Raw genomic sequence first — 57,671 nt, 5'->3', positions numbered from 1 at the left:
AGTCACGAACAGCATTTCGTCTTCTACAGAAATTTTATAAGAGAATTTTTCGTTCAAGGCGATACCATCATCAGGATCTGGTAATTTATGAGAACGAGAGCCGATCATGTTTATCCAAACATCATCACCATCATTTATTTCATGGGCAAAATAAATAGCCCCTTTCGAGTTGCCTGGTAATTTACGGTAATATAAACGAATAGGTTCGTCATCCGTGGCATGAATTTGTCCGATGATCACGCGTCCAACTTTTTTCTCATCACCCGTGGTAGATACTCGGTTCACTGCCAGAGTCCCTTCCAAACTTCCACCTACTCCGCCAGACTTAGCTTTCATCGAGCCATGTGCACCACCAAAAACCCAGTTATTCTTAGTCATACCTTTGACTTTAACTCGACTATTACCTCTGCGTAGCATCTCGCGTAGCTCGCTTCTAGCATATTTTGTGTTTTTTGAGGTTTTAGCACCTACGTTCGGTGAAGCGAATACCAAGCCACCATCATCAGCTGTGTAGAAAAAAGGCTTTAAGCTGAAACCTTTATCTAATGACTTTTCATAGACGGTATCTGCTTTTTTATCTTTGTTTATATCAGTTGGCAATGTTAACGACCAATCGAGTAAGTCAAAATTTTCACCTGGTTTTTTAAGCGGATCAAGTTTTGATAGATCCCCCAGTAAAGCACCTTCAGCAAGATTACTATGAGATTTCGATATAGGTGTATTTGTCTCAGTTGCTTGAGCGTTGAGTGATGCAAAAAAAACAGGTAACGCAAAAGCGAATAATGTAAAAACGTTGCTCATTTTTTGCTGAAAATAACGGTAAGGTTTATTTGTGTGAGGATTGAAATGCTTCATTATCTATTTTCTCTTTGTTTAATTTCTTATTATTATTTTGGGTTTTACTTTCTCAATCTTGTATAAAGTATCTGCACGCTCCACATGCAATGGTGTATTAACACCTGAGAATAGATAACCCTGAAAAAGACAGTAAAAACATCGATAGAAAAACACTTCTAATAAACATTAAAAACCACCTAATTTCATTGTAAAAAGAAGTAGAATTCTTTGTTGGAATCACCAAAGAGCTCTGATTAATTGTTATTTATAGAATTATGTATAACTTATATGTCATTAATACCGGTTCACCGATTTTTAACACCGGTATATTTTATAATTGAATACGATATATTGTTATCAGACCATATAACCAGAACAACAATAAATTGTCAACCAAAATCAAAACCTGTGCATTACCAAATAACAACCATTGGTTATACCAAGTAAGTATTTTAAAGCAAGGTGTTGGCCTGTCCAAATCATATAAAATTAAAGACGAAATAACAGTAGGTTAGAAATACCAAACTAATACGGTTAACCAATTTACTCTAATTATAACCAATTGGTTGTGTAATAAGATTACAACTCACCGCTAATATTTCAAATTATTGGTGTATCGTGCCCCCCTATTTTTTTGTTTTCTAATTTATTGCTATTGTTAGTTGCTTACAGTAGTTTTTCAACAAAGTCACCAAGCACGATAATTTCCCAGTAACACTTATATTGACGCAATAAGTGGCAATCCCCACGGTCTCTATTACCACCATTACCGATCCAATTTTTCAAGCTAAATCACTTTTACCAAAATATTCTCAGTCAACCGTGTATGATTATTAATCATCATTTCCTCTAAAAATATGTTTGAATAATTTTTTAATTAAAAAAAATCCCTGCTAATTTCTTAGCAGGGATTCTTGATAAGCGACAACTACAAGAGTGGCTTTTTATTATTCTAAATATGAAAGACTAACTAACGGGTAAAACCTAGTTCTTCTTAAATAAATGAACATCTTGTTGTGGGAACGGGATAGAACAACCAGCAGCTTCTAAAGCAAGCTTTCCTTGTTCATGAATATCAAAGAAATATCCCCAGTAATCATCAGTTTTAACAAAAGCACGGTAAAGAATATCTACAGAGCTATCGTTTAAATTAACAACCGCTACAACATTACCTTCTTCTTTTAAAATTCTTTCATCGCTGTTCATCAACTCAACTAAGGTATCACGAGCAACTTTCATGTTATCGGTATAGCTAATACAAAAAGTAACTTCTACCGCACGAACAGGGCTTTTTGTGAAGTTAGTTAAGTTACCGTTAGATAAAGGACCATTAGGAATAACGATAATACGTTTATCAAATGTCTCTAATAAAGTAACGAAAATACCCATTTCGATAACTACACCAGACTCACCTTGCGCTTCAATATAATCGCCAACACGAATTGGACGAAATATAAGTAGCATTACACCACCGGCAAAGTTAGATAAGCTCCCTTGTAAAGCAATACCTATAGCTAAACCGGCAGCACCTAGTACAGCAATAAATGATGTGGTTTCAATACCAACCATAGAAGCAACACTGATAATTAATAGAACTTTTAATAGAATATTAATACCACCAGTTAAAAATGAGATTAATGTCTCATCTTTCAAACTTTTAGAAAATCCTACGTTTACTGCTTTACTAATACGCTTAATGATCCATAAGCCGATAATTAATACAGCTAACGCCATTAATGCTTGTCCGCCGTACTCAACAGCATAACCAAATATTTGATCTGAGTATTTTTCGATTGTTTCCATAATCATTCCTAATTAAATTTATATTAAAATTCTGCCTATAAGGGTAGCGTATAAATAAGTAAAGTCCACATTTATTTACATCTTATTAACATATGTAAGAATTTATTTTACTCAGAAACTTTTTTTTTCAGTATAATATCGTCCTTAAAATTATCTCACTATAAAGAAGGTTTTCACCTTGTTAAGTTACCGACACGCCTTTCATGCAGGAAATTTTGCAGATGTATTAAAACATGCCGTTTTAACTAATGTACTTGAATATATGACAAGAAAAGATAAAGGTTACACCTATATCGACAGTCATTCAGGTGCGGGTATGTATCAGTTAACAGAAGAGTACGCACAAAAAACAGGTGAATATAAACAAGGTATTGCTAAGCTTATTAATAATGATGAGATTCCTGAAGCGTTAGAAGAATATATCGCACTTATTAAGTCTTTTAACAATGCTGAAAAGCTTGAGCTTTATCCTGGCTCTCCTGCCGTAGCAAAAGAATTTTCAAGAAGACAAGATAGCGCTCATTTATTTGAACTTCATTCAACCGACATTAATCACTTAACAGAGTTTTGTGAACGTTGGAGTAAATCTCACGTTAAGCAATCTGACGGCTACCAAGGTATTTTATCTTTATTACCACCACCAAGCAGACGTGGCGTAGTGTTAATTGATCCGCCATACGAGTTAAAAGAAGATTACACCAAAGCTGTTAAAACAATTGTTAGTGCTTACAAGAAGTTTGCTACGGGTACTTATATTTTGTGGTACCCCGTGGTTAAACGAGAGCTTATTGATAAAATGAGAGTTCAATTTATAGCAAGCGATGTGAAAAACGCATTACAAGTAGAGTTTTGCATGCAAAAAGATACAGATGCATACGGAATGACAGGTACAGGGCTTTTTGTTGTAAACCCACCTTGGCAACTTACTCAACAATTAGAAGCCATAATGCCCTACTTGAAAGATAAATTAGGTGATAGTCAGAGTAGTTATAGCTTAGAGCAGATTATTGAAGAATAAGCTAGAGCTGTAAACTTTACAGAAGCTTCGTACATTTTTTTCAGCTTTATAATAAGACATTTATTATTTGCCAGACAACCAATGAGGGTGATTGAATTGAACTTCAGAGATGGTTAAAAGTAATGGCTTTACACAAAAAACTGCCTGTAGTTATATCTAACATCCTTGTAAGACTAACGATTTATTTAGCGCTGTAAGCTTAGGTTTAAAACCTTACAGCGCTAAAAATAAACGTTTAAAGCGATTAATAATGAAAATTAATCTTGCTCGTTTTCATCTCTTTCTTGTAAAACACTTTTCTTACGCATAATAGGTGTATGCCCTGCTTCTTGGCTAATAAATTGCTTTTTAACCATTTTACGAGGTTTAGCTTTTGTTGCTGTTTTTGCTGTATCTGCTGTTTTAGCTTTAACGACAGCTTTTGGCTTTTTAGGTTTTATACCTTTAAATTTACCTTTTAATCCTTCTACTGAATCAAAAGTTACTTTTTGTTGAAGAAAGCCTTCAACGTTTTTCAAGCTTACCCAATCTTTAGGACCAACTAACGAAATTGAATCACCTGTACTGCCCGCTCGACCTGTACGACCAATACGATGTACAAATTCTTCTGTATGCTTTGGCATATCAAAATTTATTACGTGAGACACGTTAACTAAATCTAATCCACGTGAAGCTAAGTCCGTAGTAACCAACACTTTATGTTGCCCTTTACTGAACTTATCCATGATTTGATTACGTTGACCTTGGTTTAACTCGCCACTTAATGCGATAGAGTCATGACCTTGCTCATTAAGCACTTTAGATAAACGTTCAGTATCACTTCTTGTGGCTGTGAATATAATAAGTTGTTGAATTTTTTCTTTATTAAGAAAGTGTTCTAACAAAGATTGTTTATGATCTAGATTGTCACATAAATAGAAGCGCTTACTTATGTCTTCATGTTCTGTATGACCTGCATTAATCGCTATACGCTTTGGTTTTTTCAATAACGCTGAAGCAAAGTCGTTCACTTGTGCGTGATCTAAGGTTGCCGAGAACATGAGTGTTTGACGTTTACGGTGATCTGCAGCGTCGTTAATTAAAGTTAATTCTTTTGAAAAGCCTAGATCTAACATGCGATCAGCTTCATCTAAAATAAGTAACTCTAAACCGTTTAGGTAAAAGTGACCTTGTTTTAAATGATCCGCTAAACGACCAGGTGTAGCTACAATAAAATGAGGGTCTTTTTCTAAGGTTTTAACTTGGTCGTTAAAGTTTTCGCCACCTAAAATCAATACGGCTTTAAATTGAGAAGACGATGTAAACATGCGTAATTGACTAAACACCTGTTTTGCCAGCTCACGTGTTGGCGTTAAAATAACAACACGAGGATCTCTCTTACTCAACGCACGGTTTCTACTTAAACGCTGCATTGCAGGAATAATAAAGGCTAACGTTTTACCCGAACCTGTTTTAGATGAGGCAATTAAGTCATGACCTTTCATTGCAGCAGGTATTGCTTGCTGCTGTATTTCTGTTGGTGCAGTAAAACCTAAATGTTCAACTGTCGACATTAAACCACTATCTAATCCAAAATCACTAAACTGCAAACGAAACTCCAAGGTAAAAATAATAAAAAATAACTCCTTTATTATAACCTTTATATTGAGAAGTGATGACAAGTATTTATGTTTACCGCGTGAAAAATGTCACAAGTGCATTATAAACATGAAAATCAGGCTTTAAATTTCAATCAATATTTTTTAATCAAACACTTAATCAAGTTTATTTGTGATCTTTAGTGCAAATTACACCATAAAGAATCTATTATAATGACACTGTATTTTTAAATAACTAACGACTTAAGAGCTTTTTTATGTATTTACAAGGTTATCGTTCTACCCTAATAGGTTTTTTATTAGTTTGTTCAGCAAGTGTTTATGCAGACAATCAGACAAGTACAAAATCACAAGATGTAGATAAAAATAAAAAAGTATCTGTTGAACGCACTTTAACGGGGTTTGAAGGTGTTGATGAAGCTTTATCTCTTTGGGAGCTTGGTGTTGGTGGTGGTGCTATTGAAGTGGCTAACTACCCTGCATCTTCACAACGAAACTCTATTGTAGCGGCTGCTCCTTATGTTGTTTATCGTGGCGATATGTTTCGAGTAGGTGATGGTAACGGTGTGCGAGCGGTAGTTGTAGATAAAAACAATTTAGAAATAGGTATGTCTTTTGGTGGTGCTTTTGCTGCAGATAGCGAAAATGGCACTGCTAGAGAAGGTATGCCTGAGCTAGACTTTTTACTAGAGATTGGCCCGCAAGCTATTTACAAACTAAAAGATTATAAGTTTAAAAATGGTGGAAATGCGCGCTTGAATGCAAGATTACAACTAAGATCTGCTTTTTCTACCGACTTTTCAACGATAGACAATCGTGGTTATGTCCTTAATCCAGTAATTACTTATCAACAACGTGGTCGTTTATTTGAAGGCACAGCTTTAAGTACTTCAATAGGTATGATATTCGCATCTGAACGCTTTCATGATTATTTTTATGAAGTAGCGGATGCATTTGTTACCGATACAAGATCGGCATACGATGCTAAAGGTGGCTATTTAGGTACTCGTTTAGCACTTAGCGTATCATTTCCGATGACTGATAATATTCGAGGCTTTGTTGGTGCTGGAGCTCAAATACATTCAGGCTCTGCAAATGAAGACAGTCCACTTTATGAAAAAGACATTACTTACAGTGCTTCAATAGGTTTTGTATGGCGTTTATATAAAAGTGACCGTAAAGCGGCTTGGTAATACATATTTAACAAAGTCTAATTTATAATCGTCTTCTAATGAATAAACCAACACCTAAGAGATAAAGTGGTAACTTTACACTATTTTATCTCTTTATTTATACTGTAAACTTGCCGCTTTTTTTTTACTTATATACTGTTATCCCATAAAGTTTCAAATTATTGAAACTTTAAACCATTTATTTTTTAATAGGTATTAGGGAAAACAATGCATACAAGCTTACCTAAATTATTCACTCCATTATTATTAGCTGCCACTATTTCAACATTAGTAGGTTGTGGTTCAGACGAAGATGGAAAAGTCACCATAAACAAAAATCCATATCCAAGCACTTACTCACCACTTCCTTCACAAAGTATCTTATTTACTAATGCTACTGTACTTATTGGTAATGGCGAGCAACTTGAAGACGCTGACGTACTCATTGCTGACGGCAAGATTATTGAAGTGGGAAAAAACATCAATGAAGATGCAGACATTGAAATAGATGCTAAAGGTAAATGGATAACACCAGGAATTATAGATGTGCATTCACATTTAGGTGTTTATCCAAGCCCTTCTGTTGAGTCGCATTCAGATGGAAATGAAATGAGTTCACCTAACACGTCTGAAGTATGGGCTGAACACAGTGTTTGGCCTCAAGACCCTGGTTTTCAAGCAGCAAGAGCCGGTGGTATTACTACACTTCAAATATTACCTGGTTCAGCTAATTTATTTGGCGGACGTGGCGTAACACTAAGAAACATCCCTAGCCATACTATGCAAGGCATGAAGTTTCCTGAAGCTCCATACGGTTTAAAAATGGCTTGTGGTGAAAACCCTAAACGAGTTTATGGTAGTAGAAAAGTTTTACCATCAACGCGTATGGGAAATATGGCAGGCTATCGTATGGCTTGGGCTGAAGCGACAGAATACAAAAGAGCTTGGGACAAGTATGAAGCTGATTTTGAAGATGACGATAATGCTGAAGCACCTAAGAGAGATATTGAATTAGATACGCTTAAAGGCGTGTTAGATGGTGAAATCCTTATTCATAATCACTGTTATAAAGCTGAAGAAATGGCAATGATGATTGATTTAGGTAAAGAATTTAATTATCACGCAGGTACATTCCATCACGCAATTGAAGGTTATAAAATAGCTGATTTACTTGCAGAAAATGGTAACTGTGCGGCTATGTGGCCAGATTGGTGGGGTTTCAAAATGGAAGCCTACGATATGGTTCAAGAAAATGTTGCGATTGTAGATGCCGTAAAAAATTCATGTGCAATTGTTCATTCAGACTCTGACACCACTATTCAACGTTTAAACCAAGAAGCGGCAAAAGTATTGTATCGTGCTAACGACAATGGCTTTAAATTAGAAGAAAAAGATGCGATCCGTTGGATCACATTAAATGCAGCTAAATCTTTAGGGATTGACAGTAAAACAGGTAGCTTAGAAAAAGATAAACGTGCTGACGTTGTTCTTTGGAATCGCAACCCATTTAGTGTTTATGCTCAAGCTGAGCAAGTATTTTTAGATGGCAGTAAAGTGTACGATCGTTTTGATGAAGCATACCAAGCAAAAAGTGACTTCATGTTAGGTCAACCATCATTGTTGGAAAATGCGAATAAAAACAAGGTGGAGAAATAATATGAACTTCCCTAATAAACCGAGTAAAACCAAGTTATTTACATTGTGTGCATTAACGCTATCTATGTCTTTGGCTTCTTCAGTAACGTTCGCGGATAGCTTTGTTATTAAAAACGCAAAAGTTCATACTGCAACGCAAGATGGCGTTCTTAACAATGCTACTATAGTAGTAAAAGATGGTGTGATAACAGCGATTAACCCAAGATCACATAATGTAAGAAACGTGATTGACGCTGAAGGTAAAGATGTTACCCCTGGCTTAATTGGCGTAATGAACTCATTAGGTTTAATTGAGGTAAATGCTGTATCAGGAACAAGAGATGCCAGCGAGAAAAAAGCCGATATCACTTTTGATACCAGCAAAGCCTTTAACCCTAAGTCGACTATTTTACCGTACGCGAGAAAAGGTGGAGTAACTTCTAATATTGTAAGCCCTCTAGGTGGTGAAAGTATGTTTAGAGGCCAATCTTTCGCAGTTAATTTATCAGGCGATTTTGATAGTGTTTTAGCTAGTGACAGAGCTGTAGTAATAGACTTAGGCGCAACCCATGAAGGTTCTAGAGCAACTCATATTCAAACCTTAATCAATACACTGGAAGATGCTCAAGAAAAGCTAGCAGATAAAAAAGCCGCAGCTGAAAAAGCAAACGCTTCTGACAGTGAAGACAAGGCCAAAGATAAAAAAGAAGACAAGTTAAAGCGTGACGAAATCATTGTTAACGAGCTACTTGCTGGTACAAAAACTCTGGTAGCCTTTGCAGAAAGAGCCACAGATTTACTTGTATTAATTGATATCAAGCAACGCTTCAATCTTGATGTCGTTATCGTTGGCGCAAGTGATGCTGTACTGATTCAAAAAGAATTAGTAAAAGCTGATATTCCTGTGTTGATTAATACATACAGTAACTTACCAACAAGCTTCGATACACTGAACTCGTCTTTGGATACTGCTACGGTATTGATTAAAGCAGGTTTAAAAGTGGGTTTATACCTTGATGATGCCCACAAACTTGATCAACTTCGTTATTTAGCAGGTAGTGCTGTTGCTAATGGTGTAGCACCTGAAGATGCTTTGGAAGCAATTACAGCCAACCTAGCTGATATATTTAAGCTTAATACAGGTAAAATAGCCGTAGGTAAAAAAGCTGACATTGTTATGTGGAGTGCAGATCCTTTTGAAATAAGTACAAAAGTAGAAAGGTTATGGATTGAAGGTGAAGAAGCGAGTCTTAAATCACGACAAGATGCATTACGTGACCGTTATATGGCTGAAAGTGAAATGCCTAGAGCTTATATAAAGTAAGTCCAACTAAACACCTTTGAACTTCATCTGAGTTTAGCTACTTCCTCAAGGTAAGTAGCAGTTATATTTAATATAACTAATAAAACCGATTTCATATTTATCTATGAAATCGGTTTTTTTTTATGTCCGATGTATAATACGAAAAAAACACAGGCATAAAAAAAGCTAACTGAATCAGTTAGCTTTTGAAGATTTTACTTTTACTTATGTCGATTGTTTTTACAGAAAAATCAACATCAGTTCACTAGCAAATGTATTCAGATTAGCTTCCGCTATTCGCAATTCTTTCTTCTACAACTTGTAGTGCAAAGTCGATACGTGAAAGTACTTTGTCTTTATCAAGCAAAGCTAAAGTAATATCTAAAGAAGGAGAATTACCACCACCTGTTGCTGCTACACGTAAAGGCATACCCACTTTACCCATACCTACTTCTAATTCAGTTGCCGTATCGTTAATTGCTGCGTGAATTAATTCAGGAGTCCATTCAGTTAAAGCGCCTAATTTAGCTTTAACTAAAATAAGAGGTTCTTTAACTACTGGGCGTAAATGCTTTTTAACAGATGTCGCATCTAACTCAGAAAAATCTTCGTAGAAGTAACGGCTGATTTGCGCCATTTCTTTTAATGTTTTAACACGGTCTGCCTGAATTTTTACAATTTCAGCCAATGCTGGACCATTTTCAGTGTTGATCCCTTGTTCTTTCATGTGCCACTCTAAATGAGAAGCAACATATTCAGGATCCATTGTTTTCATGTAATGTTGATTTACCCAGATAAGTTTATCTGTGTTAAATCCAGATGGAGCGCGGTTACAATCTTTTAAGTCAAATAATTCAATCATCTCTTCACGAGAGAAAATTTCTTTATCGCCATGCGACCAACCTAAACGTACAAGGTAGTTTAATAACGCTTCAGGTAAATAACCATCATCGCGATATTGCATAACACCTACAGCACCATGACGTTTAGACAAACGCTTGCCGTCATCACCTAAAATCATAGGTATATGGGCATATTCAGGTAAAGTAGCACCTAAAGCTTTAAGAATGTTGATTTGCTTAGGTGTATTACTTACATGATCATCACCACGAACAACATGAGTAACTTTCATATCCCAATCATCAACCACAACAGTAAGGTTATACGTTGGAGTTCCATCAGAACGCGCTAGAATTAAGTCATCAAGCTGGTCATTACTAATAGTAATATCGCCTTTAACCATATCTTTAATAACAACATCACCGCCAATTGGGTTTTTAAAGCGAATAACAAAAGGCTTATCTTCTGGGTAATCTGTACGTTCACGCCATAAACCATTGTATTTTTCTATTTCGCCTTTAGCTTTCGCTTCTTCACGCATTACATCAACTTCTTCAGCAGTTGAATAACAACGGTAAGCGTTTCCTGAAGCTAATAACTCTTCAATAACCTCTTTGTATCTATCAAAGCGTTTAGTTTGATAATAAGGACCGTGAGTCCACTCAAGGTTTAACCAGTTCATACCATCCATAATAGCGTCAACAGATTCTTGAGTTGAACGTTCTATATCCGTATCTTCGATACGAAGGATAAAGTCACCGCCATTTTTTTGAGCGTATAACCAGCTATATAAAGCTGTTCTTGCACCACCTACATGTAAATAACCTGTAGGACTTGGAGCGAAGCGAGTTGTTAATGTCATATTTGTCTCACGATATTGGTTAACTAGCCTTTATGATTAAAATTCTAGTTAAAAAGTAGGTCTAAAAATTGCCGACATTTTATCAGGCATAGCAAGGCATTACACCCGCAAAAAGAATATAAATTAATAATTTTGATAAATAGATAAGACTTAATTGCTATTTAACGATCTTGTTTATTACTCTTAATGGCTTATTTAAATTAACCAGGTATTTTAATAGTGTTCAGACGTTATAAATATTCTTCGTTCATATTTATATGTGCAATAAATCACTAATCGATCTGTTTAATTTTATCTAAAACACTTCCTTTAAATTATATAATCAAACATCTATGAAGAAGCTGATTAAAATAAGATAATATTTGAACAATTATTAACATATTTCAATCAGGCTGCTGAAAAATAAATCAATCAAACACTTTTAATGAAAAAATTAAAGAAAATTTGCTTTATTTGATTGACAGTATTCAACTTCTCCCTATAATACGCCCCCACAGAGATGGACGATTAGCTCAGTTGGGAGAGCACCGCCCTTACAAGGCGGGGGTCACTGGTTCAAGCCCAGTATCGTCCACCACTTATCTTTTTAAGTAATTATTAGATAACATCTCTGACGATAATATATCGGACGATTAGCTCAGTTGGGAGAGCACCGCCCTTACAAGGCGGGGGTCACTGGTTCAAGCCCAGTATCGTCCACCACTATTTTTAGAATATTATCGTACGAATATATTTAGATATAAGACGGACGATTAGCTCAGTTGGGAGAGCACCGCCCTTACAAGGCGGGGGTCACTGGTTCAAGCCCAGTATCGTCCACCATCATATCAATACAAAGTAATTCCTAGATTCATATCTAATATGGACGATTAGCTCAGTTGGGAGAGCACCGCCCTTACAAGGCGGGGGTCACTGGTTCAAGCCCAGTATCGTCCACCATCATATTGATTTAATTACAAATTTCAAAGTTATTTTTTATTTTATTTTTACCCTTAAAAAGTAAAGGTCAAATTTTAAGCTGATTTCTTATTAAATAACACCTTCAATTTCAAATAAGTTCCTACAATTTTCTGACATCAAAAAAATATTTTTTTACTAACCTTATTTTTTTCTGTGACAAGAATGTGACAAATTCGTGACAGTTTTGAAAATCAATATTTTTACGATTTTCTGCTTATGACCCTTTCCCTAAATTTGTCACTTTAGATAACATTCAAAATACTTTAAAATTTTGCATGTACAAAAAATAACTGTAGTATTAAATATACTCATAACACTTGTCCTTTATTAATATAATTAATCAATTTCAAAATACTTTCCGTTATGTTCCGTTAGTTTGAACTGCGGTATTTTATTGTTAGGCTGAGGGTTTAATATTCGCTTACAGGTAAAGCTAATGATTCTTCCAGAGTTTGCCTCTGTGGTAGATGAATAAATTATTTGTTCAAGCACTTCATTTATCTGTTTTATTCTTCACTATCAGTGGTTCTTAAAATAAAGAGATAATTCTCGTTCAATGTTTTCTCGGCTGTAGCTGGATTGGGATAAATAAAATGAATTTTTTTCGTCAAAAACGTGAGAAAATCACAAAAAACTTCACAAGTCGCTAGAAAATAAAGACAACTAAGTTAAGGTTTTTAGATATCAGCCAGTACACAAAACCTATCAGCAGCCCATCATCTGACGGCTGATGTCTAAAAGGCTCACAATGAGGAAACCGCGGGAATCGAACTCGGTGCTATGGGGATTGCTTGTTTGTCTTTTGGTCTTGGTGGCTAAGGTTATTTCTTAGTACTAATTTACGTTGCGTTAATGTACTTTTCACTGTGATATTTCCCTCTCATACTCCTTTATTTTAGCCTATATTTAACGAGTTTGAGCAAACTGAACAAAACTAGCCCTTATCAACCATTGCCGATAATTTAACCTTTGCCTATCTGTCATCATTAATTCAGTAATAAAGGCGGTGCTCGCGGTAAATATAAATGAAGCAATACGTCTGTCACAATCATGGCAGCACCACAACACGGACAAACAAAAGTCGGTGTTGGCTCACACGATTCACCAGATAACGTTTTATCTAATGTCACTGTCGGTACTTTAACGTTCAATAATTGCCGTGCTTTATCCAAGTTCTTCTTACGACCTGTATTCGCAGTTAAGCCATAATGACGAATACGGTGAAAGCCACTCGGTAAGACATGCAGTAAAAAATGCCGGATAAACTCATCGTGTGTCAGCGTCATGGTGCGCTGCCTATTTTGTTCCTTTACGCGATAATTCTTCCACTTGAAACTCACAGTTTCCTTATCCATCGCAACCAATCGAGAATTCGCAATCGCAACTCGATGGGTATATCGGGATAGATAAGCCAATACCGCTTGTGGCCCTGCAAAGGGTCGCTTAGCATAAACCACCCATTCAACTTTACGTTGATTATTGAGCCACGCTAAAAAGGGTATTTCCTCCTTAATAGGTAAACAATCACCAAAGAACAGTAATTTATTCTGCTCATACGCTTCATGTAATCCCTCAGGGTATAACCGTCTAAATAAACGTGATAACACACGTACAGGTAAGAAGAATCCCGCTTTACACGACACCCATTTTTCACCATCAAGTGATAATCCACCACCGGGTACAATGCCATGCACATGGGGATGATGTGTCATGGCGCTACCCCACGTATGCAAGACAAACGTCACGCCTAAACGCGTACCTAAGTGCTTGGTATCTGCGCCAATCATTAACAGCGTTTTTGCTGCGGCTTTAAGTAACAAACCATACATCACTGACTTGTTGTAATAAGCCAACTCACTGATAGGTTGTGTCAAGGTGAAGACAACATGATAGTAATCGACAGGTAGTAATTCAGTTTGTCGTGCGGCTAACCAGCGTTTCGCTGCGCTGGCTTGGCACTTCGGGCAATGTCGATTGCGACACGAGTTATAAGCAATTTGAGTATGCTCACACGCTGGACAATGTAAAACATGACCACCAAGCACTTCACTACGACAATGCTCAATACCCGACATCACTTTAAGTTGCGCTAAACTGACATGACCTGCATGTGACTCACGCCAATGTTGACCGTGTGCGTGAAAGACATCAGCCACTTCCAGTGTTGGGCGAGGCATAAGTAGCTCACTTCACGCCCTTTCCCTTCTTTTTTTAGGTGTGGTGGCATCTAATGGACTAATCACTTCTTTGAGTAAATCTGTTGCCACCTGTGTATAACGCGCAGTGGTATTAAGCTGAGCATGACCAAGCAAGACTTGAATAAGTCGAATATCGACTTTAGCTTCGAGTAGATGTGTGGCAAAGCTGTGACGTAACGTGTGCATCGATACATTCTTGTCAATATCAGCGGCATTAGCGGTTTGCTTACATACTCGACTCAGGTGACGCGAGGTCATATGATCGATAGGGTTCAATCCTGGAAATAACCAACCGCCCACAAACATTTGCCCTTGTTGATTGGCAAAGCGCCACCAATCTCTCAGATGCTCAAGCAGTACGGGTGATAAACATCGCGTATCGGTCACGACTGCCTTTGCCTTGTTCAACACGCAGAGTCATGCGTTCACTATCGATATCGCTAACCTTTAATGAGACAACTTCGCTAACGCGAAGCCCTGAGCCATAGGCGACAGCTAATGCCGCTTTGAATTTAGGATGTGTTGTAGATGACATAAAGCGTTTAGCTTCTTCTAAACTCAATACCACCGGCAGCTTACGTGCAACTGTCACAGGACAAACCCGTGCAACCACCTCAGGTTTATCTAGGGTTATCTGGAAGAAGAACTTTACTGCGGTGAGCGTGGCATTGACGGTAAGTCCTGAGACACCGTGATTGACCATAAAAAGTTGAAACTCACGTAACTCTTCTTGGGTGGTTGTTCTCGGTGAGCGCTGTAAATAGTCACAGAGTTTATTAACACCACGGATATACGCTATTTGTGTTTTAGTGGCGAGTTTACGCATCGTCATGTCTTCGTTAAACCGTTTGCGTAGTTGTGCTGAGAAGTATGGGCTGATGTTCATAGGGTATTCTCCAATCTAAGATGAGGCGACATGCCTCAAAACTTAGTGTAGGAAAAAGTGAATGTGTTATAGGAATATGCGGTGCTTGCCAAGGGCACCATTACCGCGGAGCGGTTTAGTTCTAAGTGGCATTAGTGATCATACTAAAGGTTAATCTCAAAGCTCAGGTACAGTTATAAAACGTAACTAATATGTTAAATTTTCTCATCCAGTGACGCGTTTCTCATTATTTGTGATGATCCACATATCAACGATGGATACTCCAACGGTACCAATATTTTTAATATCAACAAACAGTTATTTAGCTCCTAATGCTATAGTTGATCTTAATAACGACTTGGAAATACCATCTGATATTTGTTCGGTATCAAGCTCCATTATTCACATTGCAGTGCAATAACACATCAACTATTGAGCTTGTCCATCACATGTTTTTTCTGACATTCTATTTGCCCATCTTATTTTTAAATTATATCATTCTCGATTTCTTTTACCCGCCCTACTTCACCACTCTGTAGCCTAACTTTAATACCATGAGGATGATTTGCAGATTTAGTCAAAATATCTTTTACTACACCATTCGTAAGTGCTCCAGAGCGTTGATCTCTTTTTAATACGATTGAAACACTTAATCCTATTTTTATATCTGCCCTATTTGTTCCGTTCATTTTAAATTCCGAGTTGTTTTTCTGTATTAACTTTAGACAAACTAGCTTTTATAATAACTATTACCTCATAGTTAACTGCATCTTTATTTACAGTCAGCTACGAAATAAACAGCAGAAGTTATAGATAAGAGAGGTTTATCTCCCTTTAACAAACTTTGTTAACATTTCAGGGGAGTCCTTATTTAAAATAATAAAACTCAATTACTTCTTAACTTCTTAACTTCTAACAATTCAGCAATATCACAATCAAAATAAATGCATAACTTTTCTAGTACCTCAAATTCAACCCTTACAGCAGTCTCTTGATACAAACGAGTAATTGTACCTCGGTTAACACCTATATCTTTAGCTACGTCTGAAATTTTAAGTTTTTTCTCCCCCATCATCCGAGACAAATGGCATTTAATCATCTTCTAAAACCTCTTTTAACCTACAGAAGAACAAAAAGACTTGCAAAAGACACTTTTACAGGTTAAGTTGTTCTGCAGAAGGTCATTAAAACCTTCTACTATTGATTTTTCATTATAGAGGATTATTAGCATGACTCAAACTTTTTTAACCACAGCAGAGCTATCAAAGCTCATTAAGTACGATAGCCGCACAATTCGTGAGCGATTAAAAGATTCGGTACTACTTGAAGGTGTTCACTACATCAGGCCTTTTGGAGGCCGAAAAATATTGTATATCTGGGAAGCTATTCAAAAGGATATAGGTAAAAAATCTACCAACACCTTTGCAATTCCAATGGTAAATGGAGGAGTAGCTCATGGGGCATATTAGAGTTAGAAAAGAAACTGGGAAGTTGTATTTAGATTTTAAGTATAAAAACCTTCGTTGTAGAGAACAAACAACACTAAACGACACTCAAACTAATCATAAAAAGTTAGGGAGTTTGTTAACTCAAATTGAAGCACTGATTTTAGTCAATCAGTTTGACTATGCTAAACAATTTCCCGGTAGCAAAATGTTACCAAAGCTTAAAAAGTCCCAAAAAACTATAGTTCAAGTCGCTAATGGCACTCCAGATTTTGAGATGTTTGCGAATACTTGGTTCGATGAAATGCAGTCAAGTTGGCGTATCAGCTATACAGAAAAAGTACGTAATATACTGGATAACCGTATATTACCTAGGTTTGAAAATGAAGATGTCGGCCAAATCACCAAAGCAGATTTAATGCAATTTCGCGCACAGCTCGCCAAAGTCACGCGCAAAAATGGCAATTCACTATCTGCAGGCCACATCAATAAGCATATGAAAATCTTAAGAATGATTTTGAATGAAGCAGCCGACCGTTATGATTTTACAACACCTTATCGAAACATTAAACCACTTAAGGTCCCAAAAACCGATATTGCCCCATTTACATTAGAAGAAGTCAGTTTGATTCTGTCTACTGTTCGCTCTGATTTTACAAACTACTATCTAATACGCTTTTTCACAGGCCTTAGAACAGGTGAAATAAATGGTCTAAAATGGCAGTATATTGATTTTGACAGACAGCTTATTTTGGTAAGAGAATGCTTGCTAGATGGGCGTACTGAGTATACTAAAAATGATGGAAGTTACCGTGAAATTCAAATGTCACAACCAGTTTTTGATGCACTCAAAAAACAGTTTATTGTGACAGGTGACAATGGCTATGTTTTTACCAATAAAAATAGCCAACCACTTGATAATAACAACGTTGCAAAACGCGTTTGGCATCCCCTACTTCGCCTCTTAGAGTTAAAAACTCGCTCTCCCTACCAAACACGTCATACAGCAGCCACTTTATGGTTAGCTTCCGGTGAGGCACCTGAGTGGATTGCGAAACAAATGGGACATTCATCCACAATGATGTTGTTTCGTGTTTACTCACGTTATGTACCTAATCTCACTCGACAAGATGGTAGCGCGTTCGAATCCCTTCTGAGTGAAAAGTTTTTAGGAGTAGATCATGATTAATTTAAACAAAACAAAGTTAATACAAACTTCAGTAACAGAATCTATACAGCCGTTATTAGCCGACATACCAGTCTTTAAAAGGTTCAAAGGATGTTATCAGCTTATAGAGTGTAATAAGAGAATAGATGCCTATGGAAAAATCTACTGGATAATCAAATTATTTGATTTCAGCTCAACGGTTCAAGTTTATTGTTTTAACATGAATAACTATGTGAAAACGTTACAACCAAACTCCATCGTACACATAGAAGCGACATTAAAACAAGTAAATGGCCATCGCTATGTCCGTTGTGCATTTTTAGAAGCGTATTAGGGATAAATATTACTTTAACAAATCAACGGCTCTTAAAAATTAGAGCCTTTTTATTTTACTTATTTCCTTTATAAAACACATTCTGACGCGGGATGGTGCAGTCTGGTAGTTCGTCTGGCTCATAACCCGAAGTTCAAATCCTGCTCCCGCAACCAATCTTAATTACCTCTATATTTGAAGTAAAAAACCCCGCAGCAAGCTGTCTCGCTTAGGCTCGTCTTTCACTACGTGAAAGCGGGGTATTAATTAACCCTCTATCACCATAGTTGGAATTGATCATCTGTTATTGATTCTCGCTTAAGTTTTTTATAAGAATCATCTCCTTGATTCTTCACATAATCTTTTATTATTGACTCATTTCCATGCTTACCTACGCTGGTAATAAAGTATCCATCTGACCAAAACTCCCCTCCCCATAATTCCTTTTTAACAAATGGGCATTTCTTAAAAATCTCTCTTGCCGTAATACTTTTAACTATTTGCGCTATTTTTTTAGGGCTATACATCGGGACTGATTGAATCAAAAAATGAACATGATTTTTATCTGTTCCTATTTCTATGAACGCAATTTCATACCTTTTAGATATTTCTTCACAAACACCTTTCAGTACCTGATCAACTTCATCAGTAAATATCGCTTTGCGATATTTAGCTGGACAAACAAGATGATACATTAGAACTGAAACATTATGACTTTTATGGAGAAATATACTCATCCTAATACTTTAGCGCTTATCCCAAATCGCAGCAAGCTGCGGGGAATTAAACCCCAAAGAGATTAAAATTCTCGGCCGCAAGCGACCGAGTTTCAAAACAAGTTCAGTTGATCGCTATTAATTTCTTTACCATCTAATTCGATTAACTGTTCTTGAACATACTTCCTGATAACTTCTTCTGTTGCGTTACCAATCGTTTCAACAAAAAAGCTTTGTGTCCATAATTTACCGCCCCAGAAATACTGTTTTTTAATTTCAGGATAAATTCTAAAAAACTCACGAGCAGTTATACTTTTAATTATTTGCATAACATCGCTTGGCGACTGTTTAGGGATCCCTCTAATAACCATATGAATATGGTCACTCGGAATTTCTAACTCTACGATATCAATATCGTAGTCATATCCTACTTTTTGAATAATTGCTTTCATTGTTGAACGATAAGGTTCAATGAAGACTTTGTGTCGATACTTTGGTATCCACACAAAGTGGTACATTAATCTAAAGACATGATGTGTATTTCTTTGAAGTTCCATATGAAGAATAGCATTTACTGGGGTCCCCCCAGTATACACTATCCAGCACGGGGGCAAGCCCCCGAGATTTACGCTTCGCTAGTTAAATCTGAAGAAACTCAAACTTACGAAATGGGTAGTAAAATGGTACTGCTTGATAACAGTATGAATTTAAACCTCGCCTTGTTCTACACCACAATTGATGATTTTCAAGAAACTTCATTTTTAGTAACCGATGCAAGCGCAGGCTTTATTACTCAAAATGTAGATGTTGAATCTAAGGGCTTCGAAATTGATAGTATGTATCAATTAACGAGTGATCTTCGCTTAAGTGGTGCCGTAACGTATGCAAATACAACCCATAAAGATGATGGTACTGATTTAGCCCAAGCACCAAAACTTACAGGTAATATCGGTTATTTTTATAACACTGAATTCTCTGATTATGGCGTTAACTTCAGTTCAACAGGCTTTGTTCGTTATCGCAGTGATATGGTAAGCCAAATTAATGAAACCTACCCTTCTGATAGCTTAACTACACTAGATTTTACTTTTGGAATATCATCACCAGAAGACACATGGAAAGCGATGATTATTGTTAACAACTTAACAGATGCACAATCAAGTGAGTTTAGTAGCCCACCTGCAGGACCCATTGGCGCAGTACTTGGAGCCCCAACTGGCGACCAAGGTATTACGGCAGAAACACTTAATTCAGGAAGAACTATTAAGTTACAAGTAAGTTATAACTTCTATTAATTGTACTTAACTTAAACTCAAATTAAGTACTCAAGGCCATGTTAATAACTTTGTTATTGCATGGCCTGTTTACTTTATTAACCTACGTATTCAATCGTATTTTTCGATAAAAATAATCATATATAAAGTTGGAGTACAAAGCATGACAACAGCAGGTGAAATGTTAAGAAGACAAGTAATGGGTGACAGTTTTGTTGACGAAGCACTAGCAAATGATGATTTACTCTCTCAACAAATGCAGCAGTATATTAATGAGCATGCGTGGGGTTCAACATGGCAAAGGTCAGGTATAGATCTAAAGACTCGTAGCTTGGTCACTATTGCTATGTTAGCTGCAATGAAAGCACCGCAAGAATTAAAAGGCCATGTTAGAGGCGCATTAAATAATGGTGCTACAACTAACGATATACTCGAAGTTATTTTACATAGTGCCGTATATTGTGGCACTCCTACAGCTCAAGAAGCACTTAGAGCAGCTAAAGAAGTATTAGACTTATAACCAGAAAGCTTATGAAGAATCGACGTACTTTACATATATTTGAACTAATACATTTGAATATCGACTTAGATTAATACTTACCCTCTTTATTTTATAAGGAAATTTTTAGATTTTACTCTATCAATATTTTTATAATAAACGATACATGACACCGATTGTGTCATTGGCTTAATCTATTGAAAATATCTAGCAAGTTAGGTTTAAGCAAACGATACAAACATGTTTGCAGTTAGTCGCCCTGCACTTGGATCGTCATTAATATCTGTATGTAGATCAACTAAAGTTGAATGTAGTAATTGTCCCGGAAATATCAACAAGCGATTCGGTTTATATGCCACCTTTTGATAACAAGTAAACTCACTATGCGCTTCACTACAATAGCTGAAACTGTTTGTATTTAAAGCCGAGAAATACTCGTGGGCATGCTCAAAGTAAATGTCTTTATTTTGAGCATCTATACGATCTATTCCACTTTTATTATGTTGGAAAAAGGCAGTGCCTCCGTGATTTCCTTTGTCTAAATAATGAAGAACTGCAATAAGGTTTGGATTCGGTGTATCAAAATGAGGCCACGATTGCATGGCTGATATTTCATTAGGTTGCTGAGTAATTAATGAAAAGCAATTATCTATAGGTGTTGGCTCTAAATCCTGTGAAAACTTATACACTTTATAGAGTGTTTTCATTAAAGGCTTTAAATAACTCACCACAATAGATTTAGGTATCGATGACTGAACACCTGGATATTTAGTAACCTCTTCGGGTTCAAATTGAGCATTGTTAACCACTTGATTGATTATTTCATCAAGATTGCTTACATAGTCATCAATAATAATAACCGGTGTTTTATCTTTTCCTACAAAAGCTATTTGTGGCGCAGCTTGTGGATTAACCTTAATATTAACCATAAAAGTTAAACCATAGTCGATTTACAATAGTTTTGAATAAACTCGTTATGATCAGGTAAAGATTTTACACGTCGTTCAATGGTCGTCTTTATATTATCTAAAAAGCCTTTAAGCTCAATATCAGACATCATATCTACAATTTGATGATAGTGTTCAGGCATTAAACCTTGGCCGATCATAACTTGGATCCAAGATGTTTCACCAAATAACTCACGCTCTGTTTTAAAAGCATTACCTGTTTCTACAAATAAATCTATGCGTTGCTGTAACGATTCAGGAATTTCCATATTTTTACAATAACGCCAGAATGCACTGTCTGTGCGTTGAGTCACATGGTAATGCAGCACAATAAAATCTCTAATATTGTCTATTTCAAAACGCATTTTATTATTAAAGTCGTCTAAGCTTGCTTGTTCCATATTTTTAGAGGGTAAATTCTGCATTAAACGAATAATACTTTGTTGAATCAAATGAATGCTCGTGGATTCAAGTGGTTCAATAAAGCCACTCGACAAACCAACAGCAACACAGTTTTTATTCCAGTGCTTACGACGAGTACCAGTTTTAAACTTGATCACTCGAGGCTCGTTAAGTAATTCACCTTCAATATTATCGAGTAGTAAGGCTTTAGCATCTTCGTCTGATAAGTGTTTACTGCAAAACACTACGCCATTACCCATTCTGTTTTGCAAAGGTATTTGCCATTGCCAACCGGCTTGATGCGCAATAGATCGTGTATAAGGTACCGTTTTCTTTTGTATTTTGGTTTGTACTGCAATAGCACTGTCGCAAGGTAGCCAGTGGCTCCAATCTTCGTAACCTGTATGTAAAGCTTCTTCAATCAACATACCTTTAAAGCCTGTACAATCTAAAAACAGATCACCTTCAATCACTTTACCGTTTTCTAAACCAATAGATTTAATAAAACCATTCTCTTCATTCACATTAACTTGATTAATTTTACCTTCTACACGTTTTACGCCATGAGCTTCAGCCAACTCTCTTAAAAATTTAGCATATAAACCGGCATCAAGATGAAAAGCATAATTACGGTCTTGCTTAGGTGCTACAGCAAATTTACCTTCTCTGCTGGCTACATGTTCTGGGCAATAGTCACCAATTTCACTCACCATATTGTGCTGTCTGCCCTTCAACCAAAAATGTTGAAATCCTGCCGCCCAACAACCTTGACCTAAATAACCAAAAGAATGAATGTAGTCTTGATTTACATCGCGCCAGTTTTCAAAAGCTATACCCAATTTAAATGTAGCGTTTGTAGCCTTCATGACATCTGCTTCTTTTATTTTAAGAAGATCATGAAAAATATGTAATGTCGGGATCGTAGCTTCGCCAACACCTACCGTAGGAATAAGATCTGATTCTACTAACGTAATATTTAGATTTTTACCCAGTAGTTTGCCGAATGCGGATGCGGCCATCCACCCGGCAGTTCCGCCACCTGCAATCACTACATTTTTAATCGCTGTTGAGTTCATGATTTACTACCTATTTTTATAATTATTTAAACGTTAACGTCTTAATTTGTTTTGGATATGTGCTCGTAAGGTTCGGGCATGCATTTCATCTAAAGGACTCGCAAGAATACTCTTAGCTTGTTCGCTAATATGCTTAAAATTTTCTTCATTATGATCAAAAACATAATGTTCAAATATATGCTTCCATGCTTGTCGCTGTGCCTTTGGTAAATCTCTAATACTTAATATAGCGTGATGTAATGCATCCGTTGGATTCCCCATATATGCGGGGCTATTTCTCCACCAGTGATTAAGTAGTACATTTAAATCTTCAAGCCCTTCAACATGATGCCACCACATACTGGGTAGCAAAATAGCATCACCCGGATCAAGCTCTGCAACTAAAGCAGCTTCTAGCGCTTGATTAAATTTAGGGAATTTTTTGAAATCAGGTGCATCAAAATCCACCATGCTAATGGCTTGTCCTCCTGGTGCTCGATCTAAAGGTCCACAATAAAGGTTTTTAACCTGCTCAGGAGGAAATAAAGTAAAGCGTCTTTTACCCACAACACAACATGCTAAATTGTGTAAAAAATCAAAGTGAGCAGCCACCTTACTTTGATTGCCCAACCAAATATTATAAATACTGTTAGATAACAAAGGCGATACCTGAGTTTGCTGTGCTAGCTCAGGGAGAACATTATTAATACTGGTTGAACCAATATAAATAGTTTTCGGTGATGAGTTTGACGCTTGCTGTAAAATCTCTGACAGAATTTCACTTAATATTTTAGGTTTTGTTTCAAAGTTAAAACCTGTCATATCTTCATTATAGAAAATTCGCCCTGCTTCTTTAGCTTCTAAATAACAGGCGTTTACCGTGACTCCTTTTTCCATTAGTTTTAGATAGTCAACCGCATGCTGATGGGATTGTTGTGCAGCTTTAACAATAGGCCATTTATCGCCATAACCTTTCAGAATTATAGGCACATCAGAGGTTAATATCTCTTGTGTGATATTTTTCGGGGTGACGTTAAAAAGAGTGTTAACTTTGTTTTTAATTACTAGCATGAAAAGGTTTTTATAGCGCTATTTGAGCATTTTTTCGTGCTACAAGATCATTAATATGAACTTGAGAAGCTATTACCATATAGATAGCTTGTAAAAAACCTTGGCTGTGCAGTTTTGATAATTTGTATTGTGATAAGTTATTTAAATTATCTTCATTGATGGTATAAAAGCCCATTAATTGCTTTTTATTACCGTCATTCAATTCAATGTCTAATGTTACTGCTTCTAATAATTCACAGTTTGTTAGCGCTTCAATGAATGCTGAATTTTCTTGTAGCCCATGATGAAGTGCTTCTAAAACATTAGCGATATGCTCTAAATAATCACTATTACCACCGTATTCTAAAAATAGATCTGCGCCATGGGTTTGATTAACCTTAGGTGAATCTAGGTCTAAAGTAAGTACACGATTTTTAGATGTGATGCCGTCAAGCGTACTTTCTTGAAAACCAATATAAAAAGGCAGGCGCTGTATTGCTAGTGGAATATAAGCAGTGTCCCATTTACCGTTTTTCAAAAATAAGTTATTGTCGTTTTCAAACCCAAACAAGGTTACTGGCATTATTTGTCCAGTGTTGCTGTCTTTCTGAAATAAGATCGGATAATGAGCTTGAGCACTTCTAAACTCCATAGGAAATGTTTGCGTATACCAAACGTTGTCACCCATTTGCGCTGAGCGCTCTAGGTTAATTTTTAAGTCTTTATGTTCAATATTGTTTAGTAATACATGATTTGTCATCTGCTTCCCCATTATATCATTATGTTTGTTATATTATTTTCTAGTTTTTATAATTATCTCAAATCTTCTTTGTCACCATTTATAAAATGTAGTTGATTAAATTACAGATAATCCGAACTGCTTAATTTTATTAATTAATTCTCGATTCGTGCCCATAGCTTTCGCTAAATGTTGACGTTTATTTTGTACATCTAAAAGTGATCGGTGAATAGCTTCAATATCTTTATTATTTGATCTTATGGGCTGAGTTTTAAAGTTCATTCCATACAAAACATACTGGTAACTAGCTGCTGGAAATAAAGGATTACTTTGGGTAATATCGTATGTAGATGGCGATTGAAATTGCCATAGCTCAAGCATTTCGCGTAATGACTGTGGAATACTTGACGATTCTTTGTTTTCTCGCCAATAACTTGAATCTTCTCGTTTAGATAACACGTAATGTAGCTTTAAAAACTCAATAATTTGTTGCCAGTGTTGACTAAATTTGTCATTAAAACGCTTAGCCGTTATTGCCATTGTTTGTTTATTAGCGGGAAGTTGTTCTGTAATCATTTTTGCCGCTTGTTCAATCATAGCTAGAGCCGATGCTTCTAAAGGCTCAATAAAACCAGCAGACATTCCAACGGCTACACAATTACGATGCCAGAACTTTTCGTAATAACCAGGATCAAACGACAACTTTCTAATGGAAAGTGACTCACGCTGTTGCTCACTGGTGGAAGACTTAATATATTCAAGGAGCTCTTGCTCAGCTTTCTCATCAGTAATGTGCTGGCTAGAATAAACATGCCCAACACCTCGGCGAGATTGCAATCCTATATCCCAAATCCAACCCGCGGTTTGTGCGGTAGAAAGTGTACTAGAAGCTATTACAGCATCGTCGTCATCGTAAGGTATTTGCACAGCAAGGGCTGAATCGTTAAACAACACTGATTTTTTTGAGCAAAAGGGAATTTGATAATGCTTGCCTAACAATAAAGATTGCGCACCAGAACAATCAATAAACAAATCACCTTCAACAATACCCGCTGAATCTGTGGAGACAGAAGCTATATCACCCTCTGCATCATTATTTATTTGTGTAATATGGGATGAAAGGTATTCAACACCAAGTTTATTTAAACAATGATCTTTTAATAACTGAGCAAATTTTGTGGCGTTTAAGTGATAACCATAATTAGCCACGTAATCGTAAGCTTTATGGGTAATTTGTTTCGGTGCTAAATTTTGTTCGCACAATACAGATTGAAAACAAACATGTTGAGCAAAAGTTTGTGCCTGTGAAAGTTCAGAATATTGCTCACCAATATATGAAGCTAAATTTAACTTTGTTGTACCTGATGGCAATGAGAAAGGATGATAATAAGCGCTAGCAGCAGAATTATTTATATTGCATGTGTCAGGAGTATTTTCCCAGTGTATAAATTTTGAAGCTTGTTTAAAGCTTGCATCACACTGAGTAAATAAATCAGCTTCGTTAATACCTATGGTTTTTAATGTTTCTCGCATTGAAGGCCAAGTGCCCTCACCTACACCAATAGTTGGTATATTTGGAGATTCAATAACAGTTATTGATACAGGTGTTGTGGAAGTATTAACCGCAGAATTAGTTTTTATATGTTTAGCTGCAATTAAGCCTGCTGTGATCCAACCCGCTGTACCACCACCAACAATTATTATTTTTTTTATTTCTGATTGCATATGTACCACTTAACCACTCAACAATTTTAAAAGTGTTCTTTTTGATATCAGCAATGATATTTATATAAACAATGCTTAACCTCTATCAGGCTAGTGCACAACTAACGAAAATTCCTTTATAAACTGACTTTATGTTGGAAACTAAATCAAAAAACACCTTAAGGTTTATTTGACTATAACAAGTAATATTTATAATTACTAGTCAGTTCATCGAATACTTTCAACTTTAAAAATGAAAAATAACCAATAAAAAAAGCCACTATTACAGTGGCTTTTAAAAGTGTTGTATTACTTACACGATATAAAGATTAGAAGTTATATCTAGCACCCAAAGCGTAGCGAGCACCCGTTTGTGTTAACTGATATGTCAACTGGCTTACACGGCCTACATTTTTAGTGTATTCATCAGTAATGTTAATACCTTCAAAAAATACAGTTAAGCCTTCTACAGCAGCAATTTCGTAACTGATATTGAAATCAATTTGAGAATAAGCTTCTGTATAGATAGGCGCTGTTAAATCAGCATTTATACGGCGTTCGGTTAAGTACTGATCTCGCCAGTTATAAGCGATACGTGCTTGTAAGCCGTTTCTGTCATAAAAAGCCACAACGTTAGCTGTATCACTTAAGCCTTGTAAAGCTTCAGTGTCATTTAAAGACGTATTGTCGTAGGCAAGATCTGTATCAACCATTGTATAGTTAAATATTCCACCAAACCCTGAATCACCAAACAAGTGTTGAACATTAAATTCTAAGCCGTCTACCGTATATTCGTTATCACCATTTACAGGTACATTAAGACCAAATGTTACCGTATTATCAGTAAGAGGATCACCCACTATGGTGCCGCCATCTAAATCACCAAACTCGTCAAATTTAGGTTGTACATTTGGATCATCAGCATAGTTTTCGAATATATAAGTACGGAGTTGTTGATTAGAAGCACCTTGACCTAAAGCGGCTACAGCTGCATCAAATTTCTCACCATCTAATGGATTTGGTAAATTATAAATTTGTGAATCTACGTTTACATTAGTTATCCAGTTAGTTACGTCTTTTCTGAAGTAACCTAAAGATACATAACTACCTTCTTCGTAATACCATTCACCTGAGAAATCAAAGTTAACAGACTCTAAAGGTTTAAGTTCAGGGTTACCTGTACTTCCTGAATAACCACTTGAGGTACCACCGGTGTTAACTGATGTGCCACCTTGTAAGCTATTATAGCTTGCGCGAGAGATTGTTTTACTTAATGCTGTTCTTAGCGTTATATCTTCAGTTACTTCTAAATTAATATTTAAAGTAGGTAAAACATAAGTGTAATCAGCTTTTTTAACTTGTGTTTCTATACCTGTAACACCCGTAACAGCTGTTGAAGTTGCTTCACTCCATATAACACTACTATAACCTGGTGCAGTTGCTTTAGAATCTACTTTGGTTTTTTCATGACGAAGACCTAAGTATGCACTAAACGGCATGTCGCCAATTTCACTTTCGTAATTAACTTGAAAGAAGAATGAGGTGGTTTTTTCTTCAGTAAAACGGTTAGTATCTGCATCAAAGTCTGATGATGGACAAAAATGACCTTCACCATTTGGTCCTGCTGAAGCTCCTGCAGGCGCTAAACAATCACCCCATAAGGTATCAACATTTGCTACTGGATCTGCAAATTCTGCTGCGCGTACTATTTCATCAAAATCAGCAAAGAAGATACGATCGAATAAATCATATTCAGACTGTGTTGCTGTACCATCAAAGTTACCTGGCTTCTCTTCGAACTTGTCTAAGATAGTATCTTCACGCCAATTAATATCAGCAAAGTCACCTTCAACACCTACACCACCCCAATCAGCACGCTGCACTTGAGTATGACGGTAATGGTTATTAACGGTATTAACACCCGCACCAAAATCGATGCTTAAGTTATCGTTAATATAGTACTCACCGCTTAATTGCGTTTGATTTACTTCAGATGAGTATTTATCGTTTGCAAACCAACTACCAGATAAACGCATAGTTTCTGGGTTAAATGACTCTATATCACCAGTAGCTATACCTGGTAATCCACCCGTTAAATCTAAACCTGTTCGAGTACGAGTGTATGAAGGTAATTGAATGTTGTTACCTGTACCGTGACGTGGATCAGTTGCACCCATAGAAGCTTCAGAATCATGATGATCTAATGTAAGTGTTAGCCCATCATTGACCTGCCACTCAATATTTAAACCAATTGAATCAGTTTTTTCTTCACGTCCCCAAGAACCAACTGTTAACGAGGTATCTTTAAGATCTGCATTACTGTTAATGTCATAAACTTCAGAATAAATAAGTGGGTAAGCATTAGGTTCACCGGCCCAAACAGATTCACTTCTATCACCAGCATAATTGAACCATACCGAAGCATCAGTATGCTGTGTTTCAACCGTATTACGTACTAACGTATAATCTAAAGTTGCAGTAATATTGTCTACAGGTCGGTATTGTAAAACCAGTTGACCATTAACACGTTCACGTTGACGTTCTTCAAATACATAACGTGGTTGTTGAGGGCTTGAATAAATACCGCTAGTTGGTCTATTTGTGCCACCGGCTTCACCAGCAGGTACACCACCCCAACCTGTATTTGTGTATTCACTTCCTCTATAACCTTGAGTGTCAGAAAATTGCTGCATTCCACTTTCACGTTCTTGGTAGCTACCAGAAACAGAAACACCAAAAGTTTCATCTGCAAAAGTCGTTGAGTAAATACCACTGATCTCTGGTGTAGTACTGCCTTGTTCTGTAGAAGTATCTTCTACAAATTTTACACCTAACGATGCTTTTGTTTCTCTATAATTTAGTGGTTTATGGGTTTGCAAATCAATTGTTGCACCAATACCACCTGAGGTAACGGCTGCATTTGATGTTTTATATACGGTTACTGCTGAAACACTTTCAGAGGCAATATTAGCAAAATCAAATGTTCTGTTACCCGTTGTGGTTGGTAGCTGACGACCGTTTAAGGTAATTAAGTTATTTCCTGCACCAAAGCCACGAACAGTTACTTGGCTACCTTCACCGTTGTCACGACTGATAGAAACACCCGTAATACGTTGAAGAGATTCAGCTAAGTTGGTATCTGGAAACTTACCCATATCTTCTGCTGAAATAGCATCAACAATACCTTCAGAGCCACGTTTTACATCCATAGCTCTTATTAAACCGCCACGAATACCCGATACGGTAATAACCTCAACATCCTGAACTTCTGCTTCTGCTGCGTAACTTATTGACGGCACGGTTAAAGTGCTAAGAGCGGCTAATATTGAGGTAGTTAATATCTTTTTGTTGAACATATGTATCCCCTATTTCTTATAATTTTATAATTTATTTAATTATTGTCAAAATGACAATTACTATTATTAGCACAATATGTTCAAAATGACAATAAGGTAATTATGCATTTATTTATTTTTATTATTTTAAAAAGTTTATGTTTCTTTATATTTTTATTATTACCTTTTTAAGGTAATTAAGTCTGTTAATTCGTAGGTATCTTTATGATAATTCTATAAATATAGTCTAATTATTAACTTATGTTAGTTAGCTTATTTTTAATCTTTACCACATAAAGTTACAAGGACTATATCTATTTTTATCAAAAAAATCATTCCTCTTCGTAAGCATCTATCGTTTCAATATTGCCGTTTTCATCATGGATCAGTTCAGTCATTTTTACACAACGTAAATGCGTTTGGCCGCCTGATAAGCTACTGTCGTGATAAAACAAATACCACTTACCTTCAAAACAGGTAATTGAATGATGATTAGTCCAGCCTAATACTGGGTTTAAAATAACGCCTTTATACGTGAACGGACCATAAGGTGAATGGCTAGTAGCATAAGCTATTTTATGAGTATCACCCGTAGAGTATGAGAAATAATAAACATCATTATATTTATGGATCCACGGACCTTCAAAGAATCGTCGATCATTGTCACCTACTGTAATTGCTTCACCATGTTCATCAATAATTACAATGTCTTTAGGCTCTTCTGCTAACTCAAGCATGTCTGGCGATAGCTTAGCCATTTTTGCATTGAGTGCTGGTTGGTCATCTGCTGGATATATATCTTCTTTAGAAAACTCACCATTGTGCCAATTTTGTAGCTGACCACCCCATAAACCACCAAAATAAAGGTAGTAGCTACCATCATCATCTTCGTAAACAGCAGGATCTATACTAAATGTACCTTGTATGTAGTTCTCTTCTGCAGTGAATGGTCCTGTTGGAGAGGTACCCGAAGCTACACCAATACGGAAAATACCGTCTTTATCTCGCGCAGGAAAATAAAAATAGTAAGTACCATCTTTATGAGCTGCATCAGGCGCCCACATTTGTTTATCAGCCCAAGGCACATCAGCAACTGACAATGATACGCCATGATCTGTTGCACTAAAGTCTTCAGGATCAAGTGAAAGTACATGATAATCATTCATTGCAAAATGGTCACCATCATCATTAATGCTAGTTTCTGATTCAACATCATGAGAAGGATAAATATAAATTTTGCCATCGAATACATGAGCTGATGGATCTGCGGTATAAATGTGGCTTACAAGCGGCTCACTTTTTTGCTTTAACGACTGAGCGCGTTCTAAGTCTTTTAATTGAATTTGCTCTGCATGACTCAGAGATGAGTCCGGCTGAACCTTTGCTTGATTACTAATTGTCATAAAATCTCCCTATGACTGTGCTGAAATTATTAATACTTAATAAATGTGTTTATTTTTAATGTTTTACTAGATTTTTTTAATCGTTTTCTAGACCTATAAAACAAATAAAAAGACAACTTAGTTCTTTGGTATCTACGCTAAGATCAGTACTAAGTTGCTCTATTATTTCTTAAATAAATGCCTCGCGTACATGGATGTAGGTGCTTAGGTTCAGTCTGGAACTATGAACCTGTGCCTATAAGCCTTTTAATTCTCGCTAAGTGATCAATTAATTAATCAACTTGGTATTATTCCATCTTGCTCAATCTTCGATTGAATTCTTTCTACTTCCAATTCCGTTAATTTATATTTTTTAATGAGTATTAAACTCAATATCATGCAAATAACAGGTATGCCGGCAAAAGCTAATAAAATGCCGTCTAAAGTATCTTCTGTTTGTGCTTGATTCGGTACATAGTTGTAACTAGCAAGTATCCATCCAGCAAGCGCTCCACCAATAGCGAAACCAAATTTAATCGCTAATAAATGTCCTGAAAATGTAATAGCAGTTAGGCGCTTACCTGTTTTAAGCACGCCATAATCTACGGTGTCAGCCACCATAGAAAACATAATCGGTGTGATCATCATATGAGCAAAGTTTGCGATGAAATAAATAATGAAAATGGCCGTGATTTGGCTTGAATCAACTACGTAGAAAAGGCTATGAGAAATGATCACAACGACAATAGCGACTTGAAACAACACCTTCTTTTCGAAGTACTTAGTTAAGAAATTAGTTGAAACTGCACCTAAAACTGAACCGATAGCGGCTATGGTAAGAAACGATGATATTAAATCTTCTTCACCCACGTAATATTTAATATAGTGGGGAGCAACAGACGCTCTAATACCTATTAAGGTTAAAGTTGCTAAACTAATTGCAGCAATAATGACCCACTGATCGTTTTTAAATAGTGAGAAAAACTCTTTAAAAGCACTTTTACGATTTTCTTCTACTGGAGGTAGAGCTTCTTCTTTAGTCATCTTGAAACAAAAAACAAAGCATATAGCCGCAAGCGTTCCCATAAATGCCATAGCTAACGGATAGCCTAATTGATCGTTCCCTTCACCAAAGAATTCAACAAGCTTAGGTAAAGCCCAAACAATAACTACCAATGCAGCCATTGCCATTGCAAAGCGATATGATTGTAATGAAGCTCGCTCTTTCGGTGAATTCACCATAACACCACCTAATGCTCCATAAGGAATGTTGATAGCGGTATAACACGTCATTAATAACCCGTAAGTCACGTAGGCGTATATAAGCTTACCGGTTGAATCAAAATCGGGTGTTATAAAAGCTAAACAAGCAAATACACCATAAGGTACAGCTAAAAAGAGTAAGTACGGACGATATGCGCCCCACTTTGTTCGTGTTCTATCTGCAATACTTCCCATGATTGGATCGGTAAATCCATCAAATAATCTCACGGTTAAAAGTAATGTACCTGCAGCAGCTGCGGATAAACCATAAACATCTGTGTAGAAAATCAACATGAAGTTAGCAACCATTTGAAAAACAATGTTGCTCGCTGTATCCCCTAACCCGTAACCAAATTTTTCTTTTATGCTTAATTTGTTTTTTTTATTTTTCATTAAGAACCCACCTACAACATACATGGTTTAATTATCGATATAGTCGAAAATACTATATCTAATTTAGTTGGATGTAAAGCAGGTATTAAAAGAACAAAGATTTAAAACAAAAAAAGACAACAAATGTTGTCTTTTTTAATAAGTGCTAAAAGGGAAATTAGCATTAATAATTAAGTATTGTGGCGTTAGAACTCGAAGGTAAAACCAAACTCTTTCAGTTTTTCATAAACATTAATATCAAATCGATAAAGTGTTGCGGCTCTATGTGCGACTTTTTTCTGTTTTTCTTGGCAATTAATTAATAAGTTCATTTTTTGAAATTTACGACGGAAATTAGGTTTATCTAAAGTTTTATTAAGAATAGCTTCGTAAATTTCTTGTAGTTCTAATAAAGTAAATTTTTCTGGCAATAAGTTAAAACCTATTGGCTCATGTCGTACTTTATATTTTAAATAATTTAAGCCTGCCGCTAAAATATCAGAGTGATCGAACATAAGTTTAGGTAAGTCATAAACATCAAACCATTCACATTCAAGAGCATTTTCGCCTGAAATTAAGGTGGTTTCCTCGTATCTCACTAACGAATAATAAACAATAGTAATAATACGGCTAGCAGGATAACGGTTAACATCACCAAAAGCGCCTAGTTGATCAAGATAAAGGTTATCAACATTCGTGGTTTTTTTAACAACACGCAATGCTGCATCTTTCAGATCTTCATCATGTCTAACCCAGTGTCCAATTAACCCCCACTGATTATTAGCTAACCCCCTATTATACTTTACTAACAAAACTTTTAACTTGCTCTCGTGCAATGTAAAAATAAGGTTATCTACAGTAAGGCTGCTAATACAATCGTCAGGAATTTTTTCTTCATCAAGCACTGTGCTTGGTATGTTAGATGAACTATGGTGCATAATTTGGCTCTTAACTAATTTTGTTGTAATACATTATATATTGAATAGAAAAGTCATCTTCTCTACCTATATAGTTATAAAGACTATTTGATAAATAAGAGAATACATACTCCACATTAACAAATCAATAATTCGATATAATATTACGGAAAATAGATAGATTTTTCATTAATAATATTAATAACTTACGATGTTACCGGTAACTTTTAATGCTTATTTCCATAATAAACCATAAAAATATAAAACGGTTTATCAACCTGATGTCAAAAAATAGATAATTGGCTAATAGATATGAAGGTTAACTTAATAAGTTAAAACTCAAGACAAGGTTTTCAAACAATTAAAATGCACATTAGATTATTCAAATGGCGAGATAAATAAATACTTTAATTTCAATAACTCATATTAATAAAATGATTTTTTTGTTAAAAGTTATTGTAAGTTTCCCTGTTAAACGATTATAGTAATAGTCATAATTACAATTAGATGATGATTTCTATGCTACAAAATAAAACCATTAAAACTATATTACTTATCCCTACTATCACATTGGCTTTGTCTGGATGTATTAATTCAAATAATAATACTCAAGAAAATACCGCGACTGCAAAAGCGTTAACAGATGAAAGTACAATCAATGATTCCGTTGCACTCAAAGACTTATTTTTAACTAAATATAAAATAGGTACCGCTTTAAGTCGTGAGCAAATAATAGGTCAAGCGACTGAAGTACTTCCTTTTGTTAATCAACAATTTAATGCAGTTACACCAGAAAACTCGATGAAATGGGAACGTATTCACCCTACAGAAGGTGTTTACGATTTTGAAGCCGCCGATGCATTAGTTGAGTTTTCAAATAAAAATGGCCACTTTTTTACAGGTCACACATTAGTATGGCATTCACAGGTTCCTGATTGGGTATTTGAAGATAAAGATGGCAAGCCACTGAATAGAACTCAACTACTTAAACGTATGGAAGATCACATTAACGCGGTTGCTGGTCGTTATGCAGGTAAAATCGATGCATGGGATGTCGTTAACGAAGCATTAAATGAAGATGGTTCTTTAAGAGAATCGAAATGGTCAGAAATTATTGGTGACGATTTTATTGAACAAGCTTTTATTATGGCAGCAAAAGCAGCTCCAAAAGCTAAGCTTTATTACAATGATTACAATTTATATAAACCTGAAAAACGTAACGGTGTTTTAAGATTAGTTAAAACCTTACAAAGCAAAGGTATACGTATTGATGGTGTAGGTATGCAAGCACATTATTCGCTAACTTCACCTGAATTAAACGAAATTGAAGACTCTATAAAAGCTTATAGCGCTTTAAATATGGATGTTTTAATTACTGAATTAGATGTGTCCGTTATTCCGTTTCCTGATGAAGAAAACATGGGCGCAGATGTTTCTTTAAACATAGCACTACAAGATTCTTTTAATCCATACCCTACAGCTTTACCTGAATCTGTAGAAAATGAATTAGGCGATCGTTACAGAGCGTTATTTAAAATATTTAATAAGCATCAAGATGCAATCAAGCGCGTTACATTCTGGGGTGTTAGTGATGCAAATACATGGAGAAATGATTGGCCAATGCCTGGCCGTACAGACTATCCATTATTATTTGACCGTCAACTTAAGGCTAAATCATTTGTGCCTAGTTTGAGCGAGCAATAAATCTTACTTAGTAAGTTACGAACACATTAATAGCACAAATATATACCCTTCCCCCCGGTAATCATAAGCTTCGTTAGTTATGGTTACCAACCTTATTCAAAAGAAGTGATTCAATTCAACGAAGAGTAAATTATGAAAAAAATTTCCAACCCCATTTTAAAAGGTTTCAATCCTGACCCAAGCATTATTAGAGTTGGCGACGATTACTATATTGCTACATCAACTTTTGAATGGTTTCCTGGTGTACAAATTCATCATTCAAAAGACCTAGTAAATTGGAAGTTAATTACTCGACCATTGAATCGAGAATCGCAACTCGACATTAAAGGTGTGCCAGATTCATGTGGTATTTGGGCACCTTGTTTAACTCATGTAGATGGTGTTTTTTATCTTACTTATACGGTAGTAAAAAACTTTAATGGTGATTGGAAAGATACACCTAATTATGTTGTTACCTCTTCAGGTATTAAAGGTCCTTGGTCTAAACCATCACTTGTAAATGGATCTGGATTTGACCCGTCGCTATTCCATGACGATAACGGTAAATCGTACTTTATGAGTATGCTTGTTGATCACAGAAAGAGTAAGTTTTTTGGTGGCATCGTTATTCAAGAATTTGACCGTTATTTAAAAAAGCCTATAGGTAAAGTTCATCATATATTTACAGGAAGCGAACATGGCTTAACGGAAGGACCACACATTTATAAAAAGAATGGTTATTTTTACTTATTAACTGCTGAAGGCGGCACAAGTTATAATCATTGTGTATCTTTAGCGCGTTCTAAATCTATCTTTGGTCCTTATGAGATTGCGCCTAATAACCCAATCATCACATCTAAAGATGCACCCAGTAATTATTTGCAAAAGACCGGACATGCCGATTTAGTTGAAACCCAAAATGGTGAATGGTACATGGTATTCCTTACCGGAAGACCGCTTACTGAACAAGGACGATGTATTACCGGAAGAGAAACAGCAATAGAAAAAGTAATATGGAAAGAAGATGACTGGCTTTATCTTGATAACGACTTTGAATGTAATGATGAATCGACCGCGATAGATTCAAAAAATCAATATCAAGTAGCTCGTCAATATGTGCCTGCCCCTGACTTACCAGAGCATTTATTTAAAACAGAGCAAGCAAGAATTAGTTTTGATTTGCCGAGTTTAGACATTAACTTTCAAAGCTTACGCATACCGATGACACGAGATTGGATAAGCCAAACCGACCGCCAAGGTTATTTACGCCTATACGGCAGAGAATCTTTAAGTTCATGTTTTGAACAAAGTATGATCGCTCGTAGAGTGCAGGCTCATCATACCTTAGCGACTACTTGCGTAGAGTTTGAACCTGAAAACTTTCAGCAAATGGCAGGCTTAGTTTGTTATTACAACACAACTCATTATCATTATTTACATATAACAGGTGATGATATGGGGGCTTATTCAGGTAAAAAGTTTATCAGTATCATAAGTTGTGACGATAATAAAACATCGCACCCTATAGAAGACGCAATTGAAGTCACAGGTATTAATAAAGTATTTCTAAAAGCTGATTTTAATGGAGAAAGCATTCAGTTTTATTTTGCTACCAGCATTAAAAACAACTTCCCTGCATGGATAAAAATCGGACCTAAATTAGATGGAAGTATATTGTCAGACGACTATGTAGTGCATACCGAGAAAGGTTATTCCCCTTGTTTTACCGGTGCATTTTTTGGTATGGCTTGCCAAGATCTTTCAGGACAAAAACTTCATGCTGATTTTGACTTTTTTAGGTATCAAGAGAAGTCATAATAAAACAGATGTATTTTAATAATTAAATCTATCTTCATTTTGGATTGAACTATGGATAAAAACGTATTCATAGTTCAATTTAGAACTTATTTAACTTGGTTAAATACTTTCACCTTCATTGAGTTTAAAACCTAAATCAATATAAGTTTCTATTTCTTCTAAGCCATTTATTCTCGCCATTAATTGTTCAGCTGCTATTTTACCAATAAGGTATCTTGGTGTGATAACCGTTGCTAAAGCTGGAGAATATAACTTGCCCATTTCATGTCCATGCATACCTGCTATTCCTAACTCGTCAGGTACTTTAATACCTCTGTTTTTGCAACTTAATAACATGCCCATTGCAACATCATCATTAGTACAAATAACCCCATCAACTTTAGGTTCAGACGCTAATATATCGTCTAAAATTTCAAAACCTAAACGAATAGAAGTAAATTCTTGAGAACGAAAAATCAAAGGCGGTAAATTATGAGATTTAACAGCTTCTTCATAACCTTCTTGACGAAGTAAATCTCGAACATCACCTTTAGAACCAATATAGGCAAGGTTTTTATACCCCTTGTTAAGCATGGTTAAAGTCATCTGTTTTGCCGCATCTAAATTATTGAAACCTACTGCTTGCTTAATCGGTGTATTACAAGTATCCATAATTTCAGTCACAGGCACACCTGACGAATCTATCATGCGAAGTGTATTCTCTGTATGTACACTTTCAGACAAGATTAAGCCATCAACATGATAGCCCAAGAGTGAGCTAATACGTTTCTCTTCAAGATCAGGAGAATAGGCATAATGAGCAATCATAATTTGATAGCCAGCTGGTTCAGTAACCGACTCAATACCACGTAAAACTTCGTCAAAAACATGGTTTGATATAGAAGGAAATAGTACGCCAATAGCTTGGCTTTTTCCTTTAGAAAGGATATTAGGGGCTTTATTCGGAATATATCCGAGCTTATTAATGGCTAATTGAATGGAGTGACGGGAAGATTCAGCAACCAACTTAGGATCCTTCAAATAACGGCTAACCGTCATTTTGGTCATTCCTACAACATCAGCAATATCTTGCAGTGTAGTTCTTCTCGATTTATTCATAATTTGTTGTGTAAAAAACACACCCTTATAAAATTAACTAACCTAAGATCGGGTTAATAGGTTTTATAACTCATTGAATCATTAAGTGATAGTTTTCATTATGTGATTGCACACCACGCGAATATGAAAAGCTTCAATCAATGATGATATTCATATGATTATCAAAGTATTTTATCAAACCGATAGTGAGTTAACGGAGATAAAAATAACCTAGATAAACACTTAAATAACATGCTTAAAAAAATAGCTGAGTAAAACAACTTAACCCGGACTGCTCTTAACTAAAACATTATATAAAAATTAAGCCTTAAAGTCTCTTTGATAAATAAAAAATTGTCTTGAAAACCATAGGAGTAGATAACAAAACATACAAAGTAAATTATGTTATTAAATCATTTACAAAGCGATTAAAAATAAATTTCTTTAGTAAAAAATATATTCATCAAGACTAAGTGCTATTCATCTTTTTAGTTTGTATTAACATTATTAATAGCAATTCATATTTTCTTAACTCACTTCGCTAAATTCGAGGTAATTTACTTAAAGCTTTATGAGTTCGAATAAAATTCAGACCAAAAATACTTAACAACCCCTCTCATCATTCTTAGTACTCATGCGGTGTTATTTAAAGAACAAAAATTACACTAACATTACTCTTTATTATTTACACTTTCATGTTATAGTCAAATAAACAATAACATTACAATTAAGAGACTAAACATGACTAAAAAACTATTAACATTTGCCTTAGTATTAACAACGTTATTTTCTTTCAACAGCTATAGCGCTGATACTAAATTCAATAAAGACAAAGACCTACTATTATTAAACTTCGACCTTAAAACAGATGTAGATGATGTACACACCATAGCTGCACTAGATTTAATTTTACAATCTGATGAGTTTAGCAGCATCAATTATTATGCAATTAGCGGTACATACGGCATACAAGCCGGCTTGTATGTTCCTGCGGATAAGTTATTCAATATTGTATTTAATGAGAACTGGACTGACGCTCATCAATACAGACAAACATCGATTAATAGAACCATAAAAAAGATAAACAAAACATTATCTGAAAATGGTCGTGTTTGGATAACAGAAGCTGGGCAAAGTGACTTCACACAAGAACTATTAGAAGCGCTTACAGGGTTTGGGGTTAAATATACTAAAGACCAAATCATTGTTGTTCAGCACGCTACATGGAATGAGAATGAAACCAGTGTTGATGCATTAGCTTTTGCTAAAAAGCAAACAACCTACATTAAAATCGAAGACGGTAATAAAGAAGAGAATAGTTCGCCTGGTTTTAACAATAAAGATTATTCAGTTAAACAACTTGAAAATCCTCAACTTATTTCATCTAAAGCATGGATAGAAGCGAATAAGGTTAGCAAAAAATACAATGGTGTTAATGGTCGATATAACAATAAAAATATTGCTGATGGTGGTGCTGACTTTTCAGATCTTGTTGAAGTCACTTATATTTTAGATATAACAAATGTTGATACGGTTTCTGACTTTTTCGCAAAATTTAATAAAACCAATGCACTTAGCAAAAAGCATTAATGATCAACTAGAACGTGGAGACAATTATGAAAAAGAGTATTAATAAATTCAATGTCGCCAAGTCACTCTTCATTTTTACTGCTGCCCTATTTACCATAGTTAACGTATGTAAAGCAGAGACTTGGGAAACTGTAGAAACATCTAAAGAGTTTTCTGCTCGTCATGAAGCCGGCTTTGTAAAGTTTGATAATAAAGGTTATTTGATTGGCGGTAGAGGAATAAAACCTGTTGATGTATTTGATCCTAATAATTTAACTTGGCAAGCATTGGAGAAATCCCCGATTGAGCTACATCATTTTCAGCCTAGCGTGTGGCGAAATAAAATAGTGGTAGCAGGCGCTATGACAGGTGGTTATCCGGATGAGAAACCGGTTGAAAATATTTATTATTTTTATCCTAAAGAGAATAAATGGCAACAAGGTCCTGCTATTCCTAAAGCAAGGTTGAGAGGTAGTACAGTAGCTGTCATTAAAGACAATTCACTTTACCTTATTGGCGGCATAACTAATGGTCATCTTAGCGGCAATGTAAATTGGGTAGATCGTTATGACTTTCTAACAGATAAATGGACAGTACTTGCTGACGCTCCACATGCGCGAGATCACGCTCAAGGGTTAATGATAAATGATCATATTTATATCGCAGGTGGACGTCGTACTTTTGGTGACAATAAACAAGTATTTGAACTCGTTGAAGCCAAAGTCGATGTATTTGATATCACAACAAATAAGTGGCAAATAGCAGATAGTAAACTTCCTGTACCTAGAGCGGGGATTTCTTTATTCGCCCATGATACTGGTTTTATTGTGGTGGGTGGTGAAAGCGCAGATCCGACTAAAGCACACGAAGAAGTTCATCTTTTTGATATTCAAACACAAACGTGGAAAACTAAACAACCGCTAACTCAAGGCAGACATGGCAGTGGTGTAATTGAATTGAATGGATACTTATGGATAGCCTCTGGATCAGGAATGCAAGGTGGTTCGCCAGAGCTGAAATCAGTGGAACGTATCAAGCTTGATAAAGTGTTTAACTAGTCGAGATAAAAGATTACAAATATTTAAACTAAAGAATAATAGAAAGTAAGCGATAGTTTACTTTCTATTACCTACACATCAACGTTATTCAAATCAGTCTCCACTTATCCTATTAACCTTTCTTCAATTCCAGTTACATCAAACTAAATTTATCTTATTTAATCCTCAACCCAAATTTTAAGCTGACAGAGTTTTATCATTTACTACTGACAATGTATAAGCATGATACAAGCAACTTGACAGTATAAATTGGTTTGATGTATTTTAACTTATTGGCTTTACATTTACTTACACTAATCATTACCAATTACTTACTCAAACCTTAGTGAATAAGTTATAAATACAAATGATAGAAATCTTATAAACTTTCTCGGCTTTAATGAGTCCGAGTTAGAACTGAAGCTAATGTATATAATAAGTTTTCCTATTCAATTCATAATTAAAAACGCTTAAAGCATATTAAGCGCTAAATAACATAAAGAGAAAATGATGAAACATAACATATTAAAACAAGTAATAAGCTACGGCGCTATATTACCAATTTCAATATCTCTACTGGCATCTTGTTCTAGTACTGATATGACTTCATCAGATGCTGAAAAGTCAAACACGACGCAATCTATACCTGCTGATAAATTTGACCTATCTCACTGGAAAATGAATGTACCTGTAGATTTAAATAATGATAAAAAAATAGATACAATCACAGTAAAAGAAATGCAAACCTATTCACACCCTGACTTTTTCTATATTGATGAAAACGGTGGCATGGTATTTACGGCTCCTAACAAAGCAATAACTTCAGCTAACTCATCAAATACACGTAGCGAACTTCGTCAAATGCTTCGTGGAACAAATACTAAAATCAAAACAAGCTATGCTGGAAATAACTTCGCTATAGAAGCCCATCCTCTATCAGAACGTTTCGGTGCTATTGGCGGAAAAATGGAAGCTACATTAAAAGTAGACCATGTTGCACTACGTGCTATGAATCCACTAAAACCACCAGCCTTCTCTGTGGTTGTAGGCCAAATACATGCGGGTAAAGATAAAGCGCTAGTAGCAAAAAACCTAGGTTTTGGTTGGGGCAACGAGCCAATTAAGATCTACTACAAAAAATTCCCAGGGCATGACAATGGATCAGTTTTTTGGACTTATGAACGCAACCTACCTAAAACAGATGAAAATAGAACAGATATCGCTTACCCAGTTTGGGGTAACACATGGAGAAATGTAGATGAACCAGGAAGCGCTGGCATTGCACTTGGCGAAGAGTTCAGCTACACCATCAATGTAGATGGAAGCATAATGCATTTAACATTTACAGCTAAAGATAAACCAACAGTTAATTACTCAATTAACTTGGCTAATAACGTAGATGCTTATGGTGAAGTTGATACTAAAGACCATCCATTAGGTTACACAGCTGATTGGCTTTACTTTAAAGCTGGTGCATATAACCAATGTAGTACTAAAGACGCTCCAGGCATGTGGTATGCGGCTTGTTTAGGTACTGGCGATTGGAAAACAGATAAGAATAATGGTGATTACACTCAAGTAACATTTAGTAGATTAGAGTTAAGTGATTCTGTAAAACAGTAAAGAATATATCAGTGAGCAATCCATGTTAAATTATTTGGTTTGCCTTCATTGATAACTCAATCATTAGTATTATTTTATTAAAGCCAGTGACTTACTCACTGGCTTTTTTATACCCTTCAACTTGTTATTCCAACACTGCCCATCAGACATAGAGTTAGAGTTAAAGATATAGTGAGTTATATACTTAATTGCATAAGTTCTCTCACATAAACTTTAATTACATAATCTCTCTTATATAACCTCTCTTATACACTATCTAATCACAGAGCTTTGAACCAAACGACCTAAATCATATGAGTTCAAATATTGATTAAATAACGATAATTAAGTTAATGCTACAAAAAATAAAATGGGAATTCTGCGTCTAATTATAGATAGTATGACAACTATGCTTATTATTTTAGGTACCTGACTTCGGATTTATGAGTTTATTAGAAATAGCGACGCGAACAATAATGAAGATGAGTAAAAAACCTTTCTGATCCGAAAACTATACTAATCCAGAAATAAAAAAAGCACCGTTAATATCGGTGCTTTTGTTTATGTTTATGTTTATGTTAACTTTAATCAATTATTCAAAAGGTTACTTTAAAACTAAACGTTTTTTTGGACTGAAGAATAATTATAACCAGCTCATTTATTTATGACTATTTTCTAATTGATAGAAAGTCGCTTGAACATAGTCGTTTTCATCAGCTGTATTATTTTGATTATAAACACCAGCTTTAAAGTACATATACTGATCGTTGCGTTCATAGCCACTATTACTCATATCGACTTCTTGCACTACATCAGGCTTACCGTCTCTTATAATAGTTACCTTTAGTGAGTCACCATCAACTTCTACTCTATAGCTAAAGACTTCATCTAAACGAATACCGTCTTCATTATTTGTAGTATCACTTTTACGTGAACCAATAAGTTCATACCATTGCTCATCACTTTCTAAAGGTTCGTGCGCGATATAAATAGCACCATGCGTATTGGTTGGTAATTTCCGGTAATATATTCTTAAAGGTTCATCTTTAGTTGCATGTATTTGACCAATAACAACCCTGCCCAGCTTTTTAATATCACCAGTCGTTGTTACATGATTAACAGAAAGCGTTGCATCAAGTGTTCCATCAATACCACCTGATTTTCTCCGAATAGCGCTTCTAGAAGTACTAAAAACCCAATTGTTTTTAGAAATACCTTTCGTTTTGATACTGTTATCGCCCTCTCTCAACATCTCGCGTAATTCAGTACGAGTATATTTAGTATTCTCAGAGGTTTTAGGTCCCTCGGCAGGTGCATAAAACACCATACCGCCATCTTCAGCTGTATAAAACAAAGGTTTTATTGTTAACCCTTGAGAAACATAATTTTCAGGAACATTATCAGCAATCCCATCTTTATTAGTATCTACAGGTAAGCTTAAGCTCCATTGTTTTAAATTAAAGTTTTCAGCGGGGCTCAATGACGGATCTAATTTAATCACTTCACTACGGCTATTTTTAATTTCTTGTGCTTGCGCAATATTGTGCTGAACTATGCCCATAGCGATACATAAAACAAGTAAGACTTTAATAGGAGATAACATATATTTTTCCTTTTCTGCACTTCCAATGCATAAATAACAATTTAATGTTGGCTGCCTCATTAATATTAAAAAACCAGTAATTTTCATTACTGGTTTTATTAAAAGCTAATATTTTTATTTAACTAGTGTCCAAGTACTACTTATAAGTAGTATTAAACTCTTCAACACCTTTAGAATCGTTAATTACAGCACTTAATGCATCCTTACTAAAGGTTCACCAAATATAGTAAATACTTTATTCATTTTAATATTCACCGGGTCGCTATTTGTTACACCACTTATTTTTAATCTTAGCTTTTGATTCACTTTTAAATGAATTCCATCTAGACACTACGTAACACCTTACCAAAGTGCTAGACCAAAAAGAAGAGTAGAACAATAAACTGGTAATACATAAAGTAAAAAAGGATAAATAAGATAAAACGAATAACTTTAATATTTATTGTTTTATCTATTAGGTTTAACAGACTAATTAATCATGGCTATTATCTATTTTATAAAAGGTAGCTTGTACGTAATCCTTTTCTTCACCCGTATCATTTTGGTTATAAACACCGGCTTTGAAGTACATATACTCATTAGCAATGTCGTAACCACTGTTAGACATATCAATAATTTCAGTTAGATCTGCCTCACCATCACGAGTAAGAACGAAAGTCAGTGAATTACCTACTACCGTAATTTTATAACCAAAGCGTTCATTTAACTTGATGCCATTACTCGGATTAGAAGCACTTTGTGAACGTGTACCAATTATTTCGCGATAAGTATCATCTCCACCGCGTATTTCATGAGCCAGATAGATCGAGCCGTTCTCATTACTAGGTAATTTACGGTAATAAACACGAACTGGTTCATCATTATTTGCATGAATTTGACCAATGATTACTCGCCCTACCTGATTAGCGTCACCTGTTGTTGTAACATGGTTAACTGATAACTCAGCAACTAGTTCACCATCAACTCCACCCGCTTTATCTTGCTCACTTTGTGGCGCACTTGAAAATACCCAGTTATTAGCATTAACACCTTGAGTGCTAATACTTGTATTGCCTCTACGTAACATCTCTCTTAATTCGGTACGAGTATATTTAGTGTTTTCTGATGTTTTAGTGCCTTCAATTGGCGATCTAAAAACTAAACCGTTATCAAGGGAATTGAAAAAGTATTCTGAGTTGAAGTAATCATCATTTAAGTCATTCTCCCAAATACTTTCTGCTTTCGATGCCGTATCTTCATCAACAGGAATACTTAAATACCAATCGATTAACTCGATGTCTGACGTAACATCAGACTGACAACCAAAAGCTTCAACTTCAACAATGTTACTGCTGCTATCAACATTATTACCTGTCGTAATAATTTTAATATATTTAGCTGTAGTATCTGTTAGATCTGTAAATACACCTCTATCGGTAGACTCATCACTTAGCTCTGAAGTCGCAAGAGGAGTCCAAGTACTATTATCGGTCGATACTTCAATATCATAACTATAATTACGGCTATCTTCGTTTAACCAAGTGATAGATAAACCTTTAACTAAAGCTGCTTGTTCAAGTGTTAGGGTTAAAGACTGGTTCGTACTCGCTGTAGACCAGCGTGAAGTGCTGATAAAACTACCATCAATAGCATTACTTGCAGGATAACCAGCACTTGAGTCTGTAGCAATAGCACTGCTAAAAGGTAAAAAGGCAAGTCCACTACAAGTAATATCAGCTTGTGGCTCGCTCGTTTCTTCAACAGGAAGGTCTATTACAGGAACCTCAACAACTGGAGTTTCTGCTTCTACAGTAATTGCTGTACTTGAAGAACTAGGATCATCTGAAGAAGATGAACCGCAACCTGCAGCCAGTAACAATGGACATAAAAAAACAACTTTATAATTTATCAACACAACAACCCCAATCACTTTATATTTATAAGAATAATTAAATCTAGCTAATTAAATATGACCTTACTTAGCTATAAAAAATTTCAAATGGGTAATACAAACCTATATAACCTAAAATCAAATAGTGTAGTTACCAAATTAAAATCTCAGCGTAGATTCACTTAAAAGATATACAAAATCAATGTATTTTATTTAGAAAAGTGTTGAATAATGTTTGTCTTAGCATAGTAAAAACGAAAAAACCTAGATAACCAATTGGTTTACAAGCGTTATGATTTTATTTTAAATAAACTAGATATAATAAAAATTTGAGTAACTATTCACAAAAATATAATTTAAGCTTTTATAAATACAATGAATGAAAATAAATTAACGGCAGCTCCCTGCTTTATGTATTTAGGCAATCAATTTAGCCATGTAATTAGACCGTACTATAGAGCCATATATTAATAGTCTTATCCATGCAGGGCTTAAACTTCCTTAATATTTCCCTGAAAAAATGGTTGCGTGTTACAAAATAAATTCAAATCAAACTTCATCATTCACTCCCTCACTGTTGCTAAGCCAAAAATACAACAAAAGAATTAAAAAACAGAAGGATAAAATTCTCGGCCGCAAGCGACCGAGTTTCAAAACAAGTTCAGTGGATCGCTATTAATTTCTTTACCATCTAATTCGATTAACTGTTCTTGAACATATTTCCTGATAACTTCTTCTGTTGCGTTACCAATCGTTTCAACAAAAAAGCTTTGTGTCCATAATTTACCGCCCCAGAAATACTGCTTTTTAATTTCAGGATAAATTCTAAAAAACTCACGAGCAGTTATACTTTTAATTATTTGCATAACATCGCTTGGCGACTGTTTAGGGATCCCTCTAATAACCATATGAATATGGTCACTCGGAATTTCTAACTCTACGATATCAATATCGTAGTCATATCCTACTTTTTGAATAATTGCTTTCATTGTTGAACGATAAGGTTCAATGAAGACTTTGTGTCGATACTTTGGTATCCACACAAAGTGTGTACATTAATCTAAAGACATGATGTGTATTTCTTTGAAGTTCCATATGAAGAATAGCATTTACTGGGGTCCCCCCAGTATACACTATCCAGCACGGGGGCAAGCCCCCGAGATTTACGCTTCGCTAGTTAAATATAAATCCAACTATATATAAAAACAAGTTCCTTATGTTTTACTTATGTTTTCTGATTATTTTTTATCAACAACTTGCTTGCAATGTTACCGGGAACATTTTAAGCTAAATAAACTGACTAACTTGAGACGTACATGATGGAAATGATCAATAATCCAATATTAAAAGGCTTTCACCCAGATCCTGTTATCTGTAATAAAGGCGAAGATTATTATATTGCTACCTCAACGTTTGAATGGTTTCCGGGTGTTCGTATTTTTCATAGCACTGATTTCAAAAACTGGAGCTTAGTCGCGCAACCTTTAAACCGCGTTAGCCAATTAGATATGAATGGTATTCCGGATTCTGGTGGTGTTTGGGCACCTTGTCTAACATACAACGATGGTCTGTTTTGGCTAGTTTATTCCAATGTTAAGAGTGTTGATAGTCCTTGGAAATCTGGCGATAACTTCCTTGTTACGGCCGAAAATATTGAAGGTCCGTGGAGCGAACCAATCAAGTTAAAGTTTGGCGGTTTCGACCCTTCACTTTTCCATGATGAGTCCGGCAGAAAGTTTATGACTTACAGACAATGGGGACCTAGACACCACAGTAATCCACATAACAACATTATCATCCAAGAATACTTTCATGATGAACAGCGTTTATCGACCGACCGTAAAGTAATATTTGGCGGAACAGAACGTAAGTTAACTGAAGCTCCACATTTATATAAAGTTGATGACTTCTATTATTTATTGGTTGCTGAAGGCGGAACCCTTTATGACCATGCTGTAACAGTATTACGCAGTAAAAGTGTCTTTGGTCCATTTGAGTTACACCCAGATGAGACTATTTTAACTACCATTGATAACCCTGAAGCCCCTCTACAAAAAGCAGGACATGGGTCAATGATCAAAACCCATTCCAACGAATGGTATATGGTTTTTCTTGTGGGTCGCCCTCTTCCTGACACCATTAACATTGAAAATAACAAAATATCCGGTTACTGCCCGCTCGGCAGAGAAACCGCAATCGACAAAATAGAATGGCGAGATGGTTGGCCTTATGTTGTTGGTGGTTCTCAAACTAAGTTACAGGTTGAAGCGCCCAGCTTTTCTTCTCTTTTAACAAATACTTCAACAATTGAAACTCAATCATTATCAGAAGTTTTTATTGATAATTTTGATAGCAATACACTAAATCCAGAATGGCAAACTTTACGGGTTCCTTTTTGCTCAGAAATGGGAGCGCTAACAAATACACAATCTCATTTAAGACTGTTCGGGCAAGAGCCTTTAATTTCTCAGTTTCCCCAATCAACCGTTGGCTATAGATGGAAACATTTTGACTTCGACGCTAAAACCAAAGTGTCATTCTCACCCAACAATGAACAACAAAATGCAGGTATAGCTTGTTATTACAATACTAAAAACTGGGTCTACTGCTTCGTTGAGTTAGATGAAAACCTTGGTACTCGATGCCTGCGAATTATTCAAGTCGATAAAGGCGAAGCGACTTACTACTTTTACGATAAACCTATAATGATTCCCGACTCTGTTACCTATATATCATTAAAGGTGGCTGTATGCGGTAGTTCATTAATGTTCGAATATTCATTCGATGATGTGACTTGGCAAGGGATAGAAATTGTATTTGATGCTTGGAAACTTTCAGACGACTACATAAAAGGTAAAGGTTTTTTTACTGGCGCGTTTGTCTGTTTACATTGTTCAGATCAAAGTGGTGAAGGTGTCTTTGCAGACTTCCATCATTTTGAATATGTCCCTCATCTTTAAATTAATCTACATAAGAAACCTTATAATGAAATTAAATAAAAACCACCGTTTCCGTTCGCAAGATTGGTTTGATAACAAAGAGCATATCGATCTAACCGCTTTATATTTAGAGCGTTTTATGAATTACGGTATAACGCCAGAAGAGCTACGTTCAGGCAAACCTATAATTGGTATCGCTCAATCAGGTAGTGATCTAGCGCCGTGTAATCGTATTCATCTTGAATTAACAAAACGAGTAAAAGATGGCGTACGCGCTGCAGGTGGAATTCCAATAGAATTTCCAGCGCATCCAATATTTGAAAACTGCCGACGTCCTACAGCTGCTCTTGATCGAAACTTAGCTTATTTAGGTTTGGTAGAAATATTATTTGGCTACCCAATTGATGCCGTTGTCCTAACAACAGGTTGTGATAAAACAACACCTTCAAGTTTAATGGCAGCTTCAACAGTAGATATTCCAGCTATCGTCTTATCAGGCGGACCAATGCTTGATGGCTGGCATGACGGTGAATTAGTGGGCTCAGGCACTGTAATTTGGCGTTCAAGAAAACGCTTAGCCGCTGGTGAAATTGATGAGACCGAATTTCTCAACATCGCTATGGATTCAGCTCCATCAGCAGGTCACTGTAATACCATGGGTACCGCATTAACCATGAACTCAGTAGCTGAAGCTTTAGGTATGTCTTTAACCGGTTGTGCCGCAATACCAGCACCTTATAAAGAAAGAGGTCAAATGGCCTATCGTACTGGCGTTCGTATTGTTGAAATGGCTTACGAAGATCTAACTCCTTCTAAAGTACTAACCCGCGAAACCTTTATTAATTCCATGAAAGTTATTTCAGCGATTGGCGGCTCGACCAATGCACAACCACACCTTATGGCAATGGCACGACATGCTGGAGTTGAAATAACCGCTGAAGATTGGAATGAACTTGCACGCCCAATTCCCTTACTTGCCAATGTTCAACCCGCAGGTGAATACTTAGGTGAGCGTTTTCATAGAGCAGGTGGTGTTCCTGCCATCATGTGGGAATTGTTAAATGCCAAGGAAATAAACGGCGATGTACTCACGGTTACAGGTAAAACCTTAGCTGATAACTTATTAAATTTACCAAAAACTGACAGAGAAGTTATAAAGCCATTTGCTGAACCTATGCTAAAAGACGCTGGTTTTGCTGTGTTCTCAGGTAACTTTTTCGACTTCGCCATCATGAAAACTAGCGTTATATCACCTGAATTTAGTCAACGATTTCTTTCAGAAAAAGGTAACGAAGGTGTATTTGATGCACGTGCGATAATTTTTGAAGATTCTGAAGATTATCATCAACGTATTAATGACCCACAACTTAATATAGATGCAAGTTGCATACTTGTTATACGCGGCGCAGGTCCTATTGGTTGGCCTGGTTCGGCAGAAGTTGTCAACATGCAGCCACCTGATTATTTAATTAAACAAGGTATTACGAGCTTACCAACTTTAGGTGACGGACGTCAGTCAGGTACATCAGACAGCCCTTCTATTTTACATGTTTCACCAGAAAGCTCTGTTGGCGGTGGCTTAGCCTATTTACAAACAGGCGATATGCTGCGGATAGATATGAACAAAGGAACTTGTAACGTATTGCTACCCGAAGGTGTATTTGAAAGTCGCAAATCCACAACGCCACTTGCGCCTCCTAAATCACAAACACCTTGGCAAGAAATTTACCGCGATACCGTGGGAGATTTATCACAAGGAGCCGTTATTGAACTCGCCACTAAGTATCAGGGGATCTCTAAAAAGCTTCCAAGACACAATCATTAAAACGCAAAAGTTTTAACGACTACTCAGCCAAAATTTAGGTGTTGTCCTAAAAATTAAACGGGTGCTTTAAAGCACTGGTTTGGCTAAGTAATGTTAATCATTAAACATTTAACTCAGAACACATAGAAGATAATTAATATGCAATTAAATGACTATTTACCATCAGACCAATATGCTGGCACCTTAATCGGACGAGCTTGGGTTCCACAAAACGCTAGTGAAAATACTAAAACAGTTGCGGGGCCTTCACCTGTTTGGATAAACGACTCGAATGTTTATGATCTTTCTTCATTAGCACCAACGTGTTCTGACTTACTCAATAACGGTGTTACTAAACAACAACTATTATCTGGTGGCTTTCCTATTATTGGCAGTGTTGAAACACTAATAGCAAACTCAATTAACCACCCTTGTAATACAGACTATTTACACCTGTTAGCGCCATTCGATTTACAAGCAATAAAAGCTTGCGGCGTTACTTTTGTTTGTTCAATGATTGAAAGAGTGATTGAAGAAAAAGCCGGCGGTGATCCGCTAGTCGCTAAAAAAATTCGTTCTAAAATAGACGAAACCATAGGTTCAAGCATTGAAAACCTAATACCGGGCTCGCCTGAAGCGCTAGAGCTAAAAGAAGTATTAATCAAAGAAAACATGTGGTCTCAATATCTAGAAGTAGGTATTGGTCCATATGCTGAAGTATTTACTAAATCTCAATCACTTTCTTCCGTAGGGCTTGGTGCACAAGTAGGATTACACCCTATTTCAAGCTGGAATAATCCAGAGCCAGAAGTTGTACTTGCAGTAAACAATCAGGGACAAATTGTCGGTGCTACCTTAGGTAACGATGTTAACTTACGTGACGTTGAAGGCAGAAGCGCCCTACTTTTAGGTAAAGCAAAAGACAATAATGCATCATGCTCTATTGGACCTTTCATTCGTTTGTTTGATGAAACTTTTAGCCTTGAAGATGTTAAGTCAACACAAGTAACCCTGACTGTAAAAGGTGAAGACGGCTACGTACTTGAAGCCACAAACGACATGACACAAATTAGTCGTGATGTGGAGGATCTTGTCGCACAAACTTATTCAAAATCTCATCAATACCCTGACGGGTTTGCTTTATTCACTGGCACCTTATTCACCCCAACTCAAGATCGTGATGAACCCAACATGGGCTTTACACACAAAATTAACGACTGTGTTGTTATATCTGCAAGCAAACTTGGCTCTCTACAAAACAATGTGCATTTTTCTGATCAAATTCCACCGTGGGAATTTGGTATTAGCTCGCTGATTAAAAACCTTGCTCAACGTAACCTTATTTAACTGAACCTAATTTAGGAATATCCAACTTATGTACAAGCTCACACAAAACTCGTCTATCGCCGGCAATTGGATTTCTCCAACAGGAGAAGCTTTTCAAGCACAAAATCCAGCAACACAAGAACTCCTTGCTGAACATAAAAACTGTTTAGAAAGTGACGTGAATTCAGCCATGAAAGCAGCTCAACAAGCTTTCCCTGCATTTAGTCAACTTTCACCGGCAGATCACGCTAACTTTCTAATCGCTATAGCAGAAGAAATTGAAGCTTTAGGTGATCAACTACTTGAGGTTTGTAACCAAGAAACAGGACTAGGCTTACCTAGATTAACAGGCGAGCGAGGCCGTACCACAGGACAAATTAAAGCTTTCGCAGAAATAGTAAAAAATGCTAGCTGGGTACAAGCAAGTATTGATACAGCTGAGCCTGAACGTGCCCCTTTACCTAAGCCAGACTTACGTAAAATACTTAAGCCTATAGGCCCAGTTGCTGTGTTTGGTGCGTCTAACTTCCCTTTTGCTTTCGGTACATTAGGTGGCGACACCATATCGGCGCTTGCTGCTGGTAATCCTGTGGTAGTTAAAGGTCATCCTTCGCATCCAGCAACCAATGAGCTTTTTGCTTATGCTATTGGTAAAGCCATTTCACGTTGTGAACTTCCACAAGGTGTTTTCTCTTTATTACAAGGTAACACCATCCCTTTATCTGTTCAGCTTGTTTGTCATCCGTTAACTGAAGCCGTAGGTTTTACAGGCTCTTTAAGTGGTGGTCGAGCAATAATGGATGCCGCAGCTAAACGAGCTAAACCTATTCCTGTGTTTGCAGAAATGGGTAGCGTTAATCCTATGTTTTTTACAAATAACGTACTTGCTCAATCAGGCGAGTCATTGGCTAAAGCCCTTGCTGATTCTGTTTGTATGGGAACTGGACAATTTTGTACATCCCCTGGTGTCATTGTTATTCAAATGAACGACAGTTTTGTAAACACCTTAGCAGAAAGCATGAGTGCTAACGCTAAAGGTACCATGCTAAATGCAGGTATCGGACAGGCATTTTTAAAAGGTATTGAACAGCTTATAGCAACAGGTGAAGTTGAATGGGTTAATCAAGCACAAGAAAACCTAGAGTCGTCAATCAATAATGCATTACAGCCGCCAAATGTAGTTTTAAAAACGAGTGCTCAAGCCTTTTTACAAAACACACAACTTCAACATGAAGTATTTGGTCCTGCAACCTTAGTGGTTGAATGTGACGATGATGCACAATTTGCACAAATAGCCTCAGCTTTCGAAGGAAACTTAACCGCAACCATTCACGCAACGGATAAAGATACCTACTTAGTAAAACAACTGGTAACGCTTCTTGAGCAAAAGGTTGGCCGTATAATTTTCAATGGTTTCCCTACCGGTGTAGAAGTTTGTGGCTCGCAGCAACATGGTGGCCCATACCCGGCTTCTTCTAATGCCTCAACAACCAGTGTAGGTATCGATGCAATACACCGATTTACTCGTGTTGTTGCTTATCAAAACACGCCGGAACAACTTTTACCTGCAGAACTACAAAACGTTAATCCGTACAAGATTGTACGTCGTGTGAATGGTGAGTTTTCATCGCAATCAATCTAAAGCAAAGATTAAACACAACATTAGTAAATAAAAGTTAAGTGAAATAAGAAGTTAAGGAAAAGTATGTCTAACGTCGAATTAGTCCATCAAAGCCATTGTCGTATTGGCGAAGCTGTTATTTGGTCTGTTGCAGAACAAGCCATTTATTGGAGTGATATTTTAGGTAATAAAGTTTACCGATATAAACCTTTGTTAAATGAAAAAGGTACAACCGATTGCTGGCCTGTAAAACAAAACATTACCAGTATAGGTTTTACAGCTAACAATACATTAGTTGGCACTCTCTACGATGGTTTTTACGCGTTAGACATTATTAACGATTCACATACAAAAATAAGCGCGCCAAACATAGATTACACAGCCATTCGCTTTAACGATGGTGCTGTTGATACTCATGGTAAATATTGGTCAGGCACCATGCATACCGATGATCCTATGCATAATGCCCTTGGCGCACTATATCGTTTTGATGAAGCGGGAAGTTCTAGCTTACAAGATGAAAACTACCACTGCACCAACGGTCCATGTTTTACCAGTGATGGAAGTGTTATATATCACACAGATACATTAATCCGTCAAAAAGTATATCGCTGTCAACTGGATAAGAATGGCAATCTAATCAGTCGTTCAACCTTCATACATTTCGATAAAGAAGGTACTTACCCTGATGGTATGTGTTTAGACAAAGACGAAAACCTTTGGGTAGCACTTTGGGGCGGTTGGGGAGTTAATCAATACTCGCCAGATGGCACCTTACTGCAACACATCAAACTACCCGTCGCACAAGTGACTAAATGTATTTTTGGCGGCGAAAATTTAGATACTTTATACATCACCACAGCATCTGAATATCTATCTGATGAAGACCGAACAAATCAGCCTTTAGCTGGCTGTTTATTTTCATATAAAACCAATACCCAAGGTAAAGCTGAAAACCTATACCTGGATTCAGGTCAGAACTTACGCCCTAACTCATACAATAACAAAGGAGATAAATAATGAATATTAAAACACCATTATCTAACTTGCTTAACACACCAATAAAAGCATTGTATTTAACATTAACTGTTACTTTGATTTCTGCGTGTTCATCATTAAATGATCCTGTAAAAACAGGAGAAATTCAACGTTCAACAGCTACAAATAAGAACATTCAATCAGGCATAGTCAGCTTCGAAAATACACATAAGACACCTTACGAAGCGAGTGTTTTTCATACCTATTTTTATGGGGAAACTATAGGTACTAAAGACACCATTGTCGGCTTAGCCGTTATAGAAGCAAATAACGAAATTCATCCACCTCATCAACATGCTGAAGAAGAGTATTTATACATAGTAGAAGGCTCTGGAGAATGGACGTTAAATGGCGTTAAAACTCCCGCTAAAAAAGGCGATGTATTGTATGTAGCACCTTGGGATGTACATGGCATATTTAATACCGGCAAAGTACCTATGAAGTTTTTTATTACTAGGGCAAGCAGTAAAGGTGTGGAAATAAAACCTCCAATAGCGTCATCAACAACAGATAAAAAATAACATCAAAGCCACATCTAAATCTCTACCTAAAACATAACGTACATACATTATAAAAATAAAAAGTAATAAATAGGAAAAGAAATGAAGTTAACCATCAAAGAAAAAATAGCCTACGGACTCGGGGATACCGGCAGCAATATAGTGTTCCAAGTTGTTATCGCCTTTATGATGTTTTTCTATACCGATGTATTTGGTATTACCGCAGCAGAAGCCGGCACATTAATGTTAGTTGTACGCGCGTTCGATGCAATTACTGACCCTTTAATGGGAGCACTGGCAGATAGAACTAAATCGCGTTGGGGTCGTTATCGCCCATATTTATTATGGATGGCAATTCCTTTTACCTTACTCACAATTGTTGCTTTCATAACACCTGATACAACACATGCTAACAAACTCATATACGCTTACATCACCTATTCTTTAATGATGCTAGCTTATACAGCTGTGAACATTCCTTACTCAGCATTAGGCGGAATACTAACAACAGATATTCAAGAAAGAGCCTCAGTTCAAGCTTGGCGTTTTGCTATGGCTAAAGCTGGTGGGCTTATCGTTGCCATGCTCACGCTGCCTTTAGTCGCTTACTTTGGTCAAGGAGATGAACAACTCGGTTTCTCACTCGCGATGACGGTATTATCGTTAGTTGCCATGGCGTGTTTTATTGCTTGTTTCGCTTTTACCAAAGAGCGAGCTCAAGAAGTAGTAACCAACGTACCTATTAAAACCGATATATTTGCTGTTCTAAAAAATGATCAATGGCGTGTACTAGCGTTAGTTACTTTTGTGGTACTTATTACTGTTGCTATGCGCGGTGGTGTTATGGCGTATTACGTAACGTATTATTTAAAGCACGAAGAACTCGTCAGCTTATTTATTACCGCCAGCATGTTTGGAGGGATATTAGGGGCATTTATGTCTAACTGGGCAATACGTTATGTTTGTAAAGTTAAACTGATGAAAATAGCCTGCATGGGCATCGCAATAACGAGCACTATGCTTTACTTTGTTCCTGCAGATAAAGTGTACTTAGCGCTATCAATTACCTTAGTTACCCAGTTTTTCCACATGATATTTATTCCATTACTTTTTTCTTCTGTACCCGACACCGTTGATTACAGTATCAAAAACACAGGTAACGGACCTATGGCAATGAGTGTTTCTGGTCACTTACTTAGCTTAAAATTTGGTATAGCTATAGGTGGAGCACTAACGGGTTGGATGCTTGCTGGTTATGGTTACCAAGCCAATGTTGAACAAACACAATCATCACTCGATGGTATTATTATTATTTTTGCAGCAAGCCCAGCAATTGGTGCATTAGTCGCTTATGGATTACTGCATTTCTATAAGCTAGATTATAAATGGTCACTAACAATGAAAAACAATGAGACTGTATAACCTATGAAATTATTAATGTGGATAGACTCTTCACTGATGGACATAGCTGCCAACTTCAAATTACACGAATATGCAGGTAATCGAGATGTGCTTATTACAACAGATATCGATCTCGTGTTAAAAAGTGCAGCAGAAATAGATATTGTTTTAGGCGACTTTCCAAGAGAACATTTATATTCTCTACCTAAGTTAATATGGTTTCAACAATTTGGAACCGGCGTAGAATGGCTTAGTGAACACCCTTATTTAATTAAAGCTCCGTTTGTTTTAACCAATTGTTCAGACGATCATCACGATGTTGTGGCTGATCACTTAATGGCGCTTATGTTATCGGTTACACGCAATATTCCTCAGTTTGTTAATAGCCAAAGTAAAAATCAATGGCAGCCAACCAGCTTAACCAAGTGTGAAAACCTGTTTCAACTTAAAGGTAAAACAGTATTAGTGGTAGGTATTGGTTCTGTTGGTTTAGCTATTATTAAACGCTTAGTGCCCTTTGGAGTAAAGATTATCGGCGTACGCAAAAACATAACCAAAAGTGTCGAACACGTAAGTAAATTGTATAGCGTTGATGAACTTAATATAGCGGCGAAAGAAGCCAATATTGTTGTAACTTCCTTACCCAAAACAGATGAAACTTCTGATCTTTTTAACGAAGCGTTTTTTAATACATTACCCTCTCCTAGCTTCTTCTTTAATATTGGTCGTGGAAACGCAGTTGACGAAACAGCCTTGATCAATGCTCTGGAAACCGGAAAGCTAAACGGCGCAGGAATCGATGTAACCATTGAAGAACCGCTCAACAAAGAATCAGCGCTTTGGACAACACCGAACCTATTAATTACGCCTCATGTGGGTGGTACCTACAACGATGTAATGAAAACCTGGAGAGATGTAGCGTTAGACAACTTACGCTTGTACCAAGAAGGTGCTGAATTACGGAATATAGTGGATAAAAAGTCTGGTTATTAATTTATACACTTTAATAGCTTAACCACTTAAATAAGGTTAGCGATGTATTGACTGAAAAACGGTCTATCGTTAACCTTTATCAATTAAAATACTCTCACGAAAACTCCTCTCACCAACA

46 protein-coding genes and 4 tRNA genes (1 of these 50 running past the window's edge) are annotated in these 57,671 nt (G+C 36.2%); 26 read left to right on the top strand and 24 right to left on the bottom strand.

The genetic code is table 11. The annotated features are described in order from the left end of the window. A protein-coding gene (locus ACPUVN_RS05310; protein WP_426370122.1) for a polysaccharide lyase family 7 protein crosses the window boundary here: on the bottom strand, positions 1–855 show its 5' portion. The gene continues 189 nt to the left of window position 1, outside the view; the window shows 855 of its 1,044 coding nt (coding positions 1–855); the start codon lies at positions 853–855; the stop codon falls past the left edge of the window. Positions 856–1,821: 966 nt separating this feature from the next. Next, positions 1,822–2,640, bottom strand: a complete 819-nt coding sequence (locus ACPUVN_RS05305) for a mechanosensitive ion channel family protein (RefSeq protein ID WP_426370121.1) — start codon at positions 2,638–2,640, stop codon at positions 1,822–1,824. A 178-nt stretch (positions 2,641–2,818) separates the two neighbouring features. On the opposite strand from ACPUVN_RS05305, the gene ACPUVN_RS05300 reads away from it, so the two are divergent. Then, positions 2,819–3,658, top strand: coding sequence for a 23S rRNA (adenine(2030)-N(6))-methyltransferase RlmJ (locus ACPUVN_RS05300; RefSeq protein ID WP_426357670.1), 840 nt, complete (start codon positions 2,819–2,821; stop codon positions 3,656–3,658). Positions 3,659–3,915: 257 nt separating this feature from the next. Here the strand turns inward: ACPUVN_RS05300 and ACPUVN_RS05295 are convergent, their stop codons facing one another. Further along, positions 3,916–5,247, bottom strand: coding sequence for a DEAD/DEAH box helicase (locus ACPUVN_RS05295; protein WP_426357671.1), 1,332 nt, complete (start codon positions 5,245–5,247; stop codon positions 3,916–3,918). Positions 5,248–5,513: 266 nt separating this feature from the next. On the opposite strand from ACPUVN_RS05295, the gene ACPUVN_RS05290 reads away from it, so the two are divergent. The 3 genes from ACPUVN_RS05290 to ACPUVN_RS05280 all read left to right on the top strand — a co-directional run bounded on the left by ACPUVN_RS05290 (position 5,514) and on the right by ACPUVN_RS05280 (position 9,387). Next, positions 5,514–6,449, top strand: coding sequence for a MipA/OmpV family protein (locus tag ACPUVN_RS05290; RefSeq protein WP_426357672.1), 936 nt, complete (start codon positions 5,514–5,516; stop codon positions 6,447–6,449). Between the two features lie 207 nt (positions 6,450–6,656). After that, positions 6,657–8,084 (top strand): amidohydrolase, encoded by a 1,428-nt coding sequence (locus tag ACPUVN_RS05285; RefSeq protein ID WP_426357673.1) that lies wholly within the window; start codon positions 6,657–6,659, stop codon positions 8,082–8,084. Between the two features lies 1 nt (position 8,085). After that, positions 8,086–9,387 carry an amidohydrolase family protein gene (locus ACPUVN_RS05280; RefSeq protein WP_426357674.1) on the top strand — a complete coding sequence of 434 codons (1,302 nt, stop codon included), beginning with the start codon at positions 8,086–8,088 and terminating at the stop codon, positions 9,385–9,387. Positions 9,388–9,649: 262 nt separating this feature from the next. On the opposite strand, the gene gltX is transcribed toward ACPUVN_RS05280, so the two are convergent. Further along, the gene (gene gltX, locus ACPUVN_RS05275) at positions 9,650–11,068 is read right to left on the bottom strand and encodes a glutamate--tRNA ligase (protein WP_426357675.1); all 1,419 of its coding nucleotides are present in this window, start codon (positions 11,066–11,068) and stop codon (positions 9,650–9,652) included. Positions 11,069–11,569: 501 nt separating this feature from the next. Between gltX and ACPUVN_RS05270 the strand changes: the two genes are divergently transcribed. The 4 genes from ACPUVN_RS05270 (at position 11,570) to ACPUVN_RS05255 (ending at position 12,007) form a co-directional block, all read left to right on the top strand. Beyond that, a tRNA-Val gene (locus ACPUVN_RS05270) sits at positions 11,570–11,645 on the top strand. Between the two features lie 49 nt (positions 11,646–11,694). Beyond that, a tRNA-Val gene (locus ACPUVN_RS05265) sits at positions 11,695–11,770 on the top strand. Positions 11,771–11,814: 44 nt separating this feature from the next. After that, positions 11,815–11,890 (top strand) — tRNA-Val (locus tag ACPUVN_RS05260). A 41-nt stretch (positions 11,891–11,931) separates the two neighbouring features. Next, positions 11,932–12,007, top strand: a tRNA-Val gene (locus ACPUVN_RS05255). A 1,007-nt stretch (positions 12,008–13,014) separates the two neighbouring features. On the opposite strand, the gene ACPUVN_RS05250 is transcribed toward ACPUVN_RS05255, so the two are convergent. From ACPUVN_RS05250 to ACPUVN_RS05230, 5 genes are all read right to left on the bottom strand, one after another. Further along, positions 13,015–14,205, bottom strand: a complete 1,191-nt coding sequence (locus tag ACPUVN_RS05250; RefSeq protein WP_426370120.1) for an IS91 family transposase — start codon at positions 14,203–14,205, stop codon at positions 13,015–13,017. 12 nt (positions 14,206–14,217) lie between these two features. After that, complete coding sequence (locus ACPUVN_RS05245) at positions 14,218–14,613, bottom strand: tyrosine-type recombinase/integrase (RefSeq protein WP_426357676.1); 396 nt, start codon at positions 14,611–14,613, stop codon at positions 14,218–14,220. After that, positions 14,576–15,112 carry a tyrosine-type recombinase/integrase gene (locus ACPUVN_RS05240; protein ID WP_426357677.1) on the bottom strand — a complete coding sequence of 179 codons (537 nt, stop codon included), beginning with the start codon at positions 15,110–15,112 and terminating at the stop codon, positions 14,576–14,578. The genes ACPUVN_RS05245 and ACPUVN_RS05240 overlap by 38 nt, the downstream gene beginning before the upstream one ends. A gap of 464 nt (positions 15,113–15,576) precedes the next feature. Then, a complete protein-coding gene (locus ACPUVN_RS05235; protein WP_426357678.1) occupies positions 15,577–15,780 on the bottom strand; it encodes a YwbE family protein in 204 nt (67 codons plus the stop codon). 197 nt (positions 15,781–15,977) lie between these two features. Further along, positions 15,978–16,190 (bottom strand): helix-turn-helix domain-containing protein, encoded by a 213-nt coding sequence (locus tag ACPUVN_RS05230; protein ID WP_426370119.1) that lies wholly within the window; start codon positions 16,188–16,190, stop codon positions 15,978–15,980. Positions 16,191–16,320: 130 nt separating this feature from the next. Between ACPUVN_RS05230 and ACPUVN_RS05225 the strand changes: the two genes are divergently transcribed. The 3 genes from ACPUVN_RS05225 to ACPUVN_RS05215 are packed head-to-tail and all read left to right on the top strand — an operon-like array spanning position 16,321 to position 18,038. Further along, a complete protein-coding gene (locus ACPUVN_RS05225) occupies positions 16,321–16,560 on the top strand; it encodes a hypothetical protein (protein ID WP_426357680.1) in 240 nt (79 codons plus the stop codon). Then, positions 16,547–17,725, top strand: coding sequence for an Arm DNA-binding domain-containing protein (locus ACPUVN_RS05220; RefSeq protein ID WP_426357681.1), 1,179 nt, complete (start codon positions 16,547–16,549; stop codon positions 17,723–17,725). The genes ACPUVN_RS05225 and ACPUVN_RS05220 overlap by 14 nt, the downstream gene beginning before the upstream one ends. Further along, positions 17,718–18,038, top strand: coding sequence for an OB-fold nucleic acid binding domain-containing protein (locus tag ACPUVN_RS05215; protein WP_426357682.1), 321 nt, complete (start codon positions 17,718–17,720; stop codon positions 18,036–18,038). Before ACPUVN_RS05220 ends, ACPUVN_RS05215 begins: the two co-directional genes overlap by 8 nt. Positions 18,039–18,295: 257 nt before the next feature. Here ACPUVN_RS05215 and tnpA (ACPUVN_RS05210) read toward each other — a convergent pair whose 3' ends face one another. Then, complete coding sequence (gene tnpA / locus ACPUVN_RS05210; protein WP_426357663.1) at positions 18,296–18,754, bottom strand: IS200/IS605 family transposase; 459 nt, start codon at positions 18,752–18,754, stop codon at positions 18,296–18,298. Positions 18,755–18,846: 92 nt separating this feature from the next. Continuing rightward, the gene (tnpA, locus tag ACPUVN_RS05205) at positions 18,847–19,290 is read right to left on the bottom strand and encodes an IS200/IS605 family transposase (RefSeq protein WP_426357338.1); all 444 of its coding nucleotides are present in this window, start codon (positions 19,288–19,290) and stop codon (positions 18,847–18,849) included. On the opposite strand from tnpA (ACPUVN_RS05205), the gene ACPUVN_RS05200 reads away from it, so the two are divergent. Further along, the gene (locus tag ACPUVN_RS05200; protein WP_426370118.1) at positions 19,264–20,028 is read left to right on the top strand and encodes a TonB-dependent receptor domain-containing protein; all 765 of its coding nucleotides are present in this window, start codon (positions 19,264–19,266) and stop codon (positions 20,026–20,028) included. The two genes, tnpA (ACPUVN_RS05205) and ACPUVN_RS05200, sit on opposite strands and share 27 nt — an antisense overlap. Positions 20,029–20,170: 142 nt before the next feature. Beyond that, positions 20,171–20,527: a carboxymuconolactone decarboxylase family protein gene (locus tag ACPUVN_RS05195; protein WP_426370117.1), complete on the top strand. Its 357-nt coding sequence runs from the start codon at positions 20,171–20,173 to the stop codon at positions 20,525–20,527. A 200-nt stretch (positions 20,528–20,727) separates the two neighbouring features. On the opposite strand, the gene ACPUVN_RS05190 is transcribed toward ACPUVN_RS05195, so the two are convergent. The 9 genes from ACPUVN_RS05190 to ACPUVN_RS05150 all read right to left on the bottom strand — a co-directional run bounded on the left by ACPUVN_RS05190 (position 20,728) and on the right by ACPUVN_RS05150 (position 33,693). Continuing rightward, the gene (locus ACPUVN_RS05190; protein ID WP_426370116.1) at positions 20,728–21,435 is read right to left on the bottom strand and encodes a DUF6445 family protein; all 708 of its coding nucleotides are present in this window, start codon (positions 21,433–21,435) and stop codon (positions 20,728–20,730) included. A gap of 5 nt (positions 21,436–21,440) precedes the next feature. After that, entirely contained in the window at positions 21,441–22,931 is a 1,491-nt protein-coding gene (locus ACPUVN_RS05185) for a tryptophan halogenase family protein (RefSeq protein WP_426370115.1), read from the bottom strand. A gap of 33 nt (positions 22,932–22,964) precedes the next feature. Continuing rightward, entirely contained in the window at positions 22,965–23,981 is a 1,017-nt protein-coding gene (locus tag ACPUVN_RS05180) for a cupin-like domain-containing protein (RefSeq protein WP_426370114.1), read from the bottom strand. 10 nt (positions 23,982–23,991) lie between these two features. After that, the gene (locus ACPUVN_RS05175) at positions 23,992–24,720 is read right to left on the bottom strand and encodes a SapC family protein (RefSeq protein WP_426370113.1); all 729 of its coding nucleotides are present in this window, start codon (positions 24,718–24,720) and stop codon (positions 23,992–23,994) included. 96 nt (positions 24,721–24,816) lie between these two features. Then, positions 24,817–26,424 (bottom strand): tryptophan halogenase family protein, encoded by a 1,608-nt coding sequence (locus ACPUVN_RS05170; RefSeq protein ID WP_426370112.1) that lies wholly within the window; start codon positions 26,422–26,424, stop codon positions 24,817–24,819. Positions 26,425–26,732: 308 nt separating this feature from the next. Next, positions 26,733–29,759, bottom strand: a complete 3,027-nt coding sequence (locus ACPUVN_RS05165) for a TonB-dependent receptor (RefSeq protein ID WP_426370111.1) — start codon at positions 29,757–29,759, stop codon at positions 26,733–26,735. Positions 29,760–30,070: 311 nt separating this feature from the next. Beyond that, positions 30,071–31,135, bottom strand: a complete 1,065-nt coding sequence (locus ACPUVN_RS05160; RefSeq protein WP_426360567.1) for a glycoside hydrolase family 43 protein — start codon at positions 31,133–31,135, stop codon at positions 30,071–30,073. Between the two features lie 282 nt (positions 31,136–31,417). Then, positions 31,418–32,776: a glycoside-pentoside-hexuronide (GPH):cation symporter gene (locus ACPUVN_RS05155; RefSeq protein WP_426357692.1), complete on the bottom strand. Its 1,359-nt coding sequence runs from the start codon at positions 32,774–32,776 to the stop codon at positions 31,418–31,420. 185 nt (positions 32,777–32,961) lie between these two features. Continuing rightward, positions 32,962–33,693, bottom strand: a complete 732-nt coding sequence (locus ACPUVN_RS05150; RefSeq protein WP_426357693.1) for an NUDIX hydrolase — start codon at positions 33,691–33,693, stop codon at positions 32,962–32,964. Positions 33,694–34,191: 498 nt separating this feature from the next. Between ACPUVN_RS05150 and ACPUVN_RS05145 the strand changes: the two genes are divergently transcribed. Next, a complete protein-coding gene (locus tag ACPUVN_RS05145) occupies positions 34,192–35,376 on the top strand; it encodes an endo-1,4-beta-xylanase (RefSeq protein ID WP_426357694.1) in 1,185 nt (394 codons plus the stop codon). A gap of 132 nt (positions 35,377–35,508) precedes the next feature. After that, on the top strand, positions 35,509–37,173 hold the full coding sequence (locus ACPUVN_RS05140) for a glycoside hydrolase family 43 protein (RefSeq protein WP_426357695.1): 1,665 nt from the start codon (positions 35,509–35,511) through the stop codon (positions 37,171–37,173). A gap of 99 nt (positions 37,174–37,272) precedes the next feature. On the opposite strand, the gene ACPUVN_RS05135 is transcribed toward ACPUVN_RS05140, so the two are convergent. Beyond that, on the bottom strand, positions 37,273–38,271 hold the full coding sequence (locus ACPUVN_RS05135) for a substrate-binding domain-containing protein (RefSeq protein WP_426357696.1): 999 nt from the start codon (positions 38,269–38,271) through the stop codon (positions 37,273–37,275). A gap of 720 nt (positions 38,272–38,991) precedes the next feature. Between ACPUVN_RS05135 and ACPUVN_RS05130 the strand changes: the two genes are divergently transcribed. The 3 genes from ACPUVN_RS05130 to ACPUVN_RS05120 all read left to right on the top strand — a co-directional run bounded on the left by ACPUVN_RS05130 (position 38,992) and on the right by ACPUVN_RS05120 (position 42,479). Further along, a complete protein-coding gene (locus tag ACPUVN_RS05130) occupies positions 38,992–39,840 on the top strand; it encodes a hypothetical protein (protein ID WP_426370110.1) in 849 nt (282 codons plus the stop codon). Positions 39,841–39,866: 26 nt separating this feature from the next. Beyond that, entirely contained in the window at positions 39,867–40,877 is a 1,011-nt protein-coding gene (locus ACPUVN_RS05125; RefSeq protein WP_426357698.1) for a Kelch repeat-containing protein, read from the top strand. Positions 40,878–41,366: 489 nt separating this feature from the next. Next, a complete protein-coding gene (locus ACPUVN_RS05120) occupies positions 41,367–42,479 on the top strand; it encodes a polysaccharide lyase family 7 protein (protein ID WP_426357699.1) in 1,113 nt (370 codons plus the stop codon). Between the two features lie 637 nt (positions 42,480–43,116). Here ACPUVN_RS05120 and ACPUVN_RS05115 read toward each other — a convergent pair. The 3 genes from ACPUVN_RS05115 to tnpA (ACPUVN_RS05105) form a co-directional block, all read right to left on the bottom strand. Next, the gene (locus ACPUVN_RS05115) at positions 43,117–44,061 is read right to left on the bottom strand and encodes a polysaccharide lyase family 7 protein (protein WP_426357700.1); all 945 of its coding nucleotides are present in this window, start codon (positions 44,059–44,061) and stop codon (positions 43,117–43,119) included. Between the two features lie 472 nt (positions 44,062–44,533). After that, positions 44,534–45,952 carry a polysaccharide lyase family 7 protein gene (locus ACPUVN_RS05110; RefSeq protein ID WP_426357701.1) on the bottom strand — a complete coding sequence of 473 codons (1,419 nt, stop codon included), beginning with the start codon at positions 45,950–45,952 and terminating at the stop codon, positions 44,534–44,536. 629 nt (positions 45,953–46,581) lie between these two features. Beyond that, positions 46,582–46,974, bottom strand: coding sequence for an IS200/IS605 family transposase (gene tnpA, locus ACPUVN_RS05105; protein ID WP_426370109.1), 393 nt, complete (start codon positions 46,972–46,974; stop codon positions 46,582–46,584). A 273-nt stretch (positions 46,975–47,247) separates the two neighbouring features. Here tnpA (ACPUVN_RS05105) and ACPUVN_RS05100 point away from each other — a divergent pair, with 273 nt between their 5' ends. From ACPUVN_RS05100 to ACPUVN_RS05065, 8 genes are all read left to right on the top strand, one after another. Next, positions 47,248–48,891 carry a glycoside hydrolase family 43 protein gene (locus ACPUVN_RS05100; RefSeq protein WP_426357703.1) on the top strand — a complete coding sequence of 548 codons (1,644 nt, stop codon included), beginning with the start codon at positions 47,248–47,250 and terminating at the stop codon, positions 48,889–48,891. 25 nt (positions 48,892–48,916) lie between these two features. Further along, a complete protein-coding gene (locus ACPUVN_RS05095; RefSeq protein ID WP_426370108.1) occupies positions 48,917–50,695 on the top strand; it encodes an IlvD/Edd family dehydratase in 1,779 nt (592 codons plus the stop codon). Between the two features lie 138 nt (positions 50,696–50,833). After that, positions 50,834–52,021 carry a fumarylacetoacetate hydrolase family protein gene (locus ACPUVN_RS05090; RefSeq protein ID WP_426357705.1) on the top strand — a complete coding sequence of 396 codons (1,188 nt, stop codon included), beginning with the start codon at positions 50,834–50,836 and terminating at the stop codon, positions 52,019–52,021. A gap of 28 nt (positions 52,022–52,049) precedes the next feature. Continuing rightward, positions 52,050–53,642 carry an aldehyde dehydrogenase (NADP(+)) gene (locus ACPUVN_RS05085; protein WP_426370107.1) on the top strand — a complete coding sequence of 531 codons (1,593 nt, stop codon included), beginning with the start codon at positions 52,050–52,052 and terminating at the stop codon, positions 53,640–53,642. Between the two features lie 63 nt (positions 53,643–53,705). After that, positions 53,706–54,641 carry an SMP-30/gluconolactonase/LRE family protein gene (locus ACPUVN_RS05080; protein ID WP_426370106.1) on the top strand — a complete coding sequence of 312 codons (936 nt, stop codon included), beginning with the start codon at positions 53,706–53,708 and terminating at the stop codon, positions 54,639–54,641. Then, the gene (locus ACPUVN_RS05075) at positions 54,641–55,180 is read left to right on the top strand and encodes a cupin domain-containing protein (protein WP_426357708.1); all 540 of its coding nucleotides are present in this window, start codon (positions 54,641–54,643) and stop codon (positions 55,178–55,180) included. Before ACPUVN_RS05080 ends, ACPUVN_RS05075 begins: the two co-directional genes overlap by 1 nt. A gap of 81 nt (positions 55,181–55,261) precedes the next feature. Next, positions 55,262–56,581, top strand: a complete 1,320-nt coding sequence (locus tag ACPUVN_RS05070; protein WP_426357709.1) for a glycoside-pentoside-hexuronide (GPH):cation symporter — start codon at positions 55,262–55,264, stop codon at positions 56,579–56,581. Between the two features lie 3 nt (positions 56,582–56,584). Further along, positions 56,585–57,553 carry a D-2-hydroxyacid dehydrogenase gene (locus ACPUVN_RS05065; RefSeq protein WP_426370105.1) on the top strand — a complete coding sequence of 323 codons (969 nt, stop codon included), beginning with the start codon at positions 56,585–56,587 and terminating at the stop codon, positions 57,551–57,553. The last annotated feature ends 118 nt before the right edge of the window (positions 57,554–57,671 follow it).

The sequence above is a fragment of the Pseudocolwellia antarctica genome (assembly GCF_049933045.1).
Classification (GTDB): domain Bacteria; phylum Pseudomonadota; class Gammaproteobacteria; order Enterobacterales; family Alteromonadaceae; genus Pseudocolwellia.
The sequence above is the reverse complement of the archived record's forward strand: the minus strand, read 5'-3'. Positions and strand labels throughout refer to the sequence as shown.

Excerpts from the sequence above, each read along its gene's own strand:
- ACPUVN_RS05305 (WP_426370121.1), bottom strand. The coding sequence starts at position 2,640 with ATGGAAACAATCGAAAAATACTCAGATCAAATATTTGGTTATGCTGTT.
- ACPUVN_RS05290 (WP_426357672.1), top strand. The coding sequence starts at position 5,514 with ATGTATTTACAAGGTTATCGTTCTACCCTAATAGGTTTTTTATTAGTT.
- ACPUVN_RS05285 (WP_426357673.1), top strand. The coding sequence starts at position 6,657 with ATGCATACAAGCTTACCTAAATTATTCACTCCATTATTATTAGCTGCC.
- ACPUVN_RS05280 (WP_426357674.1), top strand. The coding sequence starts at position 8,086 with ATGAACTTCCCTAATAAACCGAGTAAAACCAAGTTATTTACATTGTGT.
- gltX (WP_426357675.1), bottom strand. The coding sequence starts at position 11,068 with ATGACATTAACAACTCGCTTCGCTCCAAGTCCTACAGGTTATTTACAT.
- ACPUVN_RS05250 (WP_426370120.1), bottom strand. The coding sequence starts at position 14,205 with ATGCCTCGCCCAACACTGGAAGTGGCTGATGTCTTTCACGCACACGGT.
- ACPUVN_RS05240 (WP_426357677.1), bottom strand. The coding sequence starts at position 15,112 with ATGAACATCAGCCCATACTTCTCAGCACAACTACGCAAACGGTTTAAC.
- ACPUVN_RS05235 (WP_426357678.1), bottom strand. The coding sequence starts at position 15,780 with ATGAACGGAACAAATAGGGCAGATATAAAAATAGGATTAAGTGTTTCA.
- ACPUVN_RS05230 (WP_426370119.1), bottom strand. The coding sequence starts at position 16,190 with ATGATTAAATGCCATTTGTCTCGGATGATGGGGGAGAAAAAACTTAAA.
- ACPUVN_RS05225 (WP_426357680.1), top strand. The coding sequence starts at position 16,321 with ATGACTCAAACTTTTTTAACCACAGCAGAGCTATCAAAGCTCATTAAG.
- ACPUVN_RS05220 (WP_426357681.1), top strand. The coding sequence starts at position 16,547 with ATGGGGCATATTAGAGTTAGAAAAGAAACTGGGAAGTTGTATTTAGAT.
- ACPUVN_RS05215 (WP_426357682.1), top strand. The coding sequence starts at position 17,718 with ATGATTAATTTAAACAAAACAAAGTTAATACAAACTTCAGTAACAGAA.
- tnpA (WP_426357663.1), bottom strand. The coding sequence starts at position 18,754 with ATGAGTATATTTCTCCATAAAAGTCATAATGTTTCAGTTCTAATGTAT.
- ACPUVN_RS05200 (WP_426370118.1), top strand. The coding sequence starts at position 19,264 with ATGATGTGTATTTCTTTGAAGTTCCATATGAAGAATAGCATTTACTGG.
- tnpA (WP_426357338.1), bottom strand. The coding sequence starts at position 19,290 with ATGGAACTTCAAAGAAATACACATCATGTCTTTAGATTAATGTACCAC.
- ACPUVN_RS05195 (WP_426370117.1), top strand. The coding sequence starts at position 20,171 with ATGACAACAGCAGGTGAAATGTTAAGAAGACAAGTAATGGGTGACAGT.
- ACPUVN_RS05190 (WP_426370116.1), bottom strand. The coding sequence starts at position 21,435 with ATGGTTAATATTAAGGTTAATCCACAAGCTGCGCCACAAATAGCTTTT.
- ACPUVN_RS05185 (WP_426370115.1), bottom strand. The coding sequence starts at position 22,931 with ATGAACTCAACAGCGATTAAAAATGTAGTGATTGCAGGTGGCGGAACT.
- ACPUVN_RS05180 (WP_426370114.1), bottom strand. The coding sequence starts at position 23,981 with ATGCTAGTAATTAAAAACAAAGTTAACACTCTTTTTAACGTCACCCCG.
- ACPUVN_RS05175 (WP_426370113.1), bottom strand. The coding sequence starts at position 24,720 with ATGACAAATCATGTATTACTAAACAATATTGAACATAAAGACTTAAAA.
- ACPUVN_RS05170 (WP_426370112.1), bottom strand. The coding sequence starts at position 26,424 with ATGCAATCAGAAATAAAAAAAATAATAATTGTTGGTGGTGGTACAGCG.
- ACPUVN_RS05165 (WP_426370111.1), bottom strand. The coding sequence starts at position 29,759 with ATGTTCAACAAAAAGATATTAACTACCTCAATATTAGCCGCTCTTAGC.
- ACPUVN_RS05155 (WP_426357692.1), bottom strand. The coding sequence starts at position 32,776 with ATGAAAAATAAAAAAAACAAATTAAGCATAAAAGAAAAATTTGGTTAC.
- ACPUVN_RS05150 (WP_426357693.1), bottom strand. The coding sequence starts at position 33,693 with ATGCACCATAGTTCATCTAACATACCAAGCACAGTGCTTGATGAAGAA.
- ACPUVN_RS05145 (WP_426357694.1), top strand. The coding sequence starts at position 34,192 with ATGCTACAAAATAAAACCATTAAAACTATATTACTTATCCCTACTATC.
- ACPUVN_RS05140 (WP_426357695.1), top strand. The coding sequence starts at position 35,509 with ATGAAAAAAATTTCCAACCCCATTTTAAAAGGTTTCAATCCTGACCCA.
- ACPUVN_RS05135 (WP_426357696.1), bottom strand. The coding sequence starts at position 38,271 with ATGAATAAATCGAGAAGAACTACACTGCAAGATATTGCTGATGTTGTA.
- ACPUVN_RS05130 (WP_426370110.1), top strand. The coding sequence starts at position 38,992 with ATGACTAAAAAACTATTAACATTTGCCTTAGTATTAACAACGTTATTT.
- ACPUVN_RS05125 (WP_426357698.1), top strand. The coding sequence starts at position 39,867 with ATGAAAAAGAGTATTAATAAATTCAATGTCGCCAAGTCACTCTTCATT.
- ACPUVN_RS05120 (WP_426357699.1), top strand. The coding sequence starts at position 41,367 with ATGAAACATAACATATTAAAACAAGTAATAAGCTACGGCGCTATATTA.
- ACPUVN_RS05115 (WP_426357700.1), bottom strand. The coding sequence starts at position 44,061 with ATGTTATCTCCTATTAAAGTCTTACTTGTTTTATGTATCGCTATGGGC.
- ACPUVN_RS05100 (WP_426357703.1), top strand. The coding sequence starts at position 47,248 with ATGATGGAAATGATCAATAATCCAATATTAAAAGGCTTTCACCCAGAT.
- ACPUVN_RS05095 (WP_426370108.1), top strand. The coding sequence starts at position 48,917 with ATGAAATTAAATAAAAACCACCGTTTCCGTTCGCAAGATTGGTTTGAT.
- ACPUVN_RS05090 (WP_426357705.1), top strand. The coding sequence starts at position 50,834 with ATGCAATTAAATGACTATTTACCATCAGACCAATATGCTGGCACCTTA.
- ACPUVN_RS05085 (WP_426370107.1), top strand. The coding sequence starts at position 52,050 with ATGTACAAGCTCACACAAAACTCGTCTATCGCCGGCAATTGGATTTCT.
- ACPUVN_RS05080 (WP_426370106.1), top strand. The coding sequence starts at position 53,706 with ATGTCTAACGTCGAATTAGTCCATCAAAGCCATTGTCGTATTGGCGAA.
- ACPUVN_RS05075 (WP_426357708.1), top strand. The coding sequence starts at position 54,641 with ATGAATATTAAAACACCATTATCTAACTTGCTTAACACACCAATAAAA.
- ACPUVN_RS05070 (WP_426357709.1), top strand. The coding sequence starts at position 55,262 with ATGAAGTTAACCATCAAAGAAAAAATAGCCTACGGACTCGGGGATACC.
- ACPUVN_RS05065 (WP_426370105.1), top strand. The coding sequence starts at position 56,585 with ATGAAATTATTAATGTGGATAGACTCTTCACTGATGGACATAGCTGCC.